Raw genomic sequence first — 57,671 nt, forward strand, 5'->3', positions numbered from 1 at the left:
GAATTCGGGGTCGTGTCTTCTGCGTTTGCCTTTCATTTCGTGTGTGTTTGGTTCGGTTTACAGTCCGCACCCACACACCACAATCATAGCTTAACCCTTGGCCCGAATTCCGGGGACCGGCTCACACAATGGTAGCGACTCTTTCACTTAACTTGAGTGGATCTTCGACAAGCCCACACACCAAACCCGACCCGCCTCCCGCATAGAGGCCCGAGAGATTCTGTTGATCGCTTGAGTTCAGCAAGAGGAATCATAGTAAGAACAAGGGATTGCTTGGAGGAAACGACGTCCGCCCCCAACATGGCTGCCTTCCATTGCTGTCTGTGACTCGTCGACGAATCTGAAGGCAATGTATGACGATTCTATGCCGTATCCAAAGAGGATGACGTCTTCACCAAGACGCTGCCAAGTGGCATTCTTGTAGTTACTGTTGCAAATAACTTTCCCGTCTGCGGTAAAAACAAACTGATTTATCTTCTTACGATCTGATCTCAAGAAATCCCAAGTAGTATCAATCAACGGATCATCTTTTGACGGAAGCTGCGGAGCTGAAACTTGATCGCCGCGGACCCATCCGATAGCTGGTTTTGATTTGATTATCTGAAAGAGGCCGGTTTTCACAGCCGACCCAAGATTGTCGGGAGTGGTCCATTTTCTACGGTGCCGATTTTCTTCGACCTTAGCTCTGAATTTATCCAGTGATCTCTTTCCTGCTTCTGATTTCTCTACTTTGTCCGAAATGAGCTGCCCAGGGTGGCCGTGGACAAACGGAATGATGGGTCTTTTCTGACTAATCGCGTAGTCATATTCCTTTTCAGTGTAACCCATTCCATCTTTGTCGCGAGATCCGTAACGACCGCCAAGGATCAGAATGTAGTAGTCGCACCTGTCTATCATCTGTTTTATGATTTCCCATTGCGTGTCGTCTGCTGCTGGGAAAAACTCCATACCCGACGGAATGAAATCGAGTTCCAGGAGAGCTTGGATAACTTCGCGCCGCTCTTCTTTAAGATCATCGTAGGTGCTACTGACAAAAACTTGATACCGCTTTTCCATTGTTTTGCCTATTACTTACCCTACCCACTTTTCAGTGACAATCGGATTAGCTTGGTTTCTCGTTCCGCAAGGAAGAAAATGATCTCATTCACCGGAACTTCACCCCAAGTCCCTTCGTCAGCGCTTCGAGGACTTTCTGATGGGCGGTGTCGATCTCTTCCGTTTTGAGGGTGCGAGTGGCCTCGCGGTAATGGAAGCGGTAGGCGACGGATCTGCTATCTGCGGCGATCTTCTGACCGGTGGGGTCGGTGAAGACGTCGAAGCACTCGGACGAGACTAACAAGGGCTCGGCGAGTTTGGTGATGACGGCTTCGATCTGGGCGTTCGCGGTGGTGGCTGGGAGTTCCATCGCGGCGTCGCGGGAGGAGCCGGGGAACTGCGGGAGATCCTCGACGTGGCTGATGCCGTTGAGCAGTTTGCGGAGTTTTCCGAGATCGAGTTCGGCGACGTAAACCGGCGTGGTGAAATCGAGTTCGCGCTCGCGGGCCGGTGTGAGGCGGGCGAAGACGCCGATGTTCTGGTCATCGACCTTGATGTCGCAGCCGAGGACGAATCCGTCGCGCTCTTTCGGGGCGAATTTGATTTCGCGACCGCCTAGCAGGGCGGCGAGAATGCCTTTGAGATCGTAGAGGTCGCTGGTGCGGTCGGCCTGTGACCAGCCGGTGGGCAGGGCGGAGCCGGAGAGCAGGATGGCGAGCGTCTCGCTTTCCTGGTCCTTGGCCTTGCCGCCGCCGGCGTTGCGGAAGACGCGGCCCATTTCGAAGAGGCGCAGCGACTTCGCCTGCTGGCGGACGTTTCTAGCAGCCGAGGCGATCAGGCCGGGGACGATGCTCGGGCGCATGACAGCGTGGTCCTCGCTGAGCGGGAGTTTCACGCGGATGACATCGCCATCCTGCAGCGGCCGCAGCGGCAGGATGTCGGAAACCTGGACGTCCGAGATGAGCTTGATGGTCTGGCATTCGTGCAGGCCGAGTGCTGCGAGACGGCGGCGGAGGACCATGTCGGCATCGTAAGCGGCATCGACCGGGCTGGCGGGGACGAAGGTGCCGAGGAAACGCGAGGGCACGTTGTCGAGGCCGTGGACGCGGGCGATTTCCTCGACGAGATCGATGTGGCGCTGGAGATCGGCGCGGAAGGAGGGGACGTCCCAGGTGCCGTCGGCGAGCTTGGTGAGGCCGAGGCGGGTGAGGATTTCCTCGGCGTCGGTTAGGGCGATGGAGCCGCCCATGAGCTGGTCGAGTTTCTGCGCGTCGAGGGTGACGGACCGGACGAGGACGGGGGCTTCACCGGCGAGCAGGGTGGTTTCTTCCGCAGTGCCACCTGCGAATTCGAGGATGAGTTTTACGGCGAACGACGAGGCAGTTAGAATGCCTGCCGGATCAACGCCACGCTCGAAGCGATAGGAGGAATCCGATGATAGGGCGGTCCGGCGCGAGGTGCGGCGGATGCCTTGCGGGGTGAAATAGGCGGACTCCAACAGGATGTCCGCGGTGGTTTCCGTCACGCCGCTATCCGCTCCGCCCATGACGCCGGCCAGGGCGAGGGCATTTCCTGACGCATCGGAAATGACGAGGTCATCCGGCGTGAGGACGTGGGTGGATTCGTCGAGCGCGAGGAAGTTTTCGCCGTCATTGGCGGCCCGGACGACGATGCCACCGATGAGTTTCGCGGCATCGAAGGCGTGTAGCGGTTGGCCAAGTTCGTGGAGCACGTAGTTCGTGATATCGACGATGTTATTGATCGGGCGCAGGCCGATGGATTCGAGGCGCTGCTTGAGCCACGCGGGGCTGTCCTTCACGGTGACACCGGAAATCCGGATCGCGGTGTAAAACGGGCACGCCGCTGGTGCGTCGATGCGGATCGTGAAATCACGGGCGACCTCCGTTTCCCTGACAGGAATATCCAAAGGGAGCAGCGGGATCTTGAGCAAGGTTGCGAGCTCGCGGGCCATGCCGCGGTGGCTGAGAAGATCGGGGCGGTTAGGCGTGACTTCGAGTTCGAGCAGGGTGTCGGAATCGAAGAGTTGCTTCACGGGTTTTCCGATTTCGGAATTCGCGGGAAGGATGAGCAGGCCGTCCTCACCGGCGGGCAGGCCGATCTCGGAGGCGGCGCAGAGCATGCCTTTGGATTCCACTTTCCGCATGACCGTCTCACCGATGGTGAAACCGCCGGGAAGCTCGGCACCGGGAAGGGCGCAAGGGACTTTGTCGCCGACCTTGTAGTTCCGCGCGCCGCAGACGATCTGGCGGAGCGTGGCTTCGCCGCAGTTGACCTGCGTGACTTTCAGACGGTCCGCATTCGGGTGCTGGACGGCTTCCATGATCTGGGCGACGACGATCCTATCCGAAGCAATGCCTTTGGAAATAATGCCTTCGACTTCAACGCCGGCGAAGGTGAAGAGGTCGTCGATTTCCTTGATGGATTTGCCGGATAGATCGAGGTGGGTGGCGAGCCAGTTGAGAGAAACATTCATGGGAAGAGGATAGGGGATCGGAGATAGGGGATGGAAGAGGAAGAATCGATTCAGAGATCTTCGTTGTGATGGGTTTCCACGCCGCGAGTGAAGAGATAAATGGATTTCGAAAGCTGATTCAGGCGCTCGTGAAGTGAGTGAAAAAGTTCCTCTTCGCGGAGGGATCCGGTTTCGAAGAGAGTTTCCAAATGATCGACCGTTTCGAGCGCCGAGCCATATGAGTAGTCCAGGAAACGGATGTATTCGGCCTTGTGACGACGGCGACCGTAGCCCTCGACGATATTGGATTTCACGGATTTCATGCTCCGTCGAATTTGGCTACCCTCTTCATAGAGTTCATACTTCGGAAGCGAAACCAAGGTCATGCGATGAATCTCGATAACCAGCTCGCGAGCCAATATCCAGATCCTCAGCTTTTTATAACCCAGTGAGTCCGATTCCATAGTCTTCTATCCAACATCTCCTATCTCCAATCCCCTATCTCTTCAGGCGAATTGTTTGAGGAAACGGGCGTCGTTTTCGATGAGCAAACGGATGTCTTTGATGCCCCAGCGGATCATGGCGAGGCGGTCGAGGCCCATGCCGAAGGCGAAGCCGGTGACTTTCTCGGGATCGAAGGCGTTGTCCTTGCGGGACTTGTTGATCGCTTCGAAAACGGCGGGATCGACCATGCCGCAGCCGGCGATTTCGATCCACTTAGGGGCCTCGCCTTTTACGGTGAGCTTCACGTCGATCTCGAAGCTCGGCTCGGTGAACGGGAAGAAGTGCGGGCGGAATCTAACTTCCGTGGAGGTGCCGAACAGCTCGCGGAGGAAATACTCCAACGTGCCCTTGAGGTCGGGGAGGGAAACGTTTTCGCCGACGTAAAGGCCTTCGAGCTGGCTGAAGACGGAAAGGTGGGTTGCATCGATTTCGTCGCGGCGATAGGCGGAGCCGGGGCAGATGATGCGGATCGGCGGCGTCTGGGTTTCCATGGTGCGGATCTGCACGCTGGAGGTGTGGGTGCGGAGCAGTTTGCCGGAGTCGAAATAGAACGTGTCCTTTTCGTTCCGCGCCGGGTGGTCGGCGGGAGTGTTGAGGGCGTCGAAACAATGGAACTCATCCTCGATTTCCGGTCCGTCGGCGAGCGCGAAACCCATGCGGCGGAGGATGCGAATGGCTTCGTCGCGGATCAACGTGAGCGGATGCAGCGAGCCGACGGAAATCTGGCGGGCAGGCAAAGTGACATCGATACCGACCAACGCGGCTCGGTCCGCGATTTCCCGGAGGGCGATCTGCTTCTCCTCCAACGCGGCCGTAATTACGGTGCGGGCGGCGTTGAGGAGCTGGCCGACAGCTGCCTTGTCTTCTTTCGGCACGTCCTTGATGCCCGCGGCAACGAGCGTCAGGGTGCCTTTTTTGCCGAGCACGGCCACGCGTGCGTCATCGAGCGTGCGTTCGTCCGCCGCGGCGGAGATTTGCGCAAGCGCTTCATTTTGGATGGCTTCGATTTGCTCCTTCATGGGAAAGGCGAGGGGAATAGACCGAAACCCGCCATCGGTCAAAGCCAAGCTTCTTCGAGACCCGCCGGGAAATCTGATACCATTCCGCGCCGTATCGCGTAACCTCGGGCCATGCGTTTCGTCAGTTTCCTCGCCATCGTGCTTCTGCCCAGCCTGATCCGGGCGGAGGAAGCCGACAAGCCGCTGGAGATCAAACTGATTTCCGAAGTGCGGAGCGTCAGCCCGGGAAAGGAATTTCACCTCGGGCTCCACCTGAAACACCCGCCTGGGTCACATACTTATTGGAAAAATCCCGGCATCGTCGGCCTCGCGACAAAAATCCAATGGAGCCTGCCTCCCGGCTTCAAGGCCGGAGAAATCCAATGGCCCGCACCCCGGATCGTCAAAATGGCGAGCTACGAGGCCCAGGGCTACGAGGGCGAAACGCTGCTGCTGATCCCTATTTTACCTCCCGCGGATCTATCCACGAAAACAATCACCCTGACCGCCAAAGCGTCGTGGATGTGCTGTGGAAAAACCTGTCAGCCTGCGACCGATGTTCCGTTTTCCATCACCTTGCCAGTCACCGAATCCGCGAAAACGGATGCCGAGACCCGACCTCTGTTTGAAAAATTCCGCGCTCTCGTTCCCAAACCGAATACCAAATGGACAGTCACTGCCCAACGTCACCCCACCGAAATCTGGCTCACTTTGAAACCCGCTTCCCGCGATATGATGTTGTCCGACGATGCCAAGAAGATCCATTTTTTCACAGCCGACGGTCAGGTGGACTCCAACGGGAAGCAGGGAATCGAAATGATCGAAGACGGCACGATTTCCATAAGTCTTCCTGTTTCCGAAACCGGGCCGAAGAATCCGCCCACGCTTCCGGGAGTTGTTAGCCTGCCACAAGGCGAGCAACCTGCGGTTTTTGTGGAGGTCGATCCGAAGTATTGAAATCAGTTCGCGGGATGTGCGGCCAGATACGCCTTCACATCCTTCGTTACGATCAGCTCGCCCTTCATGATCGCCCAGTGGCCAGGGAAGGTGCAGACGTATTGATAGGTGCCTTCCTTGACGGGCGCGGTGAGGTGAAGGGTTTCCGATTTCCCGGCTTCGACGAGTTTGGTGGCGTCGAGGATGCGCGGATCATTTTCCAGAAGATAGGCGCGGCCCTTGCTGTCTAACTTGTCGGGAGCCTGCGTCTGCACGGCCGTGGCAACGTCCTGCATCGTTCCGGGCATGACGAAGACCAGATTGTGCGGCATGGCGTCGGGATTTTCGAAAATGACTTCGAAGGGTTTGCCTGCTTCCACGACGAGGCGCGCGGTGTCGTAACGGAGCTGCTCGCGGACGGTTTTGATCGTGAAGGATTTCACATCGAGATCTCCCAGTGCCTTCTTCGCCGCGGCGGATTGGTCGGCGGGGAGCAGGGCGATGAGTTTGTTCGCCACCTGGATCGTGTCGGCGTATTCCTTCGAGGTGCGGCTGTCGGCGGGGACCGTGCGGGCCCAGTCGATGATACCCTTGGCTGCCAGCGCCGTTTGATCCTTGGACCACGCGCTGTTTGGAAGCTTCGTCATCGCTTGCGCGGCCGCGGGAACCTGATCGTTCTTCCGGATCAAATCAGTTAGGATAACAAAGACCGCCTGTGGCTCTTTCCCGAGGCCGGCCAACGCGTGGATTGTGGCGCGGCGGATGGTGCCGGCGGCGTCGTTCTGTATCCCGATTTGAGCGGACTCCTTCGGCGCGGGATTGCCCGATTTCTTGAAAATCTCGTGGCGGTCCGCATCCAGAATTGTTAGGTCGAAGCCTTCCATGCGGTTTCCAAGCTCCTCGTCGGTGCGGTTCCAAATGGAAACGGATTCAATGGCCTGTTCTGATCCGAGATCCAGTTCCCACCAGGGGCTTGGCGCATTTTCGTCGGTGTGGGTCACCGAGTCGGCGCTGTATTTTCCGTCGGTCCTGCCATCGATGGCACGTTTGGCGTCTCCATCGTTGGAGGTGCTTTGCTGAGTTGCTTTGCCTTTCTCCGCGATGTTTTTACCCTGGCTGAAAACCTGGACTTCAGCGAGCGAGAGCGTGCCCTTCCGCGGAAGCTCGATGCGGATGAAACGGCCGCTAGCGCCTTTTTGGTTTTTCAACGCGGCAGCCACTCCGTTGGGAAGGGTGACGAGAAGGTTTTTAACAATATTGAAAGCACTGCCGCGGAGTTGCTCGTCCGGAACGAGTGGCAGCGCGTTGAGAAACGAGGTGAGCGCCTGCGGTGACCGGATGGCCTCATTCCAGACGGCGCCTATCGAGTGATCGGCGGTGATCAGGGCCGCTGCTGCGCTTTGTTTGATGGCGTCGGACGCACCGGAGACGGCGAGTTTCTGAACCGATTCCCGTGAGGATTTGAGATCTGCGGTGGATTGTTGGAGCAACATCACGCAGAGATCCCGTGTGGCGCTGTCATCCTTGTCAGGCAGACTCGCAAGGACTCCCACCAGGGTCCTTGTCGGTGGGATTTTCTTCAATCCCGCAAGCTCGGAAAGGGCGGTTTCGCGTTGTTTCATCTCCACATCGGGCCGGGTCAGCAGCGCGGTGAGAGTAACCGGTGACTTGGGCAGCTTCATCAGATCGGTATTGCTCACGGAATCCAGCAGGAATGAAATTCCGGCGGGGTTGTCGGTGGCGAGTTCCTTGCCTTCCGCGATGGCGTCCTTCCACCAGGGCTTGAGCTGGCGCATGGTTTCCTTGAAACAATAGTCGAGGTAGTAATCCGTCGGGTGTTTCAAAATTGTTAGAGCGGCGTCCGCGGCGGCGGTCTCGCGGAAAAAACTGGCGACACGCACCGCTTCGAGCCGGACACGCGGCGCTTCGTCCTCGGCCGCGACCTTGACCATGGCCAATGCTCCGGGCACGCGGTCGCGCCAGTAGCCGAGCACGCGGATACCTTGGGCACGGGCGCGGGGTTCGGGGGATTTCAGCACGCGTTGAAGCAGGGGCAGGTTCACGATGTTGTGCCACTGATGGACCCACAGTGCTTCGAGCAGGTGGTGCTCATAGGCGGGATCCGTGGTATCGAGGGTTTTCACCCAAGCCATTGCGCCGGCGGTGACTTCCTTGGCGTCGTGTTTTCCGAGCTCGATCTTGGCGCGGAGGCGGACGTCGTTTTCAGGCTCCTTGAGCAGATTCAACAGCGCGGGGATCGGCTGGCCATCGATCTGCTTCGGTTCCAGCAACGGGCGGCCCTCGTAAGTGATCCGGTAGAGCCGGCCATGCGCGTGGTCTCTGTTAGGATCGCGCAGGTGGTGCTGGAGGTGGCCGATGAGCATCTGCGACCAGTCCATGAAATAGAGCGAGCCGTCGGGAGCGACCGTGATGCCGGAGGGCCGGAAATTCGGATTTTTGGCGATATCGGTTTCGATGAGGTTTGAAATCGTTTCGCCTTTGATGCCGGAGCCTTCCTCCGTCAGTTTCGCACGGAAAATTCCCTGAACGCTGATGACGTTGGTATTGAGGAAAAGCCCCTGCCAGTCGTCCGGGAAATGGCGGCTTGATAGAATGGTGGTGCCGGGGCAGGGCCGCGACGGGCGGTCCCAGAATTGTTTCATCGTCGGGTGTGCGCCCGTGTCGAGATGGCCGCTCATGGCCGGGCCGTAATAGTTGGCGTTTCCGGTCGCGTCGGTGATCAGGTCGTTGCCCCAGTAATCGAAAACCCGGCCGTGCGGATTCGCGAATCCATACGGCGCGTGGCGCATGAATTTCCCGGTGAGCGGCTCGTAGCGATAGATCCCACCATCGATATTTCTGATAGGTCCGTTGAAGGTTTCCACATTGCTGCGGAGGAACACGCCGTCACTCAGATAGACCGCGCCGCCGGGTTCGTAACACATGGAATTCGTCTCATGGTGGGAGTCCGCGGCGTCGAGGCCGTGGAGCACGCGCTCGCGGGTGTCGGCCTTGCCATCGCCGTCGGTGTCACGGACGTAGAGGAGATCCGGCGACTGCATCAGGAGGATGCCGTCCTTGTAAAACTGGAAGCCGGTCGGACAGTTCAGGCCATCAATGAAAGTCGTTGTTTTCAAGGCCTTGCCGGTCTTCGGATCAAGATCAATCACGAGGATCTTGTCGAAGACCTTCGTTGTCGGCGAGGTCTCCGGATAGTTCGGCCAGACGGCGATCCAGAGGCGGCCTTTGGTGTCGAAACTCATCTGCACCGGGTTGATCAAATCGGGAAACGATTTCTCGGACGCGACGAGCTCCACCTTGCAGCCGGGAGCCATTTTCAGATACTTGATCGCATCCTCGGGGTCGTCGTAGGGCACTTCCTCTTTCCGGTTAGGCGGCGTCAGATCCACCGGCGGCAGGTTGTCGTCGGTCACTTTCAGATCGCCGCCCTTGGCCACCGCCCAGACGCGCTTGTCGCGGTTCGCGGTCTTGACGTCACGCTGCGCCATTTCCTGGCCGAGGATGGTGTTATTTGTCACACCGGCGTATTCGAGGAGTCCGCGATCACCGTAGATGTTGTATTGGTCGACGGTGCGGTAGCGGTGGTGCCATTCGTTGTTTTTGTCCAAGACCGCCTCACGGATTTTCGCGACCGAGGGATCGCTCGTCGCGGCGGGCATTTTTCCGAACACCGCCTCGAACTGAATCGGTGCCAGCAGTTTGTCGCCTTCTCCCGTGAGGTGAATGCCGTTGATCGTGAGCGGATGATCGGCTTTCTGATAGAGTTCCGTGGATGGCTTGAACAGATCGACGAACGGGATGTTTTTCGCCTTCGCGATTTCCGCCATGGCGTGCGTGTAGAGGCCGAGGTTGCGGTTGTTCTCCTCGCCGTCGGTGAAATTCGGATTGTGCAGATCCTCTTGGGCGATCGGGGAAAACAACACGATGCGCGGTGCTCCCTTGCCGCTGAAATTCGCCGCCTGCAGCTTGCCCAGATAGTCGCCGAGGTTTTTCTTGAAATCCTCCAGCCCTTGCGGTCCGTGGAACGATTCATTGAAGCCCCAGTAGGCGAGAATCACGTCCGCTCCGAAATCGGCGCCGGCCTTGTAAACCAGTTTGTCGTTCAGCTTGGTATCGCCGGTTTTCATCGAGAGGAACCACTCGATCGGCGGCACTCCCTTCGAGCGGGGGTGGACGTCCACCTCGTCCGCGGAGAAACCGAGATTGCGGATCGTTAGATCATCGTCGGGAAACGCCTTTTGGATGAGCGCCTCGAACCACGCCTGATGTTGCTGCCGGTCGGCCAGTCCGCTGCCGACGATGGCGATGTGGTCGCCCTTTTTCAGTTGCAGGAGCGGCTCGGCTGCGGATGCGGAGACGAGCATCGCAAGCGTGGCGAGTCCGAGTTGGAAGGTGGATTTTGGGGCCATGGAGATCGGGGATACGGGAAAGGGGAGGCTCATCGTTCAAGAGCAGTTCCTCCAAATGAGTTACACGGGTAACAATGTCCGGGAGACGGACTCTGCCGCGTCCACAAACGATGGGAAATCCGGCTGCCAACCGGTGGTTTGCAGCTTGGCGTTGGACACTTGTTTATGGGTCCAGCCGCGTTTGCGGTTCAAATCGCGGGGGCCGGACGGCGGGAGTGACAGGGAAAACATTTCCGCTAGTTTTTCATAGCAACCAAGCTGGGTGAGCGGTTGCGAATCGCTGACGTTGAAAATTTCACCCAGCGCTCCGGAGGTGGCCAGGTGGAAAATCGCCCTTGCCGCATCGTCGCGGTGGATTTGGTTCAGGAAACGCCGGCCATCCTCCTCGATGATCGCTTCGCCGCCGAGAAATTTCCGCAAAATCACGCTGCGACCCGGGCCATAGATGCCGGACAAGCGGGTGACGATACCTCCCGCGGCCAGCGTGATGGCCTCCGCCTCCAGCAGCAATCGGCCGGTCTCGCGATCCGGGATTGCCGGGCTTTCCTCGGTCACGACCGAGCCGTCCGTTTGCGCGTAAACCGATGTGCTGGACGTGAAAATCAGCGGCGTGCCCGGAAATTTTTCCGCCAGATTCCGGCAGCCGCGGACATAAACATGGTCATAGGCCTCCTCCCCGCCGCGTCCGGAAGCGGCGCAGTGGACGATGAAATCCGCGACCGGCAATTTCGCCACAGCGACCGCGTCGCCGACGTCGCAGGCGGTCGAGCCATCGCCGCCCGAGAGCGAAACGGGAATCACCTCCCAGCCGTGGTCGCGGAATTCCCGGCTGATCGCCTGACCGAGATAGCCGTTGCCGATGAGGAGGAGTTTCACGGAAATCAAAGGCCGGGGAAGAGTTCTTTGGAAAAGAACGCGCGGTAGCGTTTGATGCGGCCGCCCTGGCTGCCGGCTCCGGGGCGGGGAAGGTAGCGGAAGCCGGTGATGGTGTGCTCGCCGCCGAGATCGAGGACGATCTGGTGCGGGTGGGCGGGTTTGTTCGCCTTCCATTCGCTGTGCCAGAAGGTGGTCGGCTGGTTGTCGATGACGTTGGCGGCGGTGCCGTCGTCGCCGGTGAGTTCCTCGCTGTCGGCGTAAACGACGTGCATTTTTTCGCGCGGGAGGTCCTTGCCGTTTTCATCGATGAAAAGCAGTTCGGCGACGGCGGCGAAGGGTTTGTCATCGTAGGCGTCGAGCGATTCGAGGGCGAAATAACGGCCGGTGGCGGGTGCGGGGAGTTTGACGACCTGCCAATCGCTGCCTTGCGCGAATTCGCCTTCGGTCACGGCTTCGAGTCCGTCGGCCTTGAATTCCTGGCCGGGCTTTCTCGACAAGCGGGAGGCCTCGACGTTTTGCTGCCAGATCGGTTCCTTGACGCCGGTTAGAATAAGCGGGGTGTTGGAGAGGTCGGTTTCAAGGAGGATGATTTCATTTTGGCCCTTCTTGAGCCAGCAGCCGGGAAGGTAGAGTCCTTGTTGTGCGCCGACCTGCCAATAGCGGCCGAGGTTGTGGCCGTTGACCCAGACGACGCCCTTGCCGAATTTCCGCATGTCGAGCCAGGTGTCGCCGGTTTTTTCGAGGGTGAAACCGCCGCGATAGATAACGGGTTGTTCAAACTTGCCTACGGTTTTGGGGTCACCATCGATGGTCGTCCTGCCGTCGAGCCATTTGGGTTTGAAAGGATACTGGATGTTAGTCCAGCCGGTGAGAGTCTTTTCTCCGAGTTTCACCGGGCCGATGAGCCCCTTACGCTCGTTGACCATTTCCTTGGAGAAATTGATGCGGCCCATGTTTTCCACAAACAGGCCCAGGGTGTGTTCGCCGGCGGGGATTTCGACTTCGGCGGAGAATCTGTTGACGCGGCGGTCCATCGGCACACCTTGGCGCTTTCCATCCACGAGAATGATCGCCCGGTCGCGGATGCTGGGCACTGAGAGGACTCCGCGAAACGGGCCTTTTACCTTTGTTGTATAGAGGATGTAGCCGAATGTCTGGCCGAGAGCCTCCATGGTTTTAGGCTGCTCACTGACTTGAGAATCGGGGGGCCGAGAGAACAACGGAGCGGCGGCCGTCAGTTTGATCTCCGGAATCTCAATGATGGGCAGCGGCTCAGGCATCGGGCCGAAGACGGCGTTGGGGACGCGCTTTTTGATGACCTCTTTGAATGCGTCGAACTTGGCGGTCGGGCGGCCGGCTTCGTCGAGCAGGGCGGAGTAGTCGTAGGAAGTCGTGTCGGGTTCGAAACGCCCGCCGTTCCAGTTGGACCCGGCGTAGAAGCCCCAGTTGGTGCCGCCGTGGAACATGTAGATGTTAGCGGAAATGCCTTGGGAGAGCGCCCAGTCGAATTCGGCGGCTTTAGGTCCGGCCTCGGTGCTGGCGTGCGGCGCGCCCCAGTGGTCGAACCAGCCGACCCAGAATTCGCCGATCATGCGGGCCTGGCCGGGGCGGAGTTCTTCGTATTTCTCGAAGGCCTTTTTGGCGTCGTTGCCGAAATTCACGGTGGCGGCGATGCCGGGGATGGTGCCTTTTTCCAAGGCGTTCGGCGGATCGGCGGTGAAAAGGGTGCCGGTGTAGCCGCCCTTGCGGATGGCATCGACGTGGGCTTTGAGGAAGGCCTGGTCGTCGCCGTAGGAGCCGTATTCGTTTTCGACCTGGATCATCAGGACGGGTCCGCCGTTTTCGACTTGGAGCGGCTTGAGCATGGCGGAGACTTTTTCCAAGTAAGCCATCGCGGGCTTGAGGAATTTCGGGTCGGTGCTGCGAACGACGGTCTTGGGGTCGGCGAGGATCCAGCCGGGATAGCCGCCGAATTCCCACTCGGTGCAAACGTAGGGGCCGGGCCGGACGAGGACGTGCAGGCCTTCTTCCTGACAGGCCTTGATGAAGGCGACGAAATCGGCATTTCCCGAAAAGTCCCATTTCCCGGGCTGCGGCTCGTGGACGTTCCAGAAAAGATAGGTGCAGATGGTGTTGAGGCCCATCGCCTTGGCCTTTTTCAATCGGTCGTGCCAATACTCGCGGGGGACGCGCGGGTAGTGCATTTCTCCGGAGAGAATGAGGAATGGCCTGCCGTCGAGCAGGTAGTCGCGGCCCTTCACCTCGAAGGTGGCGGCGGTGGAGAAGGTGACGAGGGAGGCCATGGAAATGAGTGCTGCGAGGGTCTTGCGCATTCCTGAAAATGAAGGATCCGTGTTGCCAGTGCAATCCGACTTAATGGGGGGAGGGTGGAAATTTTCCGGCCCGACCGGGGGATTGACGGATCCGATGACAAACCGCCTAAGTAGCCGGTGTATTGAAGTGCCGCGAAAAAACCATCCCATGAAAATCACGCCCCGCCTCATTTGTTGTTCTGTCCTGTGTTCCCTGGTCACCGCTGTTAGCGCGGCACCTGCCATTAAGAAAGCCGAGGCGAAAGAGGGCAAGGTGGACGAGGCGGCGGAAACCACGATCGGCCCGGATTATGCGAACGCTCCGGAAACGCAGGTCCAGCCGAACGTGCCGAAGGGCGAGATCCACGAGTTCACGATGGATTCGAAGGATAGCAAGATTTACAAAGGCATCGCGAAAAACCAGAAGGGCGAGGTTCCCTATCAGCGCAAGGTCGCGGTGTATGTGCCGTCGCAATACCGGTCGAGCAAGGAAGCGCCGTTCATCGTCATTCAGGATGGAATGGGCTACCGCGATGTGGTTTCGAAGGTGCTCGACAACATGATCGACCAGAAGCGCCTGCCGGTGATGGTCGCCGTTTTCGTCAACTCCGGCGGCGGTGACGCGCAAGGCAGCCAGCGCGGTCTTGAATACGACACGTTGGACGGAAACTACACGATGTTCATCGAGAAGGAGGTCCTGCCGAAAATCACCAAGGACTACCGCATCAAGTTCACCACCGATCCCGAAGGTCGCGCGACGATGGGTGGCAGCTCGGGCGCGGCGGCGGCGTTCACCATGGCGTGGTATCACCCGGAGCTCTATCGGAAGGTGCTCTCCTACTCCGGCACCTACGTGAACCAGCAATTCCCGGAAGACCGCAAGACCCCGCACGGTGCTTGGGAATACCATGAGAATCTAATCAAACGTTCCGCCGCGAAACCGATCCGCGCCTGGCTCGAAGTCAGCGAGAAGGACAACGGCTGGGACCGCGACGAAGCCTCGCTCCACAACTGGGTGATGGCGAACGAGCGCATGGCCGCCGAACTGAAAGCCAAGAACTACGCCTACCGCTACGTGTTCGCGAAAAACGCCGGTCACGTGGACGGCAAGGTCACCTGGCAGACGCTCCCCGGAGCACTCGAATGGTTGTGGCAGGGATATCAGGCGAAATGAAATTTTCCTCCGTGAGTTATTCATCTCCGATTTGCAGAATAGTTAGAAAGTCCGCTTGTGGATTCGTGGTGTCGGCCCTAACAGTTTCGGCGTTTGCCGCCGATCCCGAGGCGAGCTACAAGAAGGAGATTGAACCTCTTTTGGAAAACTATTGCTTCAAATGTCACGGCGAAGGGGTCTCGAAAGGCAAGTTCTCGATGGACGAGTTCAAGGACCTGCCGACCCACCTGAAGGATAAAAAACACTGGCTCTCCATCTGGCGGAACGTGCGCAGCCAGATCATGCCGCCGTCGGACAAGGATCAGCTTGAGATCGCACAGAAAAAGGAACTGCTCTCATGGATCGAGCAGGACATCTTCAAGTTGGATCCGGCGAATCCGGATCCCGGCCGTGTTACGATCCGGCGCCTCAACCGGACGGAATATCAGAATGCCGTCTATGATCTGCTAGGCGTGGAATACGACACCCGCGAGGTTTTCCCAGCAGACGATACCGGCTACGGCTTCGATAACATCGGCGATGTTTTGTCGATTTCCCCGCTGCTGATGGAGAAATACATCGCCGCGGCGGACGAAGTCGTCGCGCTGGCGCTGCCGGAAGGTGCCGCCGCGCAGGTGCCGCGGGTGGACATCGACGGCACGGATTTCAAGAGCTCCGGTGACCCGGGAATCAATGGCGGCTGGCTGCCGTTTGCGAAAATGCAAACGGTCAAGATGGACCAGGACATCCGCTGGGATGGCGACTATCAGATCAAGGTCGAGTATTCCATCCTCGGTGGTGCCGAAGCCACCACCGACGAAGCGATCATGAAGGTCACCGCCGCCGGTGGGAAGGTAGGTCAGGTTTCGCTCGGCTGGGACCAGCGGCGGGTGATCGAACTGACCGGCAAAGTGCCGCTGAAAAAAGGCAAGCAGACGATCGAGATCGGCATCACCCCCGCGCGGCGGCCGTTGGCGGGCGAGGAAGATCTTTTCCTGAAAGTCCAGCGCGTCATCGTGCAGGGACCGTTGGGCGGCGATCAGCACGAATATGCGAAAGGCTACCGCATGATTTTCGTCGATGGTCCCGCGCCGGAGGAAGATCAGGCCGCCACCCGCTACGCCCGGAAAATCATGCGCAGTTTCGTCAGTCGCGCGTTCCGGAAACCACTGGATGACGGGACGATCGATCGCCTTGTCGCCATCGTCAAAGAAGTCGCGCACCAGCCGGAGAAGAGTTTCCAGGACGGCATCAAGGTCGCCATCGCCACTTGTCTCGCCTCGCCGCGTTTCCTGTTCCGTGTGGAGTTCCAGCCGGAACCTAACAATCCGGCCAAGATCGTCCCGCTGGACGAATACTCGCTGGCCGCGCGGCTCTCGTTCTTCCTCTGGGGCTCGGTTCCCGATGATGAATTGCTGAGCCTCGCATTCAACAACAAGCTCCGCGCCAATCTTTCCCCGCAGATCGACCGCATGCTCGCCGATCCGCGTGCTTCGCGGCTGGTGAAAAATTTCGTCGGCCAGTGGCTCCAGACGCGCGATGTCGATACCGTCGCCATCAGCGCGAAGACGATCCTCGGTGTCGGCACCAACCGCGATGCTGCTGTTGTTTTCGATCCACGCCTGCGCGCCGACATGCGCAAGGAGACCGAAATGCTGTTCGAGTTCATTTTGAAAAAGGGCCGTCCGGTTGAAGAACTCATTTCCGCTCGATACAGTTTCCTCAACGAGCGCCTCGCGAAATTTTACGGCATTGAGGGAGTCAAGGGAGAGGAATTTGTCCCTGTCGATCTGACGGAGCATCCCGAACGCGGCGGTGTCCTTTCGCAAGGCTCGTTTTTGTTAGTCACCTCGAACCCGACCCGCACCTCGGCGGTGAAGCGAGGGCTGTTCGTGTTGGACAATTTCCTCGGCACTCCGCCACCGCCGCCGCCGCCCGGAATTCCCAAGCTCGAATCCGCGGTGACCGCGGGCAACGCCCATCCGACCCAGCGCGAGATGATGGAGATCCACCGGCAGAAACCGGAATGCCGCAGTTGCCACTCCCGCATGGACCCCATCGGCCTCGGACTGGAGAACTACAACGCGCTCGGCCAGTTCCGCCGCCAGGAGAACGGGAAAACGATCGATTCGTCCGGGAAACTGGTCACCGGTGAGAAATTCGCGGACATTTCCACGCTCAAGCAGATCCTCGCCGTCCAGCGCAAGGACGACGTTTACCGCTGTCTCTCGGAAAAACTCCTGACTTTCGCCATCGGACGTGGTATCGAAATTTACGACGCCACGACGATCGACCAGCTCACCGAGCGTCTTGATAAAAGCAAAGGCTCCCTGCGCGAGCTCATCCAAGGCATCATCGAAAGCGCACCCTTCCAAAAACGCCGCGGGGACGGCTGACTCCCCAAACCTAACACCTGGCCCGAACGAAACCATGCAACCTCCATTCAACGGCACATCACGCCGCGGCTTCCTCCGCGGACTCGGAGCGGCGGTCACGCTGCCCGCACTCGATGCCTTCAGCCCGCTGCTCGCCGCGGGTGAGGGTGCAAAGGCGCTGGCCACCACCGCGAGCGGCGCGCCGCTGCGCATGGCCTACCTTTACATTCCTAACGGAGTAAACATGGATCTTTGGCGGGCGAAAGGCACCACCGCCAGCTACAAGATGGGGGAGACTTTCAAGGCGATGGAACCCCACCGCGCCGATTTCCAGGTCTTCACCGGCTTCGAGCAGAAAAACGCCACGGCCGGCGGCGACGGTCCCGGCGACCACGCCCGCGGTGTCGCCACTTTCCTCACCTCCGCAAGGGCGCGCAAAACCGCTGGCTCCGACATCCAGCTTGGCATCTCCGCCGACCAGGTCGCCGCGCAGGCCGTCCAGAACCTGACCCGACTTTCCTCGCTCGAACTTTCCGCCGACGGTGTCCGCAAGGCCGGACAATGTGATTCGGGCTACTCGTGCGCCTATCAGTTCAACCTTTCATGGCGTTCGGAAAACCAGCCGATGACTCCCGAGTCGAGCCCGCGCGCCGTTTTCGAACGCCTTTTCGGCGCAGGCAGTGCCAAGGAGCGCGCCGACAGCCTGAACCGCCGCTACGCCTCCAAGAAATCCGTGATCGATTTCGTCCAAGAGGATGCCAAGGCGCTCCAGCGCTACCTCGGCCGCAACGATCGCCACAAGATGGATGAGTATCTAACGGGTGTTCGCGAAATCGAACGCCAGATCGAGAAGACCGAAGCCATGGGCCTGCCCGCCGACCCCGGCGTGCCGGAACCCAAGGAGACTCCGGCATCCTATCAGGAGCAGCTCCGCCTCATGATGGACATGATGGTCCTCGCCTTCAAAACCGACTCCACGCGGATTTCCACCTTCCTCATGGCCCACGACGGAAGCAACCGGTCGTTTCAGGAAATCGGCGTGTCGGACGGCCACCACAACATTTCCCACCACCAGCGGAACCCTGACAACCTGGAAAAGATCGCGAAGATCGACAAATTCTACATCGAGCAGCTCGCCTATTTCCTCGATAAACTGAAGACGACCAAGGATTCCGACGGTCAGACGCTGCTCCACAATTCGATGATCGTTTACGGCGGCTGCATCTCTGACGGCGACCGCCACAACCACAACGACCTTCCCATCGTCGTCGCTGGAAACGCCGGCGGAGCCTTCACTCCGGGTCGTCACGTCGAGCTCGGCGAGGACGTCCCGCTTTCCAATCTCTATCTGAGAATGCTCAACGAATTCGGCGTCGCCGACAAACGCTTCGGCGACTCCACAGGCGCTTTGCGGAAGGTCTAGCCGCCTCCCTCCCAATTCCATCTCGACACGAAGCTTCGATTTGATATGGGTGTCATTCATGAAAATCCCCGCGATGTTTCTGGTGCTGCTAGCAGGTTGGGTGGCGGTTTCCCAGTCGGGAGCCGATTTTATGGAGCGGGTGAATGAACCGCTGGCAACCGGCGTCACGATCTCCCTCGCCTTGGCATTCCTTTCGAGTATGGCGGTTGTTTTCGCCCGCGCGGGAAGGATCCGGCTGGAGGAAGACCGTTTGGTGGTGAGCACGCCCTTGGGATTTTCCAAGATTCCTTATTCCCGCATCGAAACCATCCGCCGCTGCCGTCGCAGTGGCTCTGCGAAACGCCAGTATCTGCAGATCATCTTCGAGTCTCCCGGTGAACGGAAGATCCTGCAACTTCGCCCGCATCATCTGCTGGAGTTTACCGCCCAACTCCGCCGGAAATGTCCGCACCTCTCCTCTTCTTCCGATGCCTGTCTGGTCAAGCAGGGTGGATATGATCGATTGATCCATTCCGCGTGACCGCCTCAGGGGTCGCCGGGGAGGGTGACTTCGTATGGCAGCTCTCCTGCGGGAATGCCGATGAAATCCGGCTCGGGAAGTTGCGGGTAGCGATAGGCCAAAATCGTCTTCAATCCCTGATTCAGCGCCTTGCACACGCGGTGCATCCCATCCATCAGCCGTCCGTCCGGATCGATAATGATCGGATAGAGCAGATCGGTTTCTTCGATCATCCTCGCGTGCATGGCAATGCTCCGGCACGTGGGCGAATCTCCTTCAAGATCGTACCAGAACCTTTCGTCGAGTTCCGCGATGTCACTCAATGGAATTTCTAAGGGCTGCAATCCACGGGTTCCCGCAATCAGTTTGCGAACATCCCATGCGAGAAGCCCGCGCTCGGAATTCCTGAAGTGATATTGCGGCCGCATTTCTGGGTCTTTGGAAATCCTCCTCACGCGAAGACGCTTGCCAGCTCTTCCGGCTCCAGCACGCGCCAATCGCCTTCTTCAAGGTCGTCGGGCATTTGCAGGCCGCCGATGGAGATGCGCTTGAGTTCGAGGACGTGATTTCCGGCCGCGGCGAACATCCGGCGGACCTGATGGTAGCGGCCTTCGTGCAGGGTGATGCGGGCCTCCTTTTCGCCTAACACCTCCAACGCGGCGGGAAGCAGCGGGCGGGTTTCGCTGTTGAGGACGAGGGTGCCGGAGGCGAAAAGCTCGCCCTCATGGCCTTCGAGCGGGCGGTCGAGGGTTGCCTGATAGATTTTCAGGCAGTTCGATTTCGGATGAATGATCTTGTGGAGCAATTTTCCATCGTCGGTCATCAGGAGGAAGCCGGTGGTGTCCTTGTCGAGGCGGCCGATGGGATTGAGCCCGGGATTGCGGTGGGCGAAACGTTCCGGCAGAAGATCGTAAATCGTGCTGCCGGGGTCCTCGCTGCTGCACGTGTAGCCGTCCGGCTTGTTGAGCATGATGACGAGCGGCGCGGGCGGATCGAGTTCCTCGCCGCGGAAGCGGATCTGGTCATGCGGCGGCACGTCGTTTTCGCCTAACACGTTTCCATCGGCATCGGTGACCGCGCCGGAGCGGATGAGGCGTTGGACTTCCTTGCGGGAGCCGTAGCCGAGGTTGGCGAGGAGTTTGACGAGTTTCATGAAATGGTTGTCAGCGTTTTTCGGCGGCAAGGATTTTGTAGATCCTGTCTTCGGTGATTTTCCGCCAGGCGAGGCCGCTGGCTTCGAGGGCGGCTTCGTAGGGGAGTTGGCGGTTGGCGACCAGCAGCAATTTTCCCCCGCGTTTCAGGGAAGCCGATGCGGTTTTGAGAAACGCGCGGCCGAGATCGACGTCGGTTGCCTGGCCGGTATGAAATGGCGGGTTCATGACGATCGCGTCGTAAACCTCCGGCAGGCCGGTGGTGACGTCGTGCCAGTGGAAATGGATTCGTGGTTCGTCTTCCGCATAACAGGTCGGCGAACTGAGCTTGGTCACTTCATGTTGATGGTGACTCAGGTTCTTGCGGGCGCAGGCGAGGGCGCGCGCGTCCGCTTCGAACAAATCCAAGCGTTCGATATTCGGGCAGCGCTTCAACACGGCGTCTGATAGAAATCCCCAGCCCGCGCCGAGGTCGGCGACGTTTCCGTGAAGGTGGGCGGGCAGGTGATCGGCGAGAAGCTGTGAGCCGGGATCGATGTGATCGCTGCTGAAAATCCCCGCTTCCACGGTGAAGCCCGAGATTTGACGTGGCTGCCCCAGATCGCGCCATGCGTCGAAAACTGCCTCGTCCGCGCGTTCGTCCACGACGCAGTGGAACGCGCGGCACTTGTGCTTCTGGATCGAGACGATGTTGCCCGCCGCTTGGGAAAGTTCCTTTTCGAAACGCCCCGCGCCGGCGGTGTTAGGCATCGCCGCCACGATACGACCGCCGGGCTGCGTGCGGTCGCGGGCTATCGAGAACCAAAACAACGCCTCGTCCCGCGACTTGCCGGGCAGCACCATCACTAACGGAAGTTTTTCATTCGGCACTTCGTCAACCCGCGTGAAGCCCGCGTTTTCCCAAGCCGTCGCACGCGGCTTGAGCGGCTGCCAGCCGATGACGTTTGGCCATGCCTTCAACGCCGGATGCGGCTCGGCGCCGAGGAACAGCGCACGCTCCGGCACTGCGATCCCATCCTCCGCCGTGAAGGCGAGCATCAATGTTTCCAACGCGGGATTCACCAGGCTCCGCGGTTTCTAACGTCCGAAGTCATCGTAGTGCTCGGCGGAGTATTTTTCGTAACGTTTGATGAGCGCCGCGTTCTCTTTTTCGATTTTCGTGAGCTTCGAGGCGATGTCCACGGCGACGGGCATGTACCAGTCGAGCTTGTCGAAATGCTCGCGCATGTCGGCGAGTTTGAAACTGTAGCCATGGCGCGCGTAGATTTCGTTGCGCATGAACCGCAGCGGTTCGGACTTCATGTTTTCCACGTCCTCCTCCTTCAGCAGCCGGGCGGACGCTTCGGGATATTGGCCGGCTTTCGGGTCGTATTTGAATTTCCGCTGGGGAAGATCGAAGTTCCGCGCGCCGATCTGCTTGTCATTGGCCTGCCACACGCCGAGCAGCGATTTGGTTTTCGCCATGTAAACAAAGGTGAAGACGCCATCGGCCGGGTGGTCGCCCGGTTCCTTCGCAATCACGGAGTAGCCGTGTTCCACCTTCGTCCACGAGCCGCTGAACGCCCGTTCGTTTCCTGCGACAATGCTATAACCGGTGACGGTGTTGCCGATGACTCTGTCCAGACCGATGGTGATTTTCCGTTCGCCAAACGCGCCGACGTAGGTGCCGAGCATCACCTTGGCGTCGGTATCCGGGGTGTTCACGTCCTCCTGTCCGGAGTCCGGTTTTTCTTCGGCGGCTTGGAGGTGCAGGATTCCTGCGGAAACAAGCGCCATGGCGGCGAGCAGATGCAGTGTGAGTTTCATGGTGGGAAAAAGTGGGGAATCTGAAACAAATACCCACAGGACCGACTGTCCTTGCAAGCCAATGCTCGAAAATCCTCCAAGGAAATCTCCGGCCCTCCGCAGGACCGCCGGCGTGTTCCTGTGGCTCGCTCTGGCATTTTTCACCGTCCTGATGGCCCGGATCACGCTCGGTTACTGGCCGGTCCGGCGTGATGCGGGGTTTCTCCAGATCAAGCAGCAATACCTCGGCATCGTCCATTGGGAGGCCGCGTTTTGGGTGCATGTGTTCACCAGCATGCTGCCGTTGCTGGCGGGCTTCACACAGTTTGCGCCGTGGATTTTGAAGAAATGGCCGCGAGTCCATCGGACGATGGGTCGGGTGTATGTGATCACCGTTTGTTTCATCACCGGTCCGGCGAGTCTGATCATGGCGTTCTATGCGAACGGTGGGATCACGTCTCGGATCGCTTTCACCACGCTGGCGCTGCTTTGGTTAGGCTCGACGGCAATGGGCTGGCGCACCGTCCTGCAACGCAAATGGCAGGTTCACCGCGAGTGGATGATCCGCAGCTACGCGCTCACTCTATCCGCCATCACGCTGCGGGTCTGGAAATATCTCATCGTGCTCGCTTTCGAGCCGCGCCCGATGGATGTCTATCGGGTCGTCGCGTGGTTGGGATTTGTCCCGAATCTTCTCATCGCGGAGTGGCTCATCCGGCGCCGTAAACAAGGAAGGGCGGATCGGGGTCCACTGCTTCAAAAGCCGCCGGAATCTTCTTCCATTGGCCGCTGAAATCGCTCATCTAACTACGATGAATCCGCCGCCATTCAATTCCGGCACTCCAAAGGCAGATGCCGCCCAAGTCGCAGTCTACGAATCTGCGGCAAAAAGCCTTGCTGCCAGCGTGTTTCGGATGACGTCTCCGATAGACAGTGAATATACATTGAGGGATGTCGGATACTTCAAACAGAGTGATCTGGCGTTTTACCAGCGGGTCAGCACAGAACTGCAAGCTTGCGGACTCAGGCAGATCATTGATGTCGAGTCACTGTCGCACACCCGCTCATCCGGCAAGCCTGTCTTGTTGCGTTTCATGTTATCCGCCGAGGACGCCTTCACAGTAGTTGCCTTCAACTTGCATCCCAAGCCACCGGGTGTCGTCATGAAGTGGTTGGGCAGATTGTCGGGAAACAGCATCGTTCCACGATATGGGACCATCGCGTTTGAAACCGAGTTTTCCAATGGCGAATTCGTGTCGACGGACAATAGCCTGGGCAAAAATCCGTTTGGTCGGCCACCCCAAATTCACGCATTGCAAATGCCACAGGACACGCCGCCGCGCGACCTGTTGGAAGAGCATCGGCGCAGGGTCGCCGAATACGAGAACTCGCATGCCGGAGCAAGTGTGGTCAATGTTTCCGACCTGAACGATATCGCCATGCGGGAAGGGCGTCAAAAGGTGTTGAAGGCCAGGTATCGCCGTTCCATTGGAGGCATTTCCCGGGAAGAGTTGCAAAGCCTGACGAAAGAACGATTTCCCCATATGGAGGAAACCGTGATGAAGGAAATGCGCCGCTTGCTGGCGGAGCAGGCCGATTCTTCGCAGGCATCCAGTCCTGAATGGGCCGGTTTTTTCAAGCCTGGGAACTATCAGCGATTCATCGACATCGTGCGTGCCGACTATGCCCGGCGTGGCTTGCAGGTCACCATTCATGAAGGCGTGGTCCGGGTGGAAGGCATGCAAATCGAGCAAGGTTTGCAAAACCTCGCACAGATTTGCCATCAAAGCGGCGAGGTGACTCTGTGGCCGGGTTTGGTTTCGGACCATTTCTCCAAACTGGCGCGGCTCTTGGCGGCATCCGGCGGTATTGAGATGAGTCCGAAGGACTTTGCCGCCGCCTCGCCATCTCTGGCGGTGAAGTTGTATCCGGACGATTGTGCCTACGGAATGAGAAATGATCCGCCGGTCATGCGGGTGGATCTGGAAGGCACTCTATCAGTATTGGTGCTCGATCTGGCGGATGGATTGAGAATGGTCAATCGCTCGATGATTGCCGGTTGGGGAAAAACCGAGGCCGAACTGTTCGAACTGGGTTTGCAATGGCTGCAACGCGATGCCGGTATCGAGATCGGCGATTTCGAATTGGTACCCGGGATCGTCATCAAGCTGGTTGCCAGCGACGGTTTCTACGCCGCATCGCGTGCCCTGATATTGGAGCGGCATTCCGGTTTTGTCGGAACCCACGGCAGTTTGATCGGCGTTCCGCATCGTCATGGTCTGATCGTCTATCCGATCGAAACGCGCGCCGTGGTCGACGCGATGGAAGCGCTGGTTCCGATGCTGGGTGGTTTGTATAAAGAAGGGCCGGGCTCGATCTCCCCGGACATGTATTGGTATCATGACGGTAAATTCACCCGATTGCCATTTCGGGGCGATGGCAATAAGCTGGTGTTCGATCCACCTGCGGATTTTGCCGCCTTACTGGAAAGGCTGAGGTGATAAGAAACCTCTTCAGACCAGGGGATGAAAATTGTTAGCCATCTTCAGGCTTCATGGCTTCAGCTTCGCTCCCGGTAATGAAAGCGGGCCGTTTTTTGGACAGACCGGCGGTTTTGGAGGAGCTTATTCAACCGCGACATTTAGCGGATTTTCCGCGAAGGCGAATTCCACAACCACCGTTCCGCCGATCAAATGCTCCTGGATGATCCGCTCTAACACCGCCGGGGTGCACGAGTGATACCAGACGCCTTCCGGATAAACGACGGCGACGGGACCGTGCAGGCAGACGCGGAGACAATTCGCCTTGGTGCGGTAAATGGTCGGGTTTTTGCTGTTGGCGAGGCCGAGTTCCTTCAGTCGTTTTTTCAGGAATTCCCACGACTCCAGCCCGGCTTCCTTGGTGCAGCACTTTGGCTCGGTCTGGTCCGCACAGAGGAAAATGTGGCGTTCGATTTTCCCGATGCCGAGGGCGGCGGCAGTGGTGGAGAGGTCGTTCATGCGGGTGGATGCTAGCGGAGGATCGCCGGGTTGTCGCGGTGGATTCCCGGGAGTTGCCGACCTATCGCTGTTTCCAGTTGCGGACCTGGACCTGGGTCTTTTCCTTGAGTTTATCGTCGGAGATGCGCTCGGCCCATTCGCTGGCGGACTGCTGATCGCCGTTCAATAGACAATCCGAGACGATGAGAGCGACCGCTGCGTCCTTCGGCTGCCCGGCAGGCATCCCACCGACGAACGAACTCGCGGCGCGGGGGTCGGCGGCCATCCATTCCCTCACCACGTTGCTTGTTCCCCGCACCGCTGTTTCCGCGGGAAACTGCGAGAACCACGAAACCGCTTCGGCTGGATTTTCATGGAACAGGGAATTGGCGAGGTATCCGGCTGATGCGAGATCGACAGGCTTTTTTTGTTTCAGTGCCTCGATGAAAATCTCCTTCGCCTTCGCCGCGGGCAATCGGGTAAATGCCGTGTTAAGCATCTCATTGCTTGAACTGTCGACCTCCGCAACAATGTCCGACGTTTCGAGATTTCCTGCCAGGACGCCTTGCACGATCATGGAGGTCAGATGCTGCGAATCGAGACCTGCCGCGCGCAGTTGCCCGATGTCGTCGCGGGTTACATTGAGAGGAGCTCCCGCCTGACTCCCCATCATCAAAGTCCCGACCGCTCCGCTGATCGCCGCACGATGAAGGTCTTTTTCTTGAATGGAGGCGGCGGCGTCGAAGATGCTTTTCAGGTCGGAGAATTGAGCCCGCATGAAGGCATTTTGGACGATGCTCTCGGAATAGTAGCCGGGAGGAAGCTGGGAAATGAGATCGTAGATCCGGGCATCTCCATTCCGCAGCATCTGTGTCAGGTTGTTCTCCAGTTTTTCCGCACCTTCGGATTCGGGCGTGAGCTTCTTTTCCTGGATGATCTGGCTTGCGGATTGAAATATTTCCTCCAGCGCGGCTGCGGAAGGCGGTTGGTTTTCCGCGATGGCGGCCTCCTTCATTTCGCGCATGCTTTTTTCGGCAAGCAGACGTTCTCGGGACAATTGTTCCGAGGCACGTTCCGACTTTCCGGGCCGGCTGCGGTCTGGTGTGGCCGTCTTACGCTCAGCTTTGTCGCAGGATGAAAGACATGCACCTGCCGCGAGGATGACGCAAAGAGTAAGATGTTTCATGGTCGGGAGAAGCGGGGAAAGAATAGTTGGAGCTGGCGAAAGGCCGATTGGGTTGGGGACGCGCGGAGGAAAATGGGGCGCTCGATTTTCCCGATGCCGAGGGCGTCGGGGTGGTCGTGAAGTCGTTGATGGAATACATGTAACATCCCGCGCGGATTGTGGTAGGAGAACCACATTTTGCGGGCAGTTCGGGGTTTTTCCACCCGGATTGACAACTTGGAGCCCGCACCGCATCTTTCGCCCATGGTATCCGAGAAGCCAAGCGTGCTGATGGGCAGGCAACCGCCGGTTTTCGCAATTTCCTGCTGGGCACTGGGGCTGATCGCCTTTTCCCAGTTGTTGATTGCAGGAATGGCGCTGGCCACGCGTTTCGAGGAGTCGCAAGTGGTGAAAGAGGTCATCAAGGTGGTTAATAAACCATACGTCGTGCGGGTTCCCGCGGCCCAACCCGAGCCTGAGCCGGCACGTGCGACCCCGTCCCTCACTTATCGGCCGACCGCGGTGATGGCCCCGGCGGAGACGCAACTCCTGCCTGCGCCGACGCCCGTCTCGACACCGAAAATCGCCGATCCGCGCACCGAGCGGCTCGTCACCGAGGCCAAAAAAGCCCGCGTCGCCGGTGACATGGGACTGGCGATCATGAAACTGGAAGAGGCGCTCAACCAATCGCCGGATGACCCGAACGTGCATTACGAACTCGGCCTTGTCCACGAGCTGATGGGCGTTTTCGACACGGCCGCCGCCCATTTTGAAAAGGTCTATCAGATGGGTTCGGATGCTGGCTCGCTTTATGAACTTGCGGCGGGGAAACTGAAGGAAGGCTTCACGCAGCCCGACGATCACGGGAAGGTCTCGCTTGCCAGGATCCGCGTGTTCCAGAATCCTGACAAGGTGGACGGTGAGAAGGTCATCTTGACGATCCCGTTGCAGAAGGCGCCGGGTGAGGAAATCGATACCGGCGAACTGAAAGTCGTGCCCTACTTTTTCAACCGCACGTCCAAGGGCGAGATCGTCCAGTTGGAACCGCAGGAGGAATCCTGGGTGGTTTACCAGTGGATGTCGCTGCCGTTCGACTGGGCCAATGGCGAGGAAACCCTGCGAATCACCTACACCATTCCGCCGCAGGACCAGCAAACGGAACATCTTTTCGGCGAACGCACCTACTACGGCCAGGTCGTTTCGCTGCTCTACAAGGGCGAGGTGCTTGACGTGCAGGCGTGGCCGCCGTCACTCGCGGCGAAAATTCCCCAGGCACCCGCGGCGAATCCGCAACTGCCGGAATTCCAGGACGCCTTGCCTAACGAATTTGATCCGAACCTGCCGCTTCTGCCACCGCTTCCGATCAAGTGATTTTCCCTGACGCTGTTCCTCATCCATGAATCCCGCCTCCGCCGAACGCCAACTGGGTGAATACCGCCTCAAGCAACTTCTCGCAGAAGATTCCGTTTCCCGGACCTGGCTGGCGGAGCAGGTTTCCGTTTCGCGCCTGGTCCTCGTCGATGAACTTCTCGATGAGAATCAACGCGATGCTTTTCTAGCAGATGTGCGGATGAAGGCCTCGGTCGATCATCCGTTGATCGGCTCGGTGTATGAAGCCGTCGCGGAGCCGGGACTTTGTTTTTACGCCCACGAGCTCCTCGCCGGAGCCACCCTTGAGGAGCGGGCATATGCCGGCGAGACGTTTCTCCCTGCCCGGTTGGCACATATCCTGCGCCGGGTTTCCGAGGCAGAACTCCAACACGAAACGCTCGGCCACGCGACCTCGCCGGTGGGGCTGGATGTCGTCCATCTCGACGAGCACGGCGTCATCCGAATGAAAAATCTGGCGGTCGCCGGAGTCCGTTCCGAAGAACAGTCGGCCAGTGATGTCATCTATTTGGGAAATGCCCTCGTCCCCTTGATCGCCAGCGGCCAACCCGGTGCCACCCGCTTGATGACCTTGCTCGGTTGGATGCGGGGCGAGGGCCTCGACGCTCCGATCGCCTGGGGCCAAATCCGCGATTTCTGCATGCAGATCGAGCATCAGCTCGCCGATTCGCTTTCCAAACTGACGCCTACCGAGTCAGTTTCAATCGTACGGAAAAAGCCCGTCACCACCATGGTGTTGGTTACCTTAGGGGTTCTCGTTGCCATCGTTTTCATGGCCTTTAGTCTGCGGCCACCCGAGCCCGCAGCTCCTCCCCGTGCCAGCCTGCCACCGCCGGTGATGATCGCCGCGGGAAATCATCCCACGCCGGATGGGTTGGAAGAACCTCTTCCCGCGTTCCGCATTTCTGCTAACGAAATCACCATTGGCCAGTACGCCGAGTTTCTCGAAACACTCACGATCCTTGCGAAGAACAACAACGAGAAGACCTTCGACCTCCCCGGTCAGCCCGCCGAAAAAACCTCGCACCTTCCCGATGACTGGGCCGCCCTTTACGCCGCTGCGAAATCCAACGGCACCTGGCATGATCTAGCAGTTTCTCCCGACTCGCCGGTCGTCGGTGTCGACTGGTGGGACGCCGCCACCTACGCCGAGTGGAAAAAAGCCCGCTTGCCAACGCAGGAGGAATGGTTCGCCGCGCTCAGTGCCGGTGTGAAGACCCCGTCCGCCATCGAGCCTTCCACGTGGGCATCCGTCACCGCTCCCACTGCCGATCGCACGCCGTCCGGTCTCATCGGCATGGCCGGCTCCGTGAGCGAGTGGACCGCCAAACCCGCCGCCAATCCCGCCAACCCGTTAGGTGGCAAACATTCGGTCATCATCGGCGGCTCCTATCTGAAACCGGGCAGCAACGCCCTCTCCCGCGAATGGATCGATGACCGCACCCTCCGCCGCTCCGACCTCGGCTTCCGAGTGGTGTTCGATGCGGAGTGATGAGACAGCTCACTTCTTCGGCCACGGCAACGGTTTGCCCGTTTCCAACACGGTCTTCAACGACGACGCGATTCCCGGCCAACCGCCGGAGATGTCGGCGTAAGTCTGGTTTTCTATAGCGAAGCCGGAATGCGTGATGCGGAGGGAACACATGGCGTCGCCAATGGCTTTGATCTCGTAGGTGACCGTGGTGTCCGGATCTTCGGAGCCCGCGAAGTGGAAGGTATGGGATAGTTTCTTCGGCTCGTCGATTTCGGTGATGATTCCCGAGATCAGCTCGGAGTCCTTTGTGCCGTAGGCGATTTTGCCGCCCTTTTTCAACTCAAGCGTGGCAAGCGGAGCCATGTAGTAGCGGTCGATCATTTCCTTTCGAGTCAGGGCGTTCCAAACGTCCTGAGCCGGCTTGGCGATGAAGAGGGTGTAATTGAATTCAGGTTTCATCGCGGGTTCGGCTGCAAACGTGGTCGCGGCGATCAGTTGGATGGGGAGGAGGTAGCGCAACATGACGGTTGGAGGAGTCCGACTACTACACGGCCCGCAAGCTGCCGGCAACATTCGTGTTAGGAATCGGTGAAATCCGGTGATATGCGCTACCGGAACTCCTTGCTCTTTAAGAGGGATTCTTCTTCTTTGCCCGTGCGATCTCCGACATGTCGTGAAGATCTTGGGGCCGACCCGCCAAGGTTTTGGCCACGATCAGGGCATCGCAACCCAGGAAGAAAATCGGGAACCCTTCTTCTTCCTCAGTGCTTTTCGTTTCCCAGCAATCGGCGAAAACAAGACCGGGAAGTGATGTTAGGAAATCGAAGAGCACGGGAGAACGGCCCACCATGTACTGCAGTCCTTCGTTGGCGAAATCCGCAGGCGTCACATCAATCAGTGGCATTCCGAATTCTTGAAAAACCTTCATGACCTGGCGGGAATTTTGCTCAGTGGCTTCGAGCCAGAGATCAATGTCCTTGGTGAATCTCGGTTGGGAATAATGCATCGCGGCATATCCACCCACGATCAGATACCGCACTTCATGCGCGGCGAACAGACGTAACAGATCGCGAAAATCGGAGTTCATCGGGGTCGAGTTTGTTCGCCTGCCAATATTCAAGCACCAGCTCCCATGCCGCCTGGCGGATCACCGCGCCGCCTTGGGCCTGCCAGAACAGGATGTTCTGTGTCCGCATGTCGTCCAAGCTGGAACACCTGACGGCAGTCCACTCGCTTTTGGACGGGGTGCTGGCGACATTTGACACGCCAGCATGGTATCGCGACCGGACATGGATGCAAGGCGGTATTGGCCGCTCTTCAGCCGCAAATCTCCCGGTTCTCCGGCGGCTGCCGGCAACATTCGTGTTAGGAATCGGTAAAATCCGGGGTGCTGTGTTAAGCTTGGGTAAAGTTGATTGCCTTGGGCGGAGTGGCGGGTGTTTGAATCGTGGCATGAAGCGATCAACGACATTCGCCATTGTTGCGGGCTCTGTGGGTCTTGCCGCCATTTCAAATGCCCAGTTGCCCACTTCGTCCTCCCTCGCGATCAGCCCCGGCGGCGCGGGCTTCCGCATGGAGCTGTCCGACCCCGGAAACCACGCGTGGCGGATGGAGCAGTCCGCCAACCTCCGCGATTGGACGCTGGTCACCACAACCAAGGTGCACAACGGCCGCTTCATCTATCAATGGGCCGCAGGTTCGGGAAATACCTACTATCGCGCGGGCTACGATGCCAACGTGCAGAACCTTACCAGCACGCTGCTGACCGCGGTGAAGCTCGCGGCGACTCCGGCGAACTATTCCGTCATCCCACTTCCTCCGCACCTGCTGAACGGGCAGATCGCCGGGCAGAACAACACGCCGGCCACCAACCCGACGACCGATCCCGGAGCCGAGCTGGGCCGCGTGCTTTTCTATGACAAGCGGTTGTCCTTCAACCAAACCGTTTCCTGCTCGTCATGCCATCAGGCCGAACATGGATTTTCCGACCCTCGTCCGTTCAGTCCGGGTTTCGCGGGCGGACTGACTTCGCGAAACTCGATGGGCCTGACCAGCGCCCGCTATTATGTTCGCGGCCATTTCTTCTGGGACGAGCGGGCGAACACACTTGAAGACCAAGTGCTTCAGCCGATCCAGAACAGTGTGGAAATGGGCATGACCTTGACGGCGCTCAACACCCGCCTTGCAGCCGAGCCGTTCTATGCGGATCTCTTCCAGCGGGCTTTCGGAACGACGGCGGTCACATCGAACCGCATCTCGCTGGCGCTCGCCCAGTTCGTGCGCTCGATCGTTTCCTATCAGACGAAGTTTGATCAGGGCGTGCCGGTGAATTTCAGCAACTTCACCTCGCAGGAAAACCTCGGCCGCCAAATTTTCAACGGCCAGGTTGGAAACGCCACCTGCAATGCCTGCCATGGCAGCGACAACTTCGTCCCGGGCAATGTCGTCAACAACAACGGCCTTGAAAATCCCTATATCGACAAGGGAATCGGCGAGCTAACAGGACTGCCGCAGGACGAGGGATTGTTCAAGGTGCCGTCGCTGCGCAATATCGCGCTCACCGCACCTTACATGCACGACGGACGGTTCGCGACGCTGGAGCAGGTGGTGGAATTCTATAACTCCGGAGTCGTCGCCCATCCGAACCTCTCCGTTCCGTTGCGGGCCGGCCCGCCACCCGGCCCCGGCCAGCCACCGCCGCCCGCGGTGCCGCTCCGGTTGAATCTAACCGCAGGACAGAAGGCCGCGCTCGTCGATTTCCTCAAGACCCTGACGGACACGGCCGTGACGACCGATCCGAAATTCCAAGATCCTTTCAACTACGGCCAGTAGAGGCTCACTTCGCTGCGGCAGGCTCGTATCCGGCGGCGGGCTTGCCGTCCTTGTCGAGCTTGTTGCAGGTCCAAAGCAGGCCGCGGGTCACGAGATCGAGATAACGCGTGTCGGAAACCGTTTCGTTGTTATGGCCGAGGGTGGTTGAAAAAACGCGGGTCTTCTTGTCACCGTATTCATTGGTCCAGACGATGACGGTTTCCGAGTCACCCTGTTTGCCCTTGGCAAGAGCCTTGGCGCTGTCGTGGACGCGGATGTTGTTATAAAGCTCTTCCTTGATGGTGGTCCAATTTTCGAAACCCTTCGTGATCGGGCTTCCCGAATCGGTATAGCTGACCGCGATCGGCAATTGCGATCCGTGGCCGCTCGACTGAAGACCGAGATAGTCGAACCACATCGCGCCCTCGGCACCATCGGCGAGAGGTTTTCCGAAATCCGGCGAGGTCCGGTAGCAATGCATGGCGCAATGGAGATTCACGCCGGGCACGCCCTTGCGGTGCGCGTCGAGGATGCGGTTGACGACGGCGGGATCCTTGATGTCGGCCGAGCACTCGTCGTGGATGATCACGTCGTAGCCTTCCGCCCAGTTTTCCTTTTCATAACAGGTGAAGGTCGCCTTGGTGCTCTTGTCGTCCGAATAACAGACATCGACCTGAATGTTGGTGCGCGCCTCGATGCCCGCTTCGAGAATGCCCTTCTGCACGCCGTAGTCGTGGCAGCATCCGCCGATGACCAGCAGGGCTTTGAGTGGTTTCGCGGCCGGTGCGGCGGAGGCGGAAAGGGTCATCGCGGCGGCGATGGCGGGGACGAGCAGTTTGAAGGTCGATTTCATGAGATTGGTTTTAGGTTGGTGGGATTCAAGGTCTCCGGTGCGGGTGGCACAAGGAAAACAGACGGCAGGGATTACCGGAGGGCGGGCGGGGTTCTTTCGCCACCGGACCCTCCCATTTGGGTGAATTTCAGTCCTTTGCGCGAAACAACAATGGAGCGAAATCCCTGAGGTAGCTGCGCCAGACCGACCATTCGTGGGTGCCTTCGGTCAGCGTCCATTGCGAACGGATGCCGTGCTTTTCGAGAAGCGCGTGAAATTTCTCCGCGTCCTTGAGCAGAAAGTCGTCTTTGCCGATGGAAATCCACAGCAGTTTGATTTCGTCGTTCAGTTGTTTGTTACCAAGTCCCTTCGAAATCAGATCAGTGGGATCGGGGACGTAGGCGCTCATCCCGCCGATCCATGCGAACATATCCGGGTGATTGATTCCAATTTCCAAGGACTGCATGCCGCCCATCGAGAGACCGTTGATCGCGCGGCCGGCGGAAGTGGCGATCGTTCGATAACTTGAATCCACCAACGGCACCACCGAGCCGAGCACGTCCGCCTCGAACTTGACGAAGTTCGCCTTATGATCGCCCTCCTCCTCCTGCAGGTCGGCGTGCCCGTCCGGCATGACGATCAGCATCGGCAGCGCTTTTCCATCGGCGATCAGATTGTCCATGATCAAATGGGCGTGGCCGAATTCCGTCCACGTGGCTTCGGTGTCACCGGTGCCATGGAACAGATAGAGAACCGGATAGTGGCGCTCGGTTTCCTGATCATAGCCGGGCGGCGTGTAAACCCGGACGTGGCGCAGGCGCTTCAGGGACTGGGAATAGTATTCGTGCAAATGAATCGTTCCATGGGGGACATCCCGCCACTGATAGAAAAGAGGCGTGTTGGTGGTGATTTCCAGGGTGCTGGTGTCGGGGTTTACTTCCGGTTTCACCGCCGCGTTCGAAGGGTCGATCACCTGGTCGCCATCGACCATGAAACTGTAGTCATAGATCCCGGGATCCATCGGGCCCACCGTGACCGACCAGATGCCCTTCTTGTTTCGCTTCATTTCCACCAACGTGCGGCGGATTCCCTTGAGCATCACGGTTTCGGCCGTCGGATCCTCGAAGCGGAAGGTCACCCGGTTGTCTTTCAGGATCTGCGGCGATTCCGGTGGCTCGGCCCCTTGCGCCGCCGTCAGCATGAGGACTGAAATCAGCGCGGGCAGAAACCTTGAAAACATGCGCCTACACAAATCCAATTCTCCGGGTTTTCCAGTCAATTTCCCGGTTTTGGCGGACAAGTTCGGAGGAGCAGGGATAAGGCTTGTCACGGGCAGACTGCTGTCAACAGTTAGTCATGCGTTTGCGTGCCGTCGCCGTTGTTCTTTTCGCAACCCTGTCCCCGTGCCTTGCGGGTGGAAATTGGATCGCCGTGGTGGCTCCGGCATTGCAGGACGCGATCAAGCCTTTGGTCGAGCGGCACCAGGCGGAGGGGTGGCAGGTGACCGTCATTATCGCTGAAGAAAATCCCGCGGCTGCCATGCAATCCATTGCCGCCCTTGCCGCGGACGGCGGTCCTTGCTGTGTGCTGCTGGCGGGTGATTTTTTCCCCGAAGCAGGAGCAAATCGGGTTCCTCCCGGCACCGGAATCCACCTGCGGATGAAGGACAAGATGACCGACCTGCCATGGTCCGCCGGTGGGAAAAAAGGCAACATTGAGGTCGGCCGGCTTCCCGCGAGAAATCCGGGCGAGGCGGGCGTGATGGTGCGCAAGATCCTAGCCTGGCCAGCCGATGAGGCACACAGGAAAACATTTCCCCGGGCCGAGCTGGTGGTCGGCCATCACGGCGCACCACCCGCGCTGGATGCGATGGCAAACAGCGTGATCAACTCGCTGACCCTGCGCCTCGTCGGACAACTGGCGCCCGCCTGGCGATTTGATGGTGCTGCCCATATCGACGGCAGCCCCTGGCAGGTTTCCCCAGAAAGTCTAACAGCCACGTCGGCACGGATGATGACCACACGTGCCACCTTCCTCGCCTACATGGGCCACAGCGCGGTGAACGGCGCGGTTTCCAAAAACACCCTTCTTCTATCAGACGCAGCTTGGTACGCCTTGCCAGCGGAAGGCCCCCGGCCCGGGCTGTTCTTCACCTGCGGTTGCCACAGTTGCGAACTTACTCACCGGTTAGAATCCTTTGGTTTCGCCGCGATGCGCTCGCCGGGAGGACCACCCGCGGTGATCGGCAGCACTGGTGAAACATGGTCGGCGATGGGCTATCTCGCCGCTTCAGGACTCATCGACCGGCTGGCCGGAAATCCCGCGCCCGTCCGCTTGGGAACACTGTGGCTCGGCGTGCAGCAGGGGCTGGCGAGGGGGAAAATCAATGCCGCAACGTTTGCGATATTGGACAGAGCCGATGGTACTGATGGCAAGATCCCGCTCGACCAACAACGTCTGGAGCATTTGGAATCGTGGATGCTCCTCGGTGATCCGGCGATGCCACTGCTTCCTCCGCCATCGGTGATTCAAATCAATCCGCCACCAGCTCCTGTCCAAGGCCAGCCATTCGTTGTCACTGGCACGCTGCCTGCCGGACTCGCCGGGGCAGGAGTCCATGTCACTCTGGAACGCCATCCTTCCGCGGTGCGTCGTGCGCTGCCGGGAAAGGACAACGAACCGGCTCTAACAGTCATGGAAATCGGTATCGCAGCTTCGGACGTCACCGCAACCGGAACCACGTTTTCCGCGAGCATGGATTTGCCTTCACCACTTCCCGCGAAGCCATGGACGCTGCGCGTGGAAACCACCAAACCGTCGGCGGCCGGTGGAGTGCTGCAGATTAAATAGAAAGTCGGCCCCGTCCGCTTGATTGGGTTCCGAAGTGAAATGAGGAACCGTGCGGCATCGGAAATTTTCTCGTTTCGTCATCGTGGTTTGGTGTTTCCTCTCCTCATGCCCGATCCGGTTCATGCCCTCTATCAAGCTCGCGCGTACCCGGCCGTCAGTCATCCGTCGACCGATCCGGCGTCCACGGCGGTCGCGGCAAAGTTGGCGGGGCTGGACGTCACGCCGCCATCGCGGGCCCGGATTCTGGACATTGGATGCGCCTCGGGGCAAAACCTGCTGCCACTGGCCGCAAGGTGGCCGGGCAGCCGTTTTACCGGGATTGATTTTTCAGAAACGGCGATCGAAGAGGCCCGCGAAATCGCGGGTCTTGCAGGGTTGACGAACGTGGAGTTCATTCATGCCGATCTGCGGGATTTCGATCCGGGCGACGCGGTGAGCTACGATTTCATCATCGCCCACGGCGTTTATTCCTGGGTGCCGGATGAGGTGAGGCAGGCGTTGCTGGATTTCTGCGGCGCGAAACTTTCCAGCAACGGAGTGGCGCTGATCAGTTACAACACTCTTCCCGGGTGGTCGCTGCGAAAGACGATTGCCGATCTGACGGAAACGCTGATTCGGCGGCCCATTGCCAAACAGATCGGACAAGAGCCCGAAGCGATTCTGGGGCTTTTCGCCACGGCGGCGGGAAATCACACCCCTTATGCCCGGTATCTAACATCGGTGTTGCACGACATGTTCGGAAAGGGCGACAACGCGCACGTGTTCGATGATTTCGCGCCGATCAATACGCCTAGTAACTTCCTAGATTTCACGGATCACGCGGGCCGGTCCGGTTTGCGGTATCTGGGCGAGTCCCGGCTTGCCGAAGACTTTCCAGCCTCGCTGGCTCGCGAAGCTGCGGAAATTCTCAAGCCAATGGCAGGTGATCCTTCCGCGCTCCAACAGACCATCGACGTGCTGACGAACCGCACGTTTCGCAGCTCGCTGCTGTGCCGCGCGGATGCGCCGGTTCAGAGCCGGGTCGCGACGGCCGACATCCTCGATTTCTCCATCAGGACTCCGCACGCTTTCGAATTAACCTCGGATGGCGCGCGTTTGCTGGGGAATGCGGGTGAGGAGCTTGCCCGATTCGTCCATCCGGCGGAGGTGGCGTTTTTCTCCGCTTTATCGAAGACCCGGCCCGAATCGGTGCCGGTTCACGAAGTGATCGCGAACATGGCGGAGAATTCGTTCGATGTCTCCGGAAGCGTGCCATTGCTCGTGCGGTTGGTGATCGACTCGGCCCGCCGGGGGCTCGTTTTACTGCGAACCGAACCGGTGCGGTTTGATGCGGCACCACCCGCATTTCCCAATCTCGGCCCGCTGCGCCTGCTGTCTGCTAGAAGAGGCAGGGCGGTGGTGGATACTTATCATTCATTCAGCGAACTCGATGATTCACGGAGAAAAATCGCCGCCGCGATGGACGGTTCGCGCTCGGCGGATGAATTGGCGGCTTTGGCGAAGACGATGCTGCCGGATCTTGATTTCCTTGCATGGCTCCGTCATCTCGCCGCACGGGGAATGTTTGCCGGTTGTTAGGAGAAATTCAACGCGTCCATGTCGAAGACCACGGTGACATCTTCAGGCAGGCTGGTTTTTGCAAGGATGGCTTGAACGTGGTTTGTCAGCGGCCGGGCACGGTGGGAGCGCAAGGTGATCTGGAACCGAAATTGGCCGTGGGAGCGGATCAGCGGCGAGGGCAGGACCTCGCCGAGGGTGATGCCGTTAGGAATATTTTCCGCGAGGCGGAGATGCAGGGTTTGCAGGGTGAACTCGGCGCGACGCTCGTGGGTGGAGCGGCTTGTTAGCACGGCGCAGTGTGCGTAGGGCGGGAAGGAGAACTGGCGGCGGAACTCCATTTCCTGTTCGGAGAAACCGTCGAAGTCATGTTTGCGGGCGAACTGGATCGATGGCGAATGAGGGGTGAACGTTTGGACGATGACTTCGCCCTCGAGATCGCCACGACCCGCGCGACCGGCCACCTGGGTGACGAGCTGGAACGTGCGCTCGCCGGCGCGGAAATCGGGGACATGCAGGCCGAGGTCGGCATTCAAAATCCCAACGAGCGTGACGTTGGGGAAATGCAATCCCTTGGCGATCATCTGCGTGCCGATCAGGATGTCGATCTTGTGCGCCTTGAATGCTGATAGCGTATCCCGCAGCGCGTTTTTCCGGCGCATGGCATCCGCATCGATGCGGGCGAATTTCGCTTTTGGAAACACCTTTGCCATTACCTCCTCGACCTTCTGCGTGCCGTAGCCTTGCAGGAGGATGTTGGGATCGCGGCACTCGGGACACTTGCGCGGGACGATGGATTGATAGCCGCAAACGTGGCAGACCAGCCGTTCGTCGGTGCGGTGATAGGTGAGAGCGACGGCACAATGCGGACACTGGCAGACATGGCCGCAGGCGGTGCATTGCAGCGAACGGGCGAAGCCGCGGCGGTTGAGAAAGAGGATGGCTTGCTCGCCTTTTTCCAGCCGTTGTTCGAGAGCGGTACGGAGCTTGTCGGAGAGAATCGCGGGACCGCCCTTGTGTTTGGTTTGTTCCAGCCGCATGTCCACGACTCTAACCAAAGGCATGGAGGCGCCGTCGGCGCGCTGGTCGAGCCGGAGAAGATCGTATTTGTCCGTGAGCGTGTTGTTCCACGATTCCAACGATGGAGTGGCAGAGCCTAATACAATCGCGCAAGGCTCGAAAGCGGCCCGCAAAACGGCAACATCGCGGCCATGGTAGCGCGGGACGTTTTCCTGCTTGTAGGTGTTCTCGTGTTCCTCATCGACGAGGATCAACCCGAGGTCGGGCAGCGGTGCGAAAACGGCGGAGCGCGCACCGATGACGATGCGGGCGATTCCCTTTCGGATGCGATGCCATTCATCGAAACGCTCGCCTTGAGAGAGATTGGAGTGGAGCACGGCAACGTGGTCCTGCATCGCGGCGAAGCGGGACTTGAACCGGCGGACGGTTTGTGGTGTTAGGGAAATTTCCGGAACGAGGACGAGCACGGTTTTTCCGAGATCGAGCGCGTGTTGGGCGGCTTGCAGATAAACTTCGGTTTTCCCGGAGCCTGTGACGCCGAGCAGCAGGATGGGTTTTGATTCTTTCGGGTTGGCGACCGCGGCGAGAACCACTTCGAGCGCGGCGGCTTGACCCGGGTTGAGTTCGAGCGGCTTGGACTCGAGGATTTCATCGACGTTGTCGGCGTCCGGATCGCGGCGGACTTCCTCGGCCTCGAGTCGGAGCAGGCCGGCCTTCTCCATCGATTTCAAAGCGGCGGCATTGCCATCGCCGAGGTCGGCGACGGCCATCCGCAGATCGGGAGCATGGGCTAACAGCGAGAGGATGGCAAACTGGCGCGGCGCGCGTTTTTCCAATTTCGCGAGCGTCTCGGGATCCGGCGCTGCATCCAGTACGGCCACCCGGCGGGTCTTCGCGGAGTTTTCCTCCGATCGCACGCCTTCGGGCAGAACCGAACGAATGACCGACTCGATACTGGAGCCGTAGTAGTGAGCGATCCATTCCGCGGTGCGCAGCAGCACCGGCGTGATGAGTGGCTCCGGGTCGATGAGCGATTCCAGCTCGCGCAGGGCGAAATCCGCCTGCTCCGGCTCGCCGGTGGAGAGCACGGTGCCGGTCGCCGATTTCCGCCGCAGCGGAATACGCACGCGGCAGCCCGGACGCACGTTGAGTCCTGCCGGAATGGCATAGTCGAAGACGAGCTCCGAGGGGCCGTCGATCAGGACACGGGCGTTCACTGCCCGGAGCCTGCCCGCCGGAACCGGGCTGGCCAAGATTCAATTCTTGATCTGATGAATTGTTCGCATGAAAATGTTCTTGTGAACACTTTTTCCTTGCCGCGATCTGGATCCCTGTGTCAATTTGCACACGAAATTAGCCACTCGATCCCATGAAAGACACCGTCCTCGATTCCTCCCCGACCACCGAACGTGCCGTCGAATACGCGATCTACAAACCGAACTCCCGCGGTACCGGTGGTGTGGTTCGGTTCGGCCTGAACAAGGCGAAGGCCTCGCTCTTTGTCGATGCAACCAACCAATCCGGTGAAAAGCAATTCGACTGGGAAAACAAGATCACCATGAAATGGGGCCTGTCCGATCTCGGTACTGTCATCGCAGTGCTTCAAGGCCGCGTGCCGCAGGCGAAGCTCTTTCATCAGTCGGAAAAGGCGAACAGTGCCTTCGAGCTGACACGCCAGGATGACCCGGAGCGCGCTCCCTATCTGTTGACGATTTCCCGTCAAAACTCCGCGGACAAAGCCCTGCGGAAAATCACTCTCCCCCTCAGCCACGGTGAAGCCGCCATTTTGGAAACCGCGTTGCAAACCGCGGTGACCCGGCTGATCGGATGGTGAGATTGCAACTGGCTTGACCGGTCGGATCCAACGGGTCCGTCCGGTCAAGTTCAGCTCACGGGTGCCTTAAGGAATGATATTCACCCGGTCGCCTGATTGGGTCATGGTGAAGAGTTTCTGCGCATTTCCCTCCGGCACGCGGATGCAGCCGTGCGATGCGGGGTAGTCGGGGACGTTGCCCTGATGGAGGCCAAAGTCGCCGCAACTGAGGCGTTGGAAATACGGCATGCTCGCATGATAGAGCGTGGATTTCCAAGCGGGGTATTTGTTGGTGATGACGTATTCGCCGGTGGGTGTATCGTGGCCCTTTTTGCCGGTGGAAACCTTGGTGGTGAAAATTTCGTTACCGACCGAGTCGAATACGTGGGCGCGTTGTTCCGACAGGCGGATCTCGATGCGGCGCTCCTCATGCAGGGGATCGCGGCCGAGGAACAGACGCATCATTTTGACGTCGTTGCGGCGGGAAGCGAAATTGATCGGCCAGATATCGGTGGCACGGGTGCGGACCTCGCTTTTCGCGCCGGCTCTCATCAGGTAACGGGCGGATTGGATCACTCCGGCGTCCGCGGCCAGCATGAGCGGCGTGACGTTGCGGTCGTATTTCAAGACCCAGCGCAGGACGCCGGGGCGGACGGATTTAAGGAAAGAGTTCGACACCGGGAGCTCGAATGGCGTGTTAGGATCGATTCCGGCATCGAGCAGAGCTTTCACCGTGAGATGGCAACCGGTGGCGATGGCGAGGTGCAGCGGTGTCTGGCCTTCCGGCAACCGAAGGTCCATATCAGCGCCGTTCTCCAGGAGAAACGCGGCGACCTTGTCCTGCTTCCGGCGGATCGCGGCGGCGAGTGGCGTGTCGAGCGACGGGATGCGGGTGACGTTCACCGGTGCCCCGCAGGCGACGAGCAGGCTGACCATTTCCAGATCACCGCGGGCCGCTGAGTGATAGAGGGCGTTGCCGACCGGATGGCCGTAATCGGTTAGCATTTTCACAAGAGTGGCGTCGCCGGCGAGCGCGGCTGCTTCAACCACACCAAGCGCTTCAGCATTGCGACTCGTCGCCCTCGCACCGTGCGCTAACAGGATGCCGGCTGTTTCGTGATTCCGGTTTTCAAAAGCCTTCCAAAGCCATTCGTCCCAGACTCCGCCGGGCGGTTTCGCACCGTGGTCGAGGAAGACCTGGAACATTTCCGGAGAGCTTTCACGGAACGCCCGTTCGAGCGGGGTGGGGGAATTTCCCGTCGAGTAACGGTGGTTCGGATCAGCGCCGACTTTCAAAAGCAGCGCGACCTGGCCGGTGTTTCCCGAGGAAATCGCCCGGTCTAACAAAGTGAATCCATCCACTCCAGCCGCATTCGGATCGGCTCCGGCGGCGGCGAGCTTGGGAACGGCATCGAGCCAACCGTTGCGGAAAGCCATCTGGATTGTTGTTTCCCCTGCGGCATTCGTGGCACCCGGGTCGGCACCGAGTTCGATGAGCGCGTCCACGAGATCGCGGCGCTTCACTTCCATGGCGACGTGCAGAAGGGGATTTCCGATGCGGTCCTTGAGATGGGGATCGGCACCGGATTTCATCATGGCTCGGACGAAAGTCAGGCGGCCTTCGCGGATGGCCCAGGGCAGGATTTTCTCGCCGTCCGGCATCAGGCCGTCGGTGCGGGCACCGGCTGTTAGCAGCTTCTCAACGATGGCGGTTTCACCGAGTTCGACGGCGATGCCAAGAACGCTGACGTGGTCGGCCGTGGAGGCGTTCACGTTCGCCTTGGCATCGAGGAGTTTGAAAACCGAGCTGATGTCGTGGTTTTCCAGCGCGATGCGCATGGGCGTTTTACCATTGGCGTCGCACTGTTCGGTGTGAACGCCGACATCGATCAGCCAGCCTGCGCGCTGCGTGTCGTGTTCGGAAACCGCTTGCAGCAATGCTTGTCCGGACGGCTCGATCCCGCGTTTGGACAACTCGCGGAGGCCGCGTTTCTGAGGAGTATCGCAGGAGACCAGCAACCCTGCGACGAGCAGGATCGGGCAGGCCTTGTAGAGTTTCAACCTCAGCGCGGGATTCACAGTGCCCGGCAGACTACTTAGCCATTCTTGAAATGCAAGTTCGCTGAAAGCGTTCTCACGGAATCGTCACCGGAACCGGTGGGTTCCAGCTTTTCCGCCACAGAGCCGCTTCGGGGATCCAGTGGCTGCCCTCACAGAATATCCCCAGAAGATGAATCCGTCTTAAGCCGGATGGCCGAAGCAGACGATCAGGCTGCCGCACAAAAATCGGCGGCGAGCGTGTGTCGCCGTTGGTCGCGGAGCGGACGGACGATCTAACGTTCCTTCAAGGACTCCGTTTCTTCCGTGGGATCAGCGAGTGCGCTGATCACCGCCGCATGGGATTGCAGCAATGCAGAGTAAGCTGCTTCCTGTGCGGCGCTGATACTACCGGTGCTGTAGGGATCCGGGCGGGCCTTCGCGGCTCGGTCCAAGGGCCGCAGCAGAGTTACCATGTCCTGCACTTGATCGACCAGTGCACGGTCCCCCTTGTCGGTATAGCGGAGCAGGTGTTCGATCTCGCTGCGGCAGGCTTCGAAACTGGTGCCGATGGCCTCCACTTCCGCCGGCAAGAAAGGAGTGTGGCCATGCTTGACGAGCCATTCCATTGGCTCGATGGCCCGCCGGAGTTCGCTCACCAGTACCGGCCGAATGACGAAGATCGGCCGGTTTCCGGCACCCTGAATGGCCAGCATTCTCGCGGAGTAGTGGAAAGGTGCCGCCTGACCGATCTCGGCGAGCCGGCGGCGGATAAAGCTGTTAGCCACGTATTGTCCCAGCGGCTGGGTGCCCGCCTTTTCGCGGATTTCCTGGAACTGGGCCGAAATTTTCCCGAAGGCATCGTCCCGCGACTTGGCGGATAGCTCAAGGAGCTGTTGGAAATTCGCAGCCAGCAGGACTTCGTGATCCATGAAAAACCGCGGGTTCTCCATCGCCAGCATGGATGGCAGATAGGTGGCTGCCTCCGCTGGCAGGATCAGGCGTTTGCCAGTGCCGGTGCCGTTGCCCACCGCCCTGAGCTGCTCCCAGAATCCGGTTGGCAGCTTGAAGGCGCCCGTCGCATCGACCGAGCCGATGATGGTGGCGTCCGGTTCGCGTCCGGAAATCGCCGCGCTGGCCAGCACCGCGGTGGCGGCGCTGATGGATTGTTTTTTCTTGGATACGAGCGACGCTTCCAGTTCGGGGCTGTCAATGTGGACGGTGCATCCCACAGGAAGCTTGCCGTGCTGTTGGAGAAGCACGCGGAGAACGGGACCTGTTAGCGGTGTGAGCTGGCTTCCTTCCGCCGGTTTCCCCATCACGATGGAAAACGGCGCTTTGGCGGCATTTCCCTCGGGCGCCGACTCTGCCGTCATGTGTAGCGGTGCCAGTGTCAGAGCCCACTTCGCGTTTTCGGATTTGTCCGTCTGTCTCCAGAGCGGAGTCATGACGGTGGCATTGTTCAGGAGAATTCCGGGCTTCGCGATCGGCACCTTGGGACCTTCATCGTCAGGAGATTTGGTGGCCAGCGTCACCTCTTCATATGCGGCGGTCGCCGGGATCCAATCTGTCCATGCGCCGCCCTCGCCTTTTTCGAGAATATCCTTCGAGCGGGGATCCTGCGGATCGGAAATCACCACGACGTCCTTCAGACAAGCCGCGAGGGCCAGCCCGTCGGGCCCGGCTTCGGGCGATTCCAGCCAGCCGATGGATTGCCAGATTCGCGCGCGGCTGTTCGCGGTTTTTTCCGTATCGGCGTCGGCATGGTGCTTCTCCTTTTCAAATGAATCGAGCAAGGCCCGGGCTTTCGTATTCGCAGGATCGAGGGCGATCGATAGGGCGAGCATTTGGGCTGCCCCGCGACGTTCCCGCGCGGTTCCACCGGCCATTCCGTCAGCAAGATTCGTGAGCTGTGCCGACAATTTTGCCATCGTATCGACGTCCAGCGGTACCCGGTCGCGGCGGAAAGCCACTGGTCCTTCCGCGGGCTGCGCGAAATTTCCGGCAATCAACGGAACTGCGGTTCCTGCCAGCAGCCATGCGATCATCAGCAAATGGAATTTTCGTTGAAACACTTTAAGTAATGTAAAGCAACCGATACGCCGACCCACAAGCGAAGATTGCAGATCCGTCACAGTTGCAGCAAAATCGAGCCATGCCCGACAGCATCCCGACCCACGAAACCCGCGAGGAAGTCATGTTCTTCGACACCGATTGCGGTGGCGTCGTCCACAACATCGCCTACCTGCGGATGATCGAAACCTGCCGCACCCGCCTCGCTGCCAAACTCGGAATGGATCTCCGCACCATGTCCGAAACCAGCATCTATCCGGTCGTGACCCGCACCGAGATCGACTACAAGCGCCCGGCCAAACTCGGCGACTGGCTCGTCATTCGCGGCCGCCTCGGTGAAATCACCAAGGCCCGATTCTGGTGCATCTTCGAAATGACTCGCGAGGCCGACGGCGCACTCCTCGTTAACGCCCGCCAGTCGCTCGCACTCGTTCAGATGCCGGAAGGAAAGCCTCTGCGCCTGCCCAAAGAATGGGCGGAGCAGTGGGGGTGAGTGTGCTTGCCGGACAGGTGGGCACGCCTTCCGCACCCGTTTACAAAAAACACGGGCACCATGCGGTACCCGTGTTGGGAAGTCAGGTCATGATCGACGTGCTAAGTTCTTAGCCGTCCTTCTGCTTTTTTTTCCGGTCCTCCTCATCTTTGGTTTCCTCGGAAGTGGAGGCTGGTTTGGCCTTCTTTCCTGTTGGTGAGGCAGTAGGTTTGGGTTGTGTGTTTTTCCGGGCGACCTGCGCCTCGGGTTTCGGAGCTTGTTGACGTTGCGGTTGGGCTTGAGTGGCCGGCTTGCGCTCGGTGTGTTGAGCCACAGGTTGGTGATTCATCTTGCGGTCGGGAGCCGCCGAGGATTCGCGATTATCGTCAGGATTCTTTGCCTTCTTCTTTTCTGACTCCGGCTTGCGTTCCGGAGCTGGCTCGGCTTTGGGTTTTGGAGCGGGAGTTGCCTTGCGTTCAGGAGTTGGTTCAGCCTGCCGTTTTGGAGCGGGCGTTGCTTTGTGTTCCGGAGTTGGCGAGTCCTGACGATTTCCTTCGGGCTTGGCCTTTCGCTCAGGTGTTGGATCAGCTTCATGTTTTGGCGCGGGCGTTTCCTTCCGTTCGGTGTCTGGATTGGCTTCACGTTTCTGGCCGGGTTTGGTTCGGGTTTCCTCGGCGGGATTGGATTTCTCTTTGGCACCGGGTTCACCCTTGGTTTCGGTGTTTGGATTGGCCTCACGCTTCTGGCCGGGCTTCGTCCGGGTTTCTTCGGCGGGATTGGATTTCTCTTTGGCACCGGGTTCACCCGTGGTTTCGGTGTTTGGATTGGCCTCACGCTTCTGGCCGGGCTTGGTCCGGGTCTCCTCGACGGGTTCGGATTTTCCCTTGCCACGAGGCTCTCCCTCACGATCGGCGTTTTCCTTCGTCTTCGGTTTTGCCGGATCCTCGCGGTCGGCTTTCGCTACTTTGCCATTCTTGCCGGATGGCTCGTCAGCTTGGTCCTTTTCAGACATCCGTGGCTGCAATCTTTCCGGCGGTCCACCGTCTTTGTCGGAGCGATCGGATTTCCGTGAGGCAACCGGCGAGCGGTCGATTTTCTGGCGGGTCACCTGGCCTTTGTCGTTGTCTCCGCCTTTCGCACGGTCGCCGGTGGTTTCAAGTTGCTCACGCTCCTTGCCGAATTTGCGGATTTCCTGTCTTTGTGAGACGAAACGTTCGCGTTCTTTCTGACCAACCGCTTGGAAACGCTGATCGCCTTCGCCGTGTTTACCTACGACCCGGTCGAAACGATCGGCCACGCCGAAATCCCCACGGGCACGATCCTCTTGAGAACGGTTGTTCAACTCAGCCCAAGTGCGGGGCGGGCGGGCATCCGCATGATCGCGGCGGTATTCGAAATATTCTTGGCGGTGGCGGTCCCAGTTCCGGTCGTTACGGTTTTCCCAGCGATAGTGCGCATAGATCGGATCATAACCGCGGTAACCGGAGTTATAGGAATATGAGGCGAAAAATCCACGGTCGCGGTATCTTGGTTCATAGTAGTCGCCGAAGTAATAGTGGCCGTAGTTGGGTCTGAGGAACAGATGGTTCGAGAAGACGGAAAGGGCGATCACTGTTAGCGGCGAGTAGTAGAAGTCGGGACGCGAAATATAGGCCCGGTTGAAATGAACCGGTGCGAAAACGACTCCGCGTCGGGCGACCGGATAGTCCCAATAACCGTCCACATATACATAACCGCGATGGGTCCACCGATAGTAGGCAGGCGTCCACGCCCAATTTTCGCGGGCCTCGACCCAATATCCGGCCCGCCAAGCGTAGCGGTCGTTCCGATAGGCCCAGTTGCCTGGAATCCATGTCTGATTGTCGGAAGCGGCTACGATGTTAGGTCCCGATTCGACACTGCGTGGCGGCTCGGGCAGATAAGAAACCGTGGCGGCTTGCTCATCCTCCCAGTAGCCTGAAGTCCATTGGTGCCGACCTTCGGTTTCGGCCCAGTAACCGGGAACCCATTCGCGGCCCGGCGGCAGATTCCGCCAAATGCCACTCACCCATAGAAAGTCGTTTTGATCCTCATCCCATGCCCAATACCCCGGAATCCATGCGACATTGTCTCCGACCGGCCGTTGTTCAGGCGGAACTTCCTCGATCAGCGCGGGCGGCGCTTGGTCGACTATGATCCCTGCTTCAGGATTGAAACTGACGGTTCCGGCGAATGCCTCATGCACCGGCCCCCGCGTCAGGACTTCGGCTCCGGGTGGGTTTTCGGCTTGTTGGGCAAATCCGATGCCCGAGCCGAGTATCGTTGCTCCCATCGCCATAGCGGCGAGGGCTCTTGTTATACTATATTGATGTGTATTCATCTTGTGTCATTGGTTGGCTTTCTCAAATAGAGACGGGAGGGTCCGCTGATTGATTCAATATATTCCTCCATGGAGAATGGATTCGCAAATCAATCGCGATGGATTCGCGAATTGCGCGATTTCAACGCACATTGCACGACGCTCCGGAACGGTCGTCATGTCCCGGCGGACGCGAGCTGATAGATGATGGGCCCGCTGCGGGGCATTTGTCTTACGCCATCGGCACTTCGCTCGCCGCGGCATCGGCAAGCGGTTCGTCACGATCCCCCCAACTGCGCCAGCCTTCTTTCAATTCGAGGGCAGCCCACTTGGCGAGCATGGGGAAGAACGTCAGCATGTTGCCGCGGTTCAGCTTGAAGCCGGGAATCAGGCAGCGGTTGCCGCGGTTCGTCATTCCTAACCGTCCTTCCTTGCGACGGCGGCGCGCGATCTGCGCGAAGCGGCGGTTATAAGTGCCCATCAGCGCGGCGAAAATTTTTCCGCTCGGCGGAGAGAACGGCGGATAGTGGAGGGCGGTTTCCCCGGTGTTGAACGGCACCTCGACGACGCCCCAGTAGTAGAGTCCGAGGTCCATGTTAAAGGCCAGGCTCATGAGGTCGTATTCGCCCATGTATTCGTACTTGTCCTTGTAGAGCGAGGTGAACCAACGGCGATGGCTGATGGAAAAATCACGGTTATACTTTTCGTAAGTTTCCGCCGTGTTCATTCCCTTGCGCTGTTGCGTGATGAGATTGGCCGCGCTGCTGGTGGTGAAGGAGATCCAGTCCATGCCCGGACTGTAGAACGGGTCCATGAATGCGGCGGCGTCGCCTACTAACACAAATCCGTCACCGGCGAAGGTGGTGCTGTAATAGGCGAGATTTTTCCGCCAGAGCTGGTCGTCCTCGTGGTAAGTCGCATCGACGAGCATTTCCTTTCCAACAGGGTGCTCCATCAGGAACGCCTTCACCCGGTCGCCGATGCTGCCGCCGTCTTTCGGGAAATCGACAAGACGTTGGTCCCATACGACACCGACGCTAACATCTCCCCCCTTGAGAGGAATCCACCAACTCCACCAGCCGTCGCCGATGATGTGGTTCGTCGCGGTATTGCGCATGCCGTAAACCGCCTTCGACCATTCGGGAAATTTCAATGCCAGCTCGCGGCTGTCCCAATCCTTCACACCGCTCCAACGCGACCAAGCCGCCGCGGTTGGATGCTCGGTGTTGGATTTCCACCAGCCTTCCTTGCGAGCCAACATGGCGGCAAGTCCGGAGCCATCGACGACCCAGCGCGCGGTGACGGTCTGCCGCTTTTCACCGTAGCGAACTTCCATCGTTTGTTCGCCGCCGGGGTTGAGCTGGATTTTCGAAACGGTCGCAGGGCGTAAAATGGTAGCTCCGGCCTCAACCGCGCGACGCAGCACTTCCTCATCGAAGGCCGCGCGGTCGAGTTGGAAGGACGGGATTCGTGATAGATATTTCGCACCGAGTTCGCTGGCCTCGTCGAGCGATTTCACCTGATCGTTCTTGAACCAAAAGCGTAGACCCTGCTTCACGAGATGGTTCTCGTTGAGATATTGCGTCATTCCTAACACCCGGCACATGAAGAATCCGCTGATTTCCACCGTCGCCTCGCCCACCCGGCGGGTGAGCTTCTCCGTTTTTTCCACGATGAGCACGCGGATGCCGGGATTCTGCCGGATCAACAGCGTGGCCGTGGCCGCACCGGAAAGCGCGCCGCCGATCACGACGACGTCGTAGCTCGCGGTTTCGGGAAAACTCTCGGAATTCATTGCAGCGATATTTCGCCCGATCCGGCCGAAATGCAATCCCCGCAGTCAAACAAGCGGTTGCGTGGAAATCGGGATTCTTGCACAGTGCGCCCGCATGCCAGCCACTGAAGCCACGACTTCCGCCGCAGAACATTGGGACGCCATCATCATCGGTGGCGGCCCGGCCGGTTCGACGGCGGCGTCCACTCTGGCGATGGCGGGACGGCGTGTGCTGGTTTTGGAAAAGGCGAAATTCCCGCGCTTCCACATCGGTGAGTCACTGCTGCCCTATAACCGCAAAATTTTCGACGATCTCGGCGTCTGGGAAAAAATCGCGGGCGCGGGGTTCACGAAAAAACGGGCCGCGCAGTTCGTCATGGGCAACGGCTCGCGCGCCAACCGTTTGGATTTTTCCAAAGGCTCGTTCACCGAATACCCGGAAGCCGTGCAGGTCGAGCGGGCGAAATTCGACGACATTCTGCTCCACCATTCGCGGGAAAAAGGCGCCGCAGTCCGCGAGGAAAGCACCGTAATCGAACACCGCGTCGAAGCGGACCGCGTCGTGATCAAATACCGCGCGGTGGACGGATCGGAACACGAAGTGACCGCGCCTTATCTGATCGATGCCAGCGGCCTGACCAATTTCACCGCGAACCGCGAGTCGTTGCGCGAATATTATCCGGGCCACAAGAAGATCGCGATCTTCAGCCACTTCTCCGGCATCGACATGCCGACCGGCGAGGAGGAAGGCGACATCCTCATTGTAAGGCGCGAGAAATCGTGGTGCTGGCTAATTCCGTTAGCTCCGGACAAGACCAGCGTCGGCCTCGTCATTGATGCCGGAGATTTCAAAGCGCTGGGGAAAAAACCGCAGGAAGTTTTTGATGAAGCGATGGCGGACACCCCGGCGATCAGCAAGCGCTTCGGGAACGCGCGGATTTCTGAGGAAATGCACGTCGTCGCGGATTTCTCCTACAAGAACGAGACGTTGGTTTCCCCGCGCGTCATCCGCGTCGGTGATTCCTCGGGTTTCATCGATCCGATGTTTTCCAGCGGAGTGCTGTTAGCCATGACCAGCGGCCAGCAGGGCGCGCGGGTCATCCATGAGGCTCTTGAGACCCGCAAGCCCCTAACCGCCGGCATGAAGCGCTACGAAAAAGACAACCGCAAGCGCATCGCCATCTACTGGGAGTTCATCGACAATTTCTACAAATTCCACTTCGCCCAAATTTTTTTCCAGCCCTACAACCGTTGGGGACTGGTCTGCTCGATCAACGCCGTGCTCGCGGGCCGCACGACCCTATCCTTCGCCGTCTGGTGGCGCCTGCGCGTCTTTTTCTTCCTCGCCTGGTTGAACAAACACATCCCGGTGGCGAAGCGGATCAAGGTGAGTTGAACAAGGCGATTCCGCCACGTTTTGCCTTGAAAGCTTGGGCAGGGAAGACAACTTGGGAGGATGAATCCAAACCCAAGTTTCCTAACCGCCATTTTCGCCGCGGCCTGTTCTTTAACCACTGCCTTCGCGGAAATCCCGACGGCGAAAACCTCTCTCTTCAATGGCAAGGACACCGCAGGTTGGGTTTCCTTTCTGAAAAACAACGCTCCGGCGGATCAGACATGGTCCGTGAAAGACGGACTGCTTGTCTGCACCGGCTCGCCAGGCGGATTTCTGCGGACGGAGAAAAGCTACGAACAATACAAGTTCACCGTGGAATGGCGTTTCACCAAACCCGGCAATACCGGCGTCGTCGTCCACATGACGCCGCCCGACGCGGTCTGGCCGAAGAGCATCGAGTGCCAGGGCATGAACAAGAGCCAGGGCGATTTCTATCTCTGGTCCGGTGCCACCGCCGCGAACACCACGCCGCTGAAGGACAAGGAAGGCAAGATCTTCGGCTACCGGATCGGCCGTGCCGGAGAAGACGCGGAAAAACCTTCCGGTGAATGGAACACCTTCACCGTCATCTGCGACAAGGACGCCGTGACCATCTTCGTCAACGGCAAGGAAGTGAACAAACTCACCGGCGCGAACCTAACATCCGGCTTCATCGGTCTTCAGTCCGAGGGCGGCGCCTTCGAAGTGAAGCAGGCGGTGATCGAGCCGCTTTAATCAGTTAGCCGGCGCCTTCCAGATCAGCCGCACCGCGTCGAGCCGGACACGGGCGTTTCCGATGACGGAAGCGAGTTCCGCTTCGCGCAATTCGAGCATGGTGATTTCCTCCGGATTGATGTGGTCGTTCACCTCCGACAAATCCCGCAGGCGGGCAATGGCAGCGGCCATTTCGTCGCGCATCTGTGCCATCGCGGTGCCGATGATGTCATGGCTCCTCCCGCTCCCGAGCTGGCGGGCATGATCGAGCATGGCGGGCAGGAACGAGCGTTTCACTTTTTCATTCCGTAGCAATCCGGCGGCATCGCCTTTTCGCAGTGGAGGCCTTTCGAATACAGGATTCGTCGAGTGATCTGTGCCCTTGTGATCAACCATGATTCGAAGCGGGGTTTGTGGCAAAAACCGCTCGACGTGCAGCTCCGCCGGAGCCACGCATTCCACCACCAACCAGGCTTCCAAAAGGATCGTTTTTTCGCCCGGCGAGTCCCACACGGCGAAGGAGGCGTTGCCGGCTTCCGAACCTAACATGAGGTCCAGCGCGCCGCGCACCATCGGATGATCCCACGTGAGAAACGCTTCCTGCTCGCGTTCCAGCGCGCGTTGACGATCGAATGTCACGGTCATCCCCTCATGCGGCAGTGCGGGGAACGCATCGGATTTCAAATTCCCCGGCAGCAGGAAATAACGGCGCGGCCCGTGGTCCTCGATGTGCAGGCCCGAATATTCAAACAGCCGTAGCAAAAAGTCCTCGAAGTCCGCGCTCTCGTCCCACTCGCGGATACGTTTCACCAGCCAAGCCGATCTTTCGGGCCGATGAGAACTTCGTTCTAGCAGACGATCCTGCCCGTGTGCGAGTCGTTCCGAAATCTGCTTCCGGCAAGCGAGTGTTTTTTCAATCAGCTCGTCGATGCCTTCGCGTTCACCGATCGCTTCCTCCAGATCGAAGCGCAGCTCGCGCTGGATTTCCGCCGCGCCGGGAGGGCTGGCGCGGAAGGCATCCAGTCCTTCCTCCAGCCAGCGCACGCGAACTTCATCGCCACTCCCGGGTTGATAGGGAACATGCACCTGGATCGTCCCACGCTGGCCGATGCGGTCGAGTCGTCCGATCCGTTGCTCCAACAGATCCACGTCCTCCGGCAGATCGTAGAGAACGAGGTGCCGGGCGAATTGGAAGTTCCGTCCCTCGCTGCCGATTTCCGAGCAGACCAGAACCCGCGCGCCTTCCTCCTCGGCGAAAAACGCTGCGTTGCGGTCGCGCTGGAGCAGTGAAAGATCTTCATGAAACAAGGCTCCAACCACGCCCGTGGTATCGCGGAGCTGTTCAAGAACCTCTTCCGCAAGTTCGCGGGTGCGGGTGATGACGAGAATTTTTTCTTCGGCCAGTTTTGCTAACAAATCGCAAAGCCATTTCAATTTGTCGTCCACCGGAGCAAGGCGTGGCTCGCGCTCAGGAAATCCACCGAGTTTGGTCCGCGTATTGCGGAACATCACGCGGCCGACACCGAAGCTGTCCAACAGATCGGAAATCAATCGCTCGCGGGCGTCCGGTTTTCCATCGATCAAATCCCGCACCCTGTTTTCCAAACGTCCGCGTCCGGCGACGAATGCTTTCAGTGTTTCGTCCGGCATTTTGCCAACTGCCAGAGCTTCGACGAAATTCGCGACCTCTTCATAATGTTGGGTTTCCTCGCGGTATTTTTCCAAATCCGAATGTCGCTCCGGGTCCAACAGCTGAAGCCGCGCGAAGTGTCCTTCCGGTCCGAGCTGTTGAGGCGTGGCAGTTAGGAGAAGCAACCCCTCCGTGATCTCCGCAAGGCCGCGCACCATTTCGTAGGCTGTGCCGGGATTGCCCGGCGACCATTCGAGGTGGTGTGCCTCATCAACGACGAGCACATCCCATCCCGCCTCGCGGGCCTGTGCCGCGCGGCGTTCGTCATTCGCCAGGAAATCCACCGCGGCGAGCACCCATTGGCTATCGATGAAGGGGTTGCATTCGGGATCGCCATACTCGATGGCCTCGCAGCGCTCCTCGTCGAAGATGCTGAAGGAGAGCTGGAAACGTCGCAGCAGCTCCACGAACCATTGATGCACCAGCGGCTCCGGGACGAGGATGAGCACGCGCTGGGCCCGGCCAGTTAGGATTAGGCGATGCAGGATGAGGCACGCTTCAATGGTTTTTCCGAGTCCCACCTGATCCGCTAACAAAACTCTGGGACGCGGCCGGTTCGCCACCTCATCTGCGATGAAAAGCTGGTGAGGAATGAGATCCATCCTCGCCCCAGCCAAGCCGCGGATCGGCGCGCGCCGCATTTCCGCGCGCCGGCGGAGAGCTTCGCCACGCAGATCGAAATCACCCAGCTCGTCGAGCTTGCCGCCGAAGAGTCGGTCCTGCGGCTTGCTGAAGCTGATGGAGTCGGAGAGTTCGGCTTCCTTGGTTTCGCCGGAGCCGGTCTGATAGATGAGCAGTCCGTTCTCCTCCCTGACGCTGAGCACCTCCATTTCCTCGCCGGAGTGGACCTTGATCCTGTCACCGGGCAGGAATTTCACCCGTCGCAGCGGCGCGGTGTCGGTGGCGTAGCAGCGCATCTCCCCAGCGGCGGGAAAACGGATGTCCACGCGACCGCCGCCACTGGCCGTGATGATGCCGAGACCGAGTTCCGGCTCGCTGTCGCTGACCCAGCGCTGGCCGCGCGTCCACGTGTTTTCCATCCTGCCTTGCTCCACCATTTTACCCAAACGAACTGCTTTCGGGAAAAAAGGGAAGCGCAAAGCCTGTGCTCCAAGGCATCTGGATTTTGGAAGACCAACCGAATGGACGTCGAAGAACACAGACTGCGCCGGATTCGGGTCAAACCGGTGCAAATTCGCCATTTGCCTGTGTCGTTCAGAATCGAGTCCGCAACCCGGCACGGAGCGCTTGGCTGTGGACGATACGTTGCCTCACCTTCAAGCCATGGAGAGCTTCCTCATGATAGTTGCCAGTCACGATTTGGAAAAAAGCTCCTGACAAAGCATGCAGCGCTTTCCGTCACATCCACGAGCGGTGCAATATTCGCGGCCGTAGAAGATGATCTGAAGGTGGAGCTTGTTCCACGTGTTGCGCGGGAAGAGCTTTTTCAAATCGCGCTCGGTCTCGACGACGTTTTTTCCGGAGGTGAGTTTCCAGCGCGTGGCGAGGCGGTGGATGTGGGTATCGACAGGGAACGCGGGGACTCCGAAGGATTGTGCCATCACGACGGAGGCGGTCTTGTGGCCTACGCCGGGAAGGGCTTCGAGCGCGGCAAAATCCTGCGGAACCTCGCCGCCGTGTTTTTCTACCAGAATTTTCGAAAGCTCGGAAATGGCGGCGGACTTGCGGGGTGATAGACCGCAGGGACGGATGATCGCTTGGATTTTTCCCAACGGAACATGCATCATGTCGTGCGGGTTGTCGGCGAGTTTGAAAAGGGCGGGTGTGACCAGATTGACGCGGACGTCGGTGCATTGCGCGGACAGCAACACGGCGATCAGCAAGGTGTAGGGATCCTTGTGGTCGAGCGGAATCGGCGTTTCCGGATAGAGTTCTTCGAGCCGCCGCCGGACGTGGTCGGCGCGTTGTTGCTTGAGCATGCGCGAGTGTTTCGCGTGAAGGACGGGGATGCAAGGCGGGGCAAATTTTTGAGAGACGGAAAAAATCCTTGCTAGTGTTACAACGTAACTGTAACACCTATAACACAAGCCAATGCTCCCCTTTTCCTTCCAGCTCCGCGATGGCGATCCGGTCTCCGACCAAATCGTCCGTGCCGCCCACCGCGCTTTGGCGAGCGGCGAGCTGCGGGAGGGTGACCTGTTTCCTTCCGTCCGCGCGTTGGCGCAGGAGCTGAAAATTTCCCCGACCACAGCGCACAAGGTGATGCAGCAATTGAAAGACCTCGGCTTCCTCGTCAGCCGGCCGGGCATCGGAATGGTCGTGCAGGCCCCTCAACTTCCGGCCTTGGAACAACGCCTTGCCATGATGGAGCCGGCGGCCCGCCGGTTTCTCGACGAGGCCCGCTCATTGCATCTCACCGCCGACGACTTGGAGCTGCTGCTCCGTCGTCTCCAGGATCCCAACCGCTAAAATTCATGATCACCATCCGCAGCCTTCAAAAACGCTTCCAAGGCAACGATGCCCTGCGTGGCGTCGATCTCGACATCCCGCAGGGAAAAGTCACCGCCTTCCTCGGTCCTAACGGCGCGGGCAAGACGACGACCATCAAGTGCGCGATGAACCTCATCGACCGCGATTCCGGCGAGGTGTCGGTGATGGAAACCGATGCCCGCGAGCTGGGTCCGAAGCAATGGCAGCGGATCGGTTACGTTTCGGAAAACCGATTGATGCCGGAGTGGATGACGGTGCCGAAGCTGCTCGACTACGTGAGGCCGATGTATGGCGAATTCTGGGACCGGGATTTCGAGAAAAAGTTGCTCGCGGGATTCGAGCTGCCGTTGAAAACCAAGCTGCGCTCGCTCTCCCGTGGCCAGAAAATGAAAGCAGCGCTGCTCACCGCGCTGGCCTACCGGCCGCAGCTCATCGTCCTCGACGAACCCTTCACCGGCCTTGATCCGCTGGTGCGCGACGAATTTCTAACCGGCCTGCTTGAACTCACCGAAACCGAAGGCTGGACTGTGTGGATTTCCTCGCACGACATCGAGGAGGTCGAGCGCTTCGCCGACCGCGTGGCGATCCTCAACAGCGGGCGGGTGGACTTGCAGGAGGACGTCGAAACGTTGCAGGCCCGCTTCCGTGCCATCGAGCTGTGGTTCGACGACACCGCCACCTTGCCGGGAAATCTGCCGGAAACGTGGATCAATGCTCAAGCGAACGGCCGGACCATCCGTTTCATCGACACCCACCACGACGAGGCCAGATTTTCTGGAATGTTAGTATCTATCTTCCCCGGCCATCAACGTTACGAAGCCCGCCGCATGACCTTGCGCGAGATCTTTGTGGCCCTCGCCCGCAACTATCGCACTCAACCTTACTGAACTCATGCCGCGCTCACCACTCACCCTTGCCCTCGGTCTCGCGATCGTAGCCGGCTTTTTCATCTTCCTCCTGTGGCCCGGTCAAGAGTTGCAGGAATGGGGGCTATACGCGGCGATGTCGCTACCTGTCATCATCGGATTGTTCACATGGTGTGCGGTGCGGGATGCTCCGCCGCTGGATGACCAGGCCTTCCACCGCACGCTGCCGCCGGGGGATGGTCATGCTTTTAGAAAGGTGCTCGCCATGCATGGCTGGGTGTTGCTCGGCATCGCGCTCTCCGAGGTGATCTATTGCTGGATCTATAACTTTGGTTGGCCGGTGATGTCCTACGGCTTGTTGATACTGACATTGCCGGTGTGGGGCCTGATGGGGGCGCTTGGCGTCGCTTCAAGCCTGGCGACCTCCCGCCAATTCGGAAAAACCTGGGGCTACGCTGCGGTATTCGGGCTGCCGCTGGTCTCGGCTGCGATCCCCTATCATCTCCGTGACGGATTCCGGCCTGAGGAATACGCCGGAGACCAATATTTCAACTCCCACCGTATGATCGTGCTGGTTGCGACGGTTCTCTATCCGATGATCTGGTGGTTGGCGGCGGTTCGACGTCGGAATGTGACGGCGCTGTGCCTGTCGGCAGTGATCGGTGCCTTGATCCCGGTGATCCATGTTTACGGCGGGTTCTTCAATGCATCGGAAGTCTCTGCGCCGGAACAGCCCGAGGTGCCCAGAGTATCTATCGAACGCAAGTTCGTCCCGCCGGGCGACGATCGTTGGATTCCCATCGAATCCATGATCTCGGTGGGTGGCCTTCGCGATGGAGAAATCATCCAACTCGGGAGAATGGGGGCGGATAGTCGATACATTCGTTTCTACGGAGTGCCCGATGACGAGCGGCTGAGGGAAGAAGGTTTGTTCAATGCCTATTCGTTGAAGGCGTCCATGGAAAACGGACAAATCACCTGGGGCGAGGCCGCGGTGTGGAGGCAGCTCCAGAAGCAGCTTCCCGGGCTTGAAACTCTCGATTACTTGGGCGGAGGAATGGATGTGCCCATGCATGTTTCCACTCTCCGGCCAGGCGAGACCGCGCTGATCCGCCAAAGAGGGGAACGCTCGAATCTCAAGCCGCAGTCGTTTGAACAGAAAGTGACCGAAGAGGATTTGAACTCCGCCATGTGGGGATCCATCGGAGCATCGGTCTATAAATTCGAGAAGGTGGGTGTGGTGAAGGTGGCGAATGGTGGCGATATCCGTCTGCCGCAGGGTGGCCTGCTCCGAATCGATCCACTGGCTCGGGAAAAAGGACATATTTCCATCCGGATGGAGAATTTCCAACAGGCCATGGTAGATGCGGATGGACCGTGGTTTGGAATAAAGGGGGAGGAACAGTTTTGGCCAGGGCAACCGTGGTTGGTCGCAGTGGACAGCTCCGGGAAGCACGCCTTTGCGCTATCCGAATTTTTTTACGAAAACGGCAGAAGGTCTCTGTTAGGTCGGGTGATCGTCTGTGGCTTCCAAGCGGAAGACGTGTCGGAAACCGAGAATCTTGCCCGCATTGAAATGCTGCGCGGCTGCAGCCTCCACGTGTTTTTTCCAAAGGTGGAAGGTCAGTTTCTACAGAGTCTGCCGCCGCCACGATGACGAAAGGCGGGCCGGAGCTTGTGGCTGCGGTGAAATGGAACCACACTCGCTCCATGCGAAAACGCTGGCTCATCCCGATCGCGCTGCTGGCCTTGGCCGGTGGCGCGGGGTGGTGGTTTCGCGGGGCGTTGGGCACCTGGATCCATTCGAATTTGGGCGGCGTGGAGTCGGTCCTGCTGAAAAGGCCCAAGCCGGATCCGAAGACTTACGCCACTCTAACTAACGATCTCGAACGCCGGAGGAAGGATCTGGCGGCTCGTCATGCCAAAGCGAAAACCGCAGGGGAGCGGGCGGCAATCGAAGCGGATGCCCGGGCCCTGTTGGAGACATCGTTGCCGGCGATGATGCGTTGCTGGCTCGGCACGCCGTGGGATTTCAACGGGAC

General features: G+C 59.1%; 45 protein-coding genes (1 of these 45 running past the window's edge). 20 read left to right on the plus strand and 25 right to left on the minus strand.

Features of this window, described 5'->3' with window-relative positions; genetic code table 11:
- Positions 1 to 237: 237 nt before the first annotated feature.
- The 4 genes from ABIQ96_RS00255 to ABIQ96_RS00270 all read right to left on the minus strand — a co-directional run bounded on the left by ABIQ96_RS00255 (position 238) and on the right by ABIQ96_RS00270 (position 5,031).
- On the minus strand, positions 238 to 1,056 hold the full coding sequence (locus tag ABIQ96_RS00255; RefSeq protein ID WP_348212516.1) for a DUF4062 domain-containing protein: 819 nt from the start codon (positions 1,054 to 1,056) through the stop codon (positions 238 to 240).
- An 88-nt stretch (positions 1,057 to 1,144) separates the two neighbouring features.
- Positions 1,145 to 3,529: a phenylalanine--tRNA ligase subunit beta gene (gene pheT / locus ABIQ96_RS00260; protein ID WP_348212517.1), complete on the minus strand. Its 2,385-nt coding sequence runs from the start codon at positions 3,527 to 3,529 to the stop codon at positions 1,145 to 1,147.
- Between the two features lie 50 nt (positions 3,530 to 3,579).
- Entirely contained in the window at positions 3,580 to 3,972 is a 393-nt protein-coding gene (locus ABIQ96_RS00265) for a four helix bundle protein (protein ID WP_348212518.1), read from the minus strand.
- Between the two features lie 42 nt (positions 3,973 to 4,014).
- Positions 4,015 to 5,031: a phenylalanine--tRNA ligase subunit alpha gene (locus ABIQ96_RS00270; RefSeq protein WP_348212519.1), complete on the minus strand. Its 1,017-nt coding sequence runs from the start codon at positions 5,029 to 5,031 to the stop codon at positions 4,015 to 4,017.
- 111 nt (positions 5,032 to 5,142) lie between these two features.
- On the opposite strand from ABIQ96_RS00270, the gene ABIQ96_RS00275 reads away from it, so the two are divergent.
- Complete coding sequence (locus tag ABIQ96_RS00275) at positions 5,143 to 5,967, plus strand: protein-disulfide reductase DsbD domain-containing protein (protein WP_348212520.1); 825 nt, start codon at positions 5,143 to 5,145, stop codon at positions 5,965 to 5,967.
- 2 nt (positions 5,968 to 5,969) lie between these two features.
- On the opposite strand, the gene ABIQ96_RS00280 is transcribed toward ABIQ96_RS00275, so the two are convergent.
- The 3 genes from ABIQ96_RS00280 to ABIQ96_RS00290 are packed head-to-tail and all read right to left on the minus strand — an operon-like array spanning position 5,970 to position 13,585.
- Complete coding sequence (locus ABIQ96_RS00280) at positions 5,970 to 10,376, minus strand: HEAT repeat domain-containing protein (protein ID WP_348212521.1); 4,407 nt, start codon at positions 10,374 to 10,376, stop codon at positions 5,970 to 5,972.
- 60 nt (positions 10,377 to 10,436) lie between these two features.
- The gene (locus tag ABIQ96_RS00285) at positions 10,437 to 11,252 is read right to left on the minus strand and encodes an NAD-dependent epimerase/dehydratase family protein (RefSeq protein WP_348212522.1); all 816 of its coding nucleotides are present in this window, start codon (positions 11,250 to 11,252) and stop codon (positions 10,437 to 10,439) included.
- Positions 11,253 to 11,257: 5 nt separating this feature from the next.
- Positions 11,258 to 13,585, minus strand: coding sequence for a beta-galactosidase (locus ABIQ96_RS00290; RefSeq protein WP_348212523.1), 2,328 nt, complete (start codon positions 13,583 to 13,585; stop codon positions 11,258 to 11,260).
- A 148-nt stretch (positions 13,586 to 13,733) separates the two neighbouring features.
- Between ABIQ96_RS00290 and ABIQ96_RS00295 the strand changes: the two genes are divergently transcribed.
- The 4 genes from ABIQ96_RS00295 to ABIQ96_RS00310 are packed head-to-tail and all read left to right on the plus strand — an operon-like array spanning position 13,734 to position 19,035.
- Complete coding sequence (locus ABIQ96_RS00295; RefSeq protein WP_348212524.1) at positions 13,734 to 14,738, plus strand: alpha/beta hydrolase-fold protein; 1,005 nt, start codon at positions 13,734 to 13,736, stop codon at positions 14,736 to 14,738.
- Positions 14,735 to 17,113 (plus strand): DUF1592 domain-containing protein, encoded by a 2,379-nt coding sequence (locus ABIQ96_RS00300; RefSeq protein ID WP_348212525.1) that lies wholly within the window; start codon positions 14,735 to 14,737, stop codon positions 17,111 to 17,113. Before ABIQ96_RS00295 ends, ABIQ96_RS00300 begins: the two co-directional genes overlap by 4 nt.
- A 34-nt stretch (positions 17,114 to 17,147) precedes the next feature.
- On the plus strand, positions 17,148 to 18,515 hold the full coding sequence (locus ABIQ96_RS00305) for a DUF1552 domain-containing protein (protein ID WP_348212526.1): 1,368 nt from the start codon (positions 17,148 to 17,150) through the stop codon (positions 18,513 to 18,515).
- 58 nt (positions 18,516 to 18,573) lie between these two features.
- Positions 18,574 to 19,035: a hypothetical protein gene (locus tag ABIQ96_RS00310; RefSeq protein WP_348212527.1), complete on the plus strand. Its 462-nt coding sequence runs from the start codon at positions 18,574 to 18,576 to the stop codon at positions 19,033 to 19,035.
- A gap of 5 nt (positions 19,036 to 19,040) precedes the next feature.
- On the opposite strand, the gene ABIQ96_RS00315 is transcribed toward ABIQ96_RS00310, so the two are convergent.
- The 4 genes from ABIQ96_RS00315 to ABIQ96_RS00330 all read right to left on the minus strand — a co-directional run bounded on the left by ABIQ96_RS00315 (position 19,041) and on the right by ABIQ96_RS00330 (position 21,971).
- Positions 19,041 to 19,247, minus strand: coding sequence for a hypothetical protein (locus ABIQ96_RS00315; protein WP_348212528.1), 207 nt, complete (start codon positions 19,245 to 19,247; stop codon positions 19,041 to 19,043).
- A 218-nt stretch (positions 19,248 to 19,465) separates the two neighbouring features.
- The gene (locus ABIQ96_RS00320) at positions 19,466 to 20,167 is read right to left on the minus strand and encodes a pseudouridine synthase (RefSeq protein ID WP_348212529.1); all 702 of its coding nucleotides are present in this window, start codon (positions 20,165 to 20,167) and stop codon (positions 19,466 to 19,468) included.
- A gap of 10 nt (positions 20,168 to 20,177) precedes the next feature.
- Positions 20,178 to 21,227 carry a methyltransferase gene (locus tag ABIQ96_RS00325; RefSeq protein WP_348212530.1) on the minus strand — a complete coding sequence of 350 codons (1,050 nt, stop codon included), beginning with the start codon at positions 21,225 to 21,227 and terminating at the stop codon, positions 20,178 to 20,180.
- Between the two features lie 15 nt (positions 21,228 to 21,242).
- The gene (locus ABIQ96_RS00330) at positions 21,243 to 21,971 is read right to left on the minus strand and encodes a YARHG domain-containing protein (protein ID WP_348212531.1); all 729 of its coding nucleotides are present in this window, start codon (positions 21,969 to 21,971) and stop codon (positions 21,243 to 21,245) included.
- 61 nt (positions 21,972 to 22,032) lie between these two features.
- On the opposite strand from ABIQ96_RS00330, the gene ABIQ96_RS00335 reads away from it, so the two are divergent.
- Both ABIQ96_RS00335 and ABIQ96_RS00340 read left to right on the plus strand, forming a co-directional pair.
- The gene (locus ABIQ96_RS00335) at positions 22,033 to 22,743 is read left to right on the plus strand and encodes a DUF2306 domain-containing protein (RefSeq protein WP_348212532.1); all 711 of its coding nucleotides are present in this window, start codon (positions 22,033 to 22,035) and stop codon (positions 22,741 to 22,743) included.
- A 19-nt stretch (positions 22,744 to 22,762) separates the two neighbouring features.
- The gene (locus ABIQ96_RS00340; protein WP_348212533.1) at positions 22,763 to 24,451 is read left to right on the plus strand and encodes a hypothetical protein; all 1,689 of its coding nucleotides are present in this window, start codon (positions 22,763 to 22,765) and stop codon (positions 24,449 to 24,451) included.
- Positions 24,452 to 24,574: 123 nt separating this feature from the next.
- Here ABIQ96_RS00340 and ABIQ96_RS00345 read toward each other — a convergent pair whose 3' ends face one another.
- Together ABIQ96_RS00345 and ABIQ96_RS00350 are read right to left on the minus strand one after the other, a co-directional pair.
- The gene (locus ABIQ96_RS00345) at positions 24,575 to 24,949 is read right to left on the minus strand and encodes a (2Fe-2S) ferredoxin domain-containing protein (RefSeq protein WP_348212534.1); all 375 of its coding nucleotides are present in this window, start codon (positions 24,947 to 24,949) and stop codon (positions 24,575 to 24,577) included.
- Between the two features lie 61 nt (positions 24,950 to 25,010).
- Positions 25,011 to 25,952 carry a hypothetical protein gene (locus tag ABIQ96_RS00350; protein WP_348212535.1) on the minus strand — a complete coding sequence of 314 codons (942 nt, stop codon included), beginning with the start codon at positions 25,950 to 25,952 and terminating at the stop codon, positions 25,011 to 25,013.
- Positions 25,953 to 26,357: 405 nt separating this feature from the next.
- Between ABIQ96_RS00350 and ABIQ96_RS00355 the strand changes: the two genes are divergently transcribed.
- Positions 26,358 to 27,464, plus strand: a complete 1,107-nt coding sequence (locus ABIQ96_RS00355) for a tetratricopeptide repeat protein (RefSeq protein ID WP_348212536.1) — start codon at positions 26,358 to 26,360, stop codon at positions 27,462 to 27,464.
- A gap of 25 nt (positions 27,465 to 27,489) precedes the next feature.
- Positions 27,490 to 28,974, plus strand: coding sequence for an SUMF1/EgtB/PvdO family nonheme iron enzyme (locus ABIQ96_RS00360; protein WP_348212537.1), 1,485 nt, complete (start codon positions 27,490 to 27,492; stop codon positions 28,972 to 28,974).
- Between the two features lie 9 nt (positions 28,975 to 28,983).
- Here ABIQ96_RS00360 and ABIQ96_RS00365 read toward each other — a convergent pair whose 3' ends face one another.
- From ABIQ96_RS00365 to ABIQ96_RS00375, 3 genes are all read right to left on the minus strand, one after another.
- Positions 28,984 to 29,478 carry an SRPBCC domain-containing protein gene (locus ABIQ96_RS00365; protein WP_348212538.1) on the minus strand — a complete coding sequence of 165 codons (495 nt, stop codon included), beginning with the start codon at positions 29,476 to 29,478 and terminating at the stop codon, positions 28,984 to 28,986.
- Positions 29,479 to 29,584: 106 nt separating this feature from the next.
- Positions 29,585 to 30,043, minus strand: a complete 459-nt coding sequence (locus ABIQ96_RS00370; protein ID WP_348212539.1) for a hypothetical protein — start codon at positions 30,041 to 30,043, stop codon at positions 29,585 to 29,587.
- On the minus strand, positions 29,997 to 30,152 hold the full coding sequence (locus tag ABIQ96_RS00375; RefSeq protein ID WP_348212540.1) for a hypothetical protein: 156 nt from the start codon (positions 30,150 to 30,152) through the stop codon (positions 29,997 to 29,999). Before ABIQ96_RS00375 ends, ABIQ96_RS00370 begins: the two co-directional genes overlap by 47 nt.
- 256 nt (positions 30,153 to 30,408) lie before the next feature.
- Here ABIQ96_RS00375 and ABIQ96_RS00380 point away from each other — a divergent pair, with 256 nt between their 5' ends.
- Positions 30,409 to 31,788 (plus strand): cytochrome c peroxidase, encoded by a 1,380-nt coding sequence (locus ABIQ96_RS00380; protein ID WP_348212541.1) that lies wholly within the window; start codon positions 30,409 to 30,411, stop codon positions 31,786 to 31,788.
- A gap of 4 nt (positions 31,789 to 31,792) precedes the next feature.
- Here ABIQ96_RS00380 and ABIQ96_RS00385 read toward each other — a convergent pair whose 3' ends face one another.
- Together ABIQ96_RS00385 and ABIQ96_RS00390 are read right to left on the minus strand one after the other, a co-directional pair.
- The gene (locus ABIQ96_RS00385) at positions 31,793 to 32,620 is read right to left on the minus strand and encodes a ThuA domain-containing protein (RefSeq protein WP_348212542.1); all 828 of its coding nucleotides are present in this window, start codon (positions 32,618 to 32,620) and stop codon (positions 31,793 to 31,795) included.
- A 127-nt stretch (positions 32,621 to 32,747) separates the two neighbouring features.
- On the minus strand, positions 32,748 to 33,839 hold the full coding sequence (locus tag ABIQ96_RS00390) for an alpha/beta hydrolase-fold protein (RefSeq protein WP_348212543.1): 1,092 nt from the start codon (positions 33,837 to 33,839) through the stop codon (positions 32,748 to 32,750).
- 116 nt (positions 33,840 to 33,955) lie between these two features.
- Between ABIQ96_RS00390 and ABIQ96_RS00395 the strand changes: the two genes are divergently transcribed.
- Both ABIQ96_RS00395 and ABIQ96_RS00400 read left to right on the plus strand, forming a co-directional pair.
- Positions 33,956 to 35,449 (plus strand): C25 family cysteine peptidase, encoded by a 1,494-nt coding sequence (locus ABIQ96_RS00395; protein ID WP_348212544.1) that lies wholly within the window; start codon positions 33,956 to 33,958, stop codon positions 35,447 to 35,449.
- A 105-nt stretch (positions 35,450 to 35,554) separates the two neighbouring features.
- Positions 35,555 to 37,027 (plus strand): class I SAM-dependent methyltransferase, encoded by a 1,473-nt coding sequence (locus ABIQ96_RS00400; RefSeq protein WP_348212545.1) that lies wholly within the window; start codon positions 35,555 to 35,557, stop codon positions 37,025 to 37,027.
- Here ABIQ96_RS00400 and priA read toward each other — a convergent pair.
- Positions 37,024 to 39,243 carry a primosomal protein N' gene (priA, locus tag ABIQ96_RS00405; protein WP_348212546.1) on the minus strand — a complete coding sequence of 740 codons (2,220 nt, stop codon included), beginning with the start codon at positions 39,241 to 39,243 and terminating at the stop codon, positions 37,024 to 37,026. The genes ABIQ96_RS00400 and priA overlap by 4 nt on opposite strands.
- 152 nt (positions 39,244 to 39,395) lie before the next feature.
- On the opposite strand from priA, the gene ABIQ96_RS00410 reads away from it, so the two are divergent.
- Complete coding sequence (locus tag ABIQ96_RS00410) at positions 39,396 to 39,860, plus strand: hypothetical protein (protein WP_348212547.1); 465 nt, start codon at positions 39,396 to 39,398, stop codon at positions 39,858 to 39,860.
- A 66-nt stretch (positions 39,861 to 39,926) separates the two neighbouring features.
- On the opposite strand, the gene ABIQ96_RS00415 is transcribed toward ABIQ96_RS00410, so the two are convergent.
- Together ABIQ96_RS00415 and ABIQ96_RS00420 are read right to left on the minus strand one after the other, a co-directional pair.
- Complete coding sequence (locus tag ABIQ96_RS00415; protein ID WP_348212548.1) at positions 39,927 to 41,900, minus strand: ankyrin repeat domain-containing protein; 1,974 nt, start codon at positions 41,898 to 41,900, stop codon at positions 39,927 to 39,929.
- A 272-nt stretch (positions 41,901 to 42,172) separates the two neighbouring features.
- On the minus strand, positions 42,173 to 43,924 hold the full coding sequence (locus ABIQ96_RS00420) for a hypothetical protein (RefSeq protein WP_348212549.1): 1,752 nt from the start codon (positions 43,922 to 43,924) through the stop codon (positions 42,173 to 42,175).
- Positions 43,925 to 44,031: 107 nt separating this feature from the next.
- Here ABIQ96_RS00420 and ABIQ96_RS00425 point away from each other — a divergent pair, with 107 nt between their 5' ends.
- A complete protein-coding gene (locus ABIQ96_RS00425; RefSeq protein WP_348212550.1) occupies positions 44,032 to 44,442 on the plus strand; it encodes a thioesterase family protein in 411 nt (136 codons plus the stop codon).
- A gap of 109 nt (positions 44,443 to 44,551) precedes the next feature.
- Here the strand turns inward: ABIQ96_RS00425 and ABIQ96_RS00430 are convergent, their stop codons facing one another.
- Together ABIQ96_RS00430 and ABIQ96_RS00435 are read right to left on the minus strand one after the other, a co-directional pair.
- Positions 44,552 to 46,780: a hypothetical protein gene (locus tag ABIQ96_RS00430; RefSeq protein ID WP_348212551.1), complete on the minus strand. Its 2,229-nt coding sequence runs from the start codon at positions 46,778 to 46,780 to the stop codon at positions 44,552 to 44,554.
- A 211-nt stretch (positions 46,781 to 46,991) separates the two neighbouring features.
- Positions 46,992 to 48,554: an NAD(P)/FAD-dependent oxidoreductase gene (locus tag ABIQ96_RS00435; RefSeq protein ID WP_348212552.1), complete on the minus strand. Its 1,563-nt coding sequence runs from the start codon at positions 48,552 to 48,554 to the stop codon at positions 46,992 to 46,994.
- A 94-nt stretch (positions 48,555 to 48,648) separates the two neighbouring features.
- Here ABIQ96_RS00435 and ABIQ96_RS00440 point away from each other — a divergent pair, with 94 nt between their 5' ends.
- Together ABIQ96_RS00440 and ABIQ96_RS00445 are read left to right on the plus strand one after the other, a co-directional pair.
- Complete coding sequence (locus ABIQ96_RS00440) at positions 48,649 to 49,929, plus strand: tryptophan 7-halogenase (RefSeq protein WP_348212553.1); 1,281 nt, start codon at positions 48,649 to 48,651, stop codon at positions 49,927 to 49,929.
- 60 nt (positions 49,930 to 49,989) lie between these two features.
- Complete coding sequence (locus ABIQ96_RS00445) at positions 49,990 to 50,643, plus strand: DUF1080 domain-containing protein (protein ID WP_348212554.1); 654 nt, start codon at positions 49,990 to 49,992, stop codon at positions 50,641 to 50,643.
- Here ABIQ96_RS00445 and ABIQ96_RS00450 read toward each other — a convergent pair whose 3' ends face one another.
- Both ABIQ96_RS00450 and nth read right to left on the minus strand, forming a co-directional pair.
- Positions 50,644 to 53,352 (minus strand): helicase-related protein, encoded by a 2,709-nt coding sequence (locus tag ABIQ96_RS00450; RefSeq protein WP_348212555.1) that lies wholly within the window; start codon positions 53,350 to 53,352, stop codon positions 50,644 to 50,646.
- 273 nt (positions 53,353 to 53,625) lie between these two features.
- Positions 53,626 to 54,252 (minus strand): endonuclease III, encoded by a 627-nt coding sequence (gene nth / locus ABIQ96_RS00455; RefSeq protein WP_348212556.1) that lies wholly within the window; start codon positions 54,250 to 54,252, stop codon positions 53,626 to 53,628.
- Positions 54,253 to 54,364: 112 nt separating this feature from the next.
- Between nth and ABIQ96_RS00460 the strand changes: the two genes are divergently transcribed.
- The 4 genes in view from ABIQ96_RS00460 to ABIQ96_RS00475 are tightly spaced (at most 53 nt apart) and all read left to right on the plus strand, a layout consistent with a single transcriptional unit that may run on beyond the window.
- Positions 54,365 to 54,742 carry a GntR family transcriptional regulator gene (locus ABIQ96_RS00460; RefSeq protein WP_348212557.1) on the plus strand — a complete coding sequence of 126 codons (378 nt, stop codon included), beginning with the start codon at positions 54,365 to 54,367 and terminating at the stop codon, positions 54,740 to 54,742.
- A gap of 5 nt (positions 54,743 to 54,747) precedes the next feature.
- A complete protein-coding gene (locus tag ABIQ96_RS00465) occupies positions 54,748 to 55,650 on the plus strand; it encodes an ABC transporter ATP-binding protein (protein ID WP_348212558.1) in 903 nt (300 codons plus the stop codon).
- Positions 55,651 to 55,654: 4 nt separating this feature from the next.
- On the plus strand, positions 55,655 to 57,286 hold the full coding sequence (locus ABIQ96_RS00470; RefSeq protein WP_348212559.1) for a hypothetical protein: 1,632 nt from the start codon (positions 55,655 to 55,657) through the stop codon (positions 57,284 to 57,286).
- Between the two features lie 53 nt (positions 57,287 to 57,339).
- Positions 57,340 to 57,671 carry the start of a hypothetical protein gene (locus ABIQ96_RS00475; RefSeq protein WP_348212560.1) on the plus strand. The gene runs 442 nt beyond the window's last position, so 332 of the gene's 774 nt are visible here — the first part of the coding sequence; it begins with the start codon at positions 57,340 to 57,342; its stop codon lies beyond the right edge, outside the window.

The sequence above is a fragment of the Luteolibacter sp. genome, assembly GCF_039920825.1.
Classification (GTDB): domain Bacteria; phylum Verrucomicrobiota; class Verrucomicrobiia; order Verrucomicrobiales; family Akkermansiaceae; genus Luteolibacter.

Bases quoted from the DNA above. Each gene is read 5' to 3' on its own strand.
- ABIQ96_RS00275 (WP_348212520.1), top strand. From the start codon at position 5,143: ATGCGTTTCGTCAGTTTCCTCGCCATCGTGCTTCTGCCCAGCCTGATC.
- ABIQ96_RS00430 (WP_348212551.1), bottom strand. From the start codon at position 46,780: ATGAATACACATCAATATAGTATAACAAGAGCCCTCGCCGCTATGGCG.
- ABIQ96_RS00420 (WP_348212549.1), bottom strand. From the start codon at position 43,924: ATGATCGCATGGCTGCTGGCAGGAACCGCAGTTCCGTTGATTGCCGGA.
- ABIQ96_RS00395 (WP_348212544.1), top strand. From the start codon at position 33,956: ATGCGTTTGCGTGCCGTCGCCGTTGTTCTTTTCGCAACCCTGTCCCCG.
- ABIQ96_RS00380 (WP_348212541.1), top strand. From the start codon at position 30,409: ATGAAGCGATCAACGACATTCGCCATTGTTGCGGGCTCTGTGGGTCTT.
- ABIQ96_RS00400 (WP_348212545.1), top strand. From the start codon at position 35,555: ATGCCCGATCCGGTTCATGCCCTCTATCAAGCTCGCGCGTACCCGGCC.
- ABIQ96_RS00465 (WP_348212558.1), top strand. From the start codon at position 54,748: ATGATCACCATCCGCAGCCTTCAAAAACGCTTCCAAGGCAACGATGCC.
- ABIQ96_RS00345 (WP_348212534.1), bottom strand. From the start codon at position 24,949: ATGAACGACCTCTCCACCACTGCCGCCGCCCTCGGCATCGGGAAAATC.
- ABIQ96_RS00255 (WP_348212516.1), bottom strand. From the start codon at position 1,056: ATGGAAAAGCGGTATCAAGTTTTTGTCAGTAGCACCTACGATGATCTT.
- ABIQ96_RS00340 (WP_348212533.1), top strand. From the start codon at position 22,763: ATGAATCCGCCGCCATTCAATTCCGGCACTCCAAAGGCAGATGCCGCC.
- ABIQ96_RS00355 (WP_348212536.1), top strand. From the start codon at position 26,358: ATGGTATCCGAGAAGCCAAGCGTGCTGATGGGCAGGCAACCGCCGGTT.
- ABIQ96_RS00265 (WP_348212518.1), bottom strand. From the start codon at position 3,972: ATGGAATCGGACTCACTGGGTTATAAAAAGCTGAGGATCTGGATATTG.
- ABIQ96_RS00330 (WP_348212531.1), bottom strand. From the start codon at position 21,971: ATGAAACTCACACTGCATCTGCTCGCCGCCATGGCGCTTGTTTCCGCA.
- ABIQ96_RS00365 (WP_348212538.1), bottom strand. From the start codon at position 29,478: ATGTTGCGCTACCTCCTCCCCATCCAACTGATCGCCGCGACCACGTTT.
- ABIQ96_RS00410 (WP_348212547.1), top strand. From the start codon at position 39,396: ATGAAAGACACCGTCCTCGATTCCTCCCCGACCACCGAACGTGCCGTC.
- pheT (WP_348212517.1), bottom strand. From the start codon at position 3,529: ATGAATGTTTCTCTCAACTGGCTCGCCACCCACCTCGATCTATCCGGC.
- ABIQ96_RS00360 (WP_348212537.1), top strand. From the start codon at position 27,490: ATGAATCCCGCCTCCGCCGAACGCCAACTGGGTGAATACCGCCTCAAG.
- ABIQ96_RS00335 (WP_348212532.1), top strand. From the start codon at position 22,033: ATGCTCGAAAATCCTCCAAGGAAATCTCCGGCCCTCCGCAGGACCGCC.
- ABIQ96_RS00290 (WP_348212523.1), bottom strand. From the start codon at position 13,585: ATGCGCAAGACCCTCGCAGCACTCATTTCCATGGCCTCCCTCGTCACC.
- ABIQ96_RS00445 (WP_348212554.1), top strand. From the start codon at position 49,990: ATGAATCCAAACCCAAGTTTCCTAACCGCCATTTTCGCCGCGGCCTGT.
- ABIQ96_RS00305 (WP_348212526.1), top strand. From the start codon at position 17,148: ATGCAACCTCCATTCAACGGCACATCACGCCGCGGCTTCCTCCGCGGA.
- ABIQ96_RS00280 (WP_348212521.1), bottom strand. From the start codon at position 10,376: ATGGCCCCAAAATCCACCTTCCAACTCGGACTCGCCACGCTTGCGATG.
- ABIQ96_RS00370 (WP_348212539.1), bottom strand. From the start codon at position 30,043: ATGAACTCCGATTTTCGCGATCTGTTACGTCTGTTCGCCGCGCATGAA.
- ABIQ96_RS00435 (WP_348212552.1), bottom strand. From the start codon at position 48,554: ATGAATTCCGAGAGTTTTCCCGAAACCGCGAGCTACGACGTCGTCGTG.
- nth (WP_348212556.1), bottom strand. From the start codon at position 54,252: ATGCTCAAGCAACAACGCGCCGACCACGTCCGGCGGCGGCTCGAAGAA.
- ABIQ96_RS00320 (WP_348212529.1), bottom strand. From the start codon at position 20,167: ATGAAACTCGTCAAACTCCTCGCCAACCTCGGCTACGGCTCCCGCAAG.
- ABIQ96_RS00385 (WP_348212542.1), bottom strand. From the start codon at position 32,620: ATGAAATCGACCTTCAAACTGCTCGTCCCCGCCATCGCCGCCGCGATG.
- ABIQ96_RS00450 (WP_348212555.1), bottom strand. From the start codon at position 53,352: ATGGAAAACACGTGGACGCGCGGCCAGCGCTGGGTCAGCGACAGCGAG.
- ABIQ96_RS00295 (WP_348212524.1), top strand. From the start codon at position 13,734: ATGAAAATCACGCCCCGCCTCATTTGTTGTTCTGTCCTGTGTTCCCTG.
- ABIQ96_RS00375 (WP_348212540.1), bottom strand. From the start codon at position 30,152: ATGCGGACACAGAACATCCTGTTCTGGCAGGCCCAAGGCGGCGCGGTG.
- ABIQ96_RS00270 (WP_348212519.1), bottom strand. From the start codon at position 5,031: ATGAAGGAGCAAATCGAAGCCATCCAAAATGAAGCGCTTGCGCAAATC.
- ABIQ96_RS00300 (WP_348212525.1), top strand. From the start codon at position 14,735: ATGAAATTTTCCTCCGTGAGTTATTCATCTCCGATTTGCAGAATAGTT.
- ABIQ96_RS00460 (WP_348212557.1), top strand. From the start codon at position 54,365: ATGCTCCCCTTTTCCTTCCAGCTCCGCGATGGCGATCCGGTCTCCGAC.
- ABIQ96_RS00350 (WP_348212535.1), bottom strand. From the start codon at position 25,952: ATGCGCGAAATGAAGGAGGCCGCCATCGCGGAAAACCAACCGCCTTCC.
- ABIQ96_RS00390 (WP_348212543.1), bottom strand. From the start codon at position 33,839: ATGTTTTCAAGGTTTCTGCCCGCGCTGATTTCAGTCCTCATGCTGACG.
- ABIQ96_RS00440 (WP_348212553.1), top strand. From the start codon at position 48,649: ATGCCAGCCACTGAAGCCACGACTTCCGCCGCAGAACATTGGGACGCC.
- ABIQ96_RS00425 (WP_348212550.1), top strand. From the start codon at position 44,032: ATGCCCGACAGCATCCCGACCCACGAAACCCGCGAGGAAGTCATGTTC.
- ABIQ96_RS00470 (WP_348212559.1), top strand. From the start codon at position 55,655: ATGCCGCGCTCACCACTCACCCTTGCCCTCGGTCTCGCGATCGTAGCC.
- ABIQ96_RS00310 (WP_348212527.1), top strand. From the start codon at position 18,574: ATGAAAATCCCCGCGATGTTTCTGGTGCTGCTAGCAGGTTGGGTGGCG.
- ABIQ96_RS00315 (WP_348212528.1), bottom strand. From the start codon at position 19,247: ATGATCGAAGAAACCGATCTGCTCTATCCGATCATTATCGATCCGGAC.